Here is a 56,395-nt window from a genome sequence, read left to right as displayed (position 1 = left end):
GCAGATCCTCGCCAAAGAATTTTTTAAACTCCTCCGGCACTTTTTGGCTCTGGGCGGCGGTTCCCTCGACTTTTACGCTGACGACAGCAGGCAGCACTTTCTCCAGCATAGGGGCAAGGCTTGGCAGCGTCGCCTGGCCTGGCACCTGGCCTGGTATCGATGCAAGGGCTGGAAACGGCGCCGAAAGAGTTAACCCGACACTTAACGCTAATGCACTTAACAGCTGGGTGTGTTTTTTCATGGATGCTGCTCTCGTACCTTGGATGAACGGATAGACAATTCAAAACAGATTGATGTTATTGAATTTTCAGCCTGGTAACAATGATAATAGCTGGGACAGGAAAGATAGAGAGAGGGCGCAAGCGATGCGCCCGATAAATTTCTTAACGGCGTGCGATTAATCGCGCTTTGCGCCGCTACGTAACAGGCCAGACGCGCCTTCAGAATAATCACGTGGCATTTGTACTGGCGCCTGATCGTTGCTCGCCTCAGACTCCGCCAGACGGTTACGGAACGGATTCGACTCCGCAGACATTTCCGGCAGCAGGCTGCTGGAGCTTTTCGCCATATGCTGATACAGCTGGCGGTAATCATGCGCCATGGTATCCAGCAGTTCCGCGCTGCGGGCAAAGTGGCTAACCAGCTCTTCACGGTACTCTTCCAGCTCAGCTTTGTTTTTTTCCAGTTCGTACTGCAATGCCTGCTGTTGACGTAACTTACGATTACCAAAACGCATGGCCACGGCACCAATGATGATACCGACGACTAATCCAATTAGCGCATATTCCCAGGTCATGAACATCTCCCGTTGTCTTATGTTTCCGTAGGGTGTTGGCTCCAGGCTCCATGCCCGCGCCTGATTATGCCACTATAACCGCTAATTCCGTAGAAGTGGAATCCCGACAGCATATCGCGTAGTGTAGAACGGCCTTTTTTTCGTCAGCCGTGAACGACGGCACATCGATTTTCAAGGAATAACAATAACATTATGCAAAGCCTTTCCCCTACATCGCGTTATCTCCAGACACTCAACGAAGGCACCCATCAGCCTGACGACGTACAGAAAGAGGCGGTCGACCGTCTGGAAACCCTTTATCAGGCGCTCACCGCGAAAAAATCGTCGGCTACGCCACCCGGCGGTCTGATAGCGCGACTGGGGAAATTATTAGGCAAAAACGAACCGGACGCGCAAATACCGGTTCGCGGGCTGTATATGTGGGGGGGCGTGGGGCGCGGCAAAACATGGCTCATGGATCTCTTCTACCACAGCCTGCCGGGCGAGCGAAAACTACGCCTGCATTTTCATCGGTTTATGCTGCGCGTGCATGAAGAACTTACTGCGCTACAGGGACAGATCGATCCGTTAGACATTATTGCCGATCGGTTTAAAACCGAGACGGACGTACTGTGTTTCGATGAGTTTTTCGTCACCGATATTACCGACGCCATGCTGCTGGGCGGTTTAATGAAAGCGCTGTTTGCACGCGGCATTACGCTGGTCGCGACCTCCAATATTCCGCCGGATGAACTCTACCGCAACGGTTTGCAACGCGCCCGCTTCCTGCCGGCTATCGATGCCATTAAACAGCACTGCGACATTATGAATGTGGACGCCGGCGTCGATTACCGACTGCGGACGCTGACGCAGGCCCATTTATGGCTAACGCCGCTTAATGATGAAACCCAGCGGCAAATGGATAAACTGTGGCTGGCGTTAGCGGGGGGGGCGCGCGAGCACGCTCCGACGCTGGAAATCAATCATCGCCCTTTATCCACCCTGGGCGTTGAAAACCAAACGCTAGCGGTCTCTTTCGCTACGCTGTGCGTCGAAGCCCGCAGCCAGCATGATTACATTGCGCTCTCAAGGTTATTTCACACGGTTCTGCTGTTTGACGTGCCGGTCATGACGCCGCTGATGGAGAACGAAGCGCGCCGCTTTATTGCGCTGGTGGATGAGTTTTACGAGCGCCACGTTAAGCTGGTGGTCAGCGCCGCCGCGCCGTTATATGAAATTTATCAGGGGGAGCGGCTCAAGTTTGAATTTCAGCGCTGTCTGTCACGCCTGCAAGAGATGCAGAGTGCGGAGTACCTCAAGCGGGAGCATATGCCGTAAGCCGGACAAGCGCAGCGCCCCGGCATTATGCGGTATTATATCTGTGCAACCTCCCCGACCGAGGGTGAACCAGGCCTGAACAAAACCCGCGGCAAATCGCAAAAAGGGGTCGATCTTTGACCTGGACTTCTCTATAATCCTGCGACCCCACGTTACAAGAGAGTTTTTTCCCAAACTTTCTCTGTGCCGGCCAAACATATCCGAGGGGGTAGGTTTACCGGACTTTGTCGTGTGAACCTCAACTATTTAAAACGTTTGGGTGTTCACCAACGTGTAACTTATTTATTTGGGTAAGCTTTTAATGAAAACTTTTACAGCTAAACCAGAAACCGTAAAACGCGACTGGTATGTTGTTGACGCGACCGGTAAAACTCTGGGCCGTCTGGCTACTGAACTGGCTCGTCGCCTGCGCGGTAAGCACAAAGCGGAATACACTCCGCACGTAGATACCGGTGATTACATCATCGTTCTGAACGCTGACAAAGTTGCTGTAACCGGCAACAAGCGTACTGACAAAGTGTACTATCACCACACCGGCCACATCGGTGGTATCAAACAAGCGACCTTTGAAGAGATGATTGCCCGCCGTCCTGAGCGTGTGATTGAAATCGCGGTTAAAGGCATGCTGCCAAAAGGCCCGCTGGGTCGTGCTATGTTCCGTAAACTGAAAGTTTACGCGGGCAACGAGCACAACCACGCGGCACAGCAACCGCAAGTTCTTGACATCTAATCGGGATTATAGGCAATGGCTGAAAATCAATACTACGGCACTGGTCGCCGCAAAAGTTCCGCAGCTCGCGTTTTCATCAAACCGGGCAACGGTAAAATCGTTATCAACCAACGTTCTCTGGAACAGTACTTCGGTCGTGAAACTGCCCGCATGGTAGTTCGTCAGCCGCTGGAACTGGTCGACATGGTTGAGAAACTGGATCTGTACATCACTGTTAAAGGTGGTGGTATCTCTGGTCAGGCTGGTGCGATCCGTCACGGTATCACCCGCGCTCTGATGGAGTACGACGAGTCCCTGCGTGGCGAACTGCGTAAAGCTGGCTTCGTTACTCGTGACGCTCGTCAGGTTGAACGTAAGAAAGTCGGCCTGCGTAAAGCACGTCGTCGTCCGCAGTTCTCCAAACGTTAATGGGTTTCTGCTTCGGCAGACAACTATTAGCGAAAAACCCGCTTCGGCGGGTTTTTTTATGGGCAATGCATTTATCTGTCACGATGAAATGCGGATTGTTGTCTCTTTTTCCCCAATTCCAGAATCGACTCACCACAAAGGTCACAAAATCTGGTAAACTATCATCCAATTTTCTGCCCAAATAGCGGGGAATGTTCATTTTTTGTCTCGTTTCTGAGCAATGATGGCTTTTTTCGCCCTGGGTGACATAACATCTGGCTGGTCACATTGTGGCTGGTAGCAGTAAAAATTCTGAATATACCTGGAGGTTTTCATGGCTGTCGCTGCCAACAAACGTTCGGTAATGACGCTGTTTTCTGGTCCTACTGACATCTATAGCCATCAGGTCCGCATTGTGTTGGCTGAAAAGGGTGTTAGTTTTGAGATCGAACATGTGGAAAAGGACAATCCACCTCAGGATCTGATTGACCTCAACCCGAATCAAAGCGTTCCGACACTGGTGGATCGTGAGCTGACCCTGTGGGAATCTCGCATCATTATGGAATATCTGGATGAGCGTTTCCCTCATCCGCCGCTGATGCCGGTTTATCCGGTCGCGCGCGGTGAAAGCCGTCTGTACATGCACCGTATTGAAAAAGACTGGTATACGCTGATGAACGTCATCGTAAACGGGTCTGCTTCCGAGGCCGACTCTGCGCGTAAACAACTGCGTGAAGAGCTGCTGGCGATTGCGCCGGTATTTGGTCAGAAACCGTATTTCCTGAGCGACGAATTCAGCCTGGTTGATTGCTACCTGGCGCCTCTCCTGTGGCGTTTACCGCAGTTGGGTATCGAATTCAGCGGCGCAGGGGCGAAAGAGCTGAAAGGCTATATGACCCGCGTCTTTGAACGTGATTCTTTCCTGGCTTCTTTAACCGAAGCTGAACGTGAAATGCGCCTCGGTCGGGGTTAACCTGTATGGATTTGTCACAGTTGACGCCGCGTCGTCCTTATCTGTTGCGTGCTTTCTACGAGTGGTTGCTGGATAACCAGTTGACTCCGCATCTGGTGGTGGATGTGATGCTGCCTGGCGTGCATGTCCCTATGGAATATGCGCGCGATGGGCAAATCGTCCTCAATATTGCGCCGCGAGCGGTAGGTAATCTGGAGCTGTCTAATGATGAAGTGCGTTTTAATGCGCGCTTCGGCGGCGTTCCCCGTCAGGTTTCTGTGCCTTTGGCTGCGGTGCTAGCGATTTACGCCCGTGAAAACGGCGCAGGCACCATGTTTGAGCCTGAAGCCGCCTATGATGAAGACGTTGTCAGCTTAAATGATGATGACAATACCGCAGGCGCGGAAAGCGAGACCGTGATGTCCGTCATTGATGGCGATAAGCCCGACCACGATGACGACAGTAGCCCTGATGACGAGCCGCCTCCGCCGCGTGGCGGACGTCCGGCGCTGCGCGTAGTAAAATAATCAACAGGCCCGGAAGGGCCTGTTTTGTTTGGTCTCCTCGCGGGTTCACCCTGCTTTTGAAGCTGTGTTACGATAAGCTTGCTATTATTTGCCACCGACCACTCATGAATGGACGTTATGAACGCATTTGATTCGCAAGCAGAAGATTCACCGACATCCCTCGGGCGTAGTTTGCGCCGCCGCCCGCTGGCGCGTAAAAAACTGTCTGAAATGGTTGAGGAAGAGCTGGAGCAGATGATCCGCCGTCATGAGTTTGGCGAGGGAGAACAGCTACCGTCTGAACGTGAATTAATGGCCTTCTTCAATGTGGGGCGTCCCTCCGTGCGTGAAGCGTTAGCTGCGCTGAAGCGTAAAGGTCTGGTGCAAATCAATAACGGCGAACGCGCCCGCGTCTCGCGCCCCTCTGCTGATACTATCATCAGCGAACTGTCGGGAATGGCGAAAGATTTTCTTACTCATCCTGGCGGCATCGCTCACTTTGAACAGCTACGGCTTTTCTTTGAATCCAGCCTGGTACGCTATGCGGCGGAACATGCCACCGACGAGCAGATCGCGTTGTTAACGAAAGCACTGGAAATTAATAGCCAGTCGCTGGATGACAACGCGCTGTTTATTCGTTCGGATGTCGAGTTTCACCGGGTGCTGGCTGAAATTCCCGGCAATCCAATCTTTATGGCTATTCATGTTGCTCTGCTGGACTGGCTAATCGCCGCTCGCCCAAGCGTTCCCGATCGTGAGCTGCATGAACATAATAACTTGAGTTATCAACAGCATATTGTGATTGTTGATGCCATTCGCCAGCGAGATCCCGATAAAGCGGATCGCGCTCTGCAAACCCACCTCAATAGCGTTTCCGCTACCTGGCACGCGCTCGGTAAAAAAAGTCAAAAAATGCGGTAGCGATCGCGCCTCCGATCCCAGTTTAGTGAAGCAGATCGCACTATAAGCGTTCTGTATTATTTGCTGCTTATTTGATCTGGTATAACAGGTATAAAGGTAGGTAGTTAATATATTCATCATCCGTAGAGGTAGGTATGGCAAAAGCATTGCAAGGCGTAATGGCGGCGTTGTTGACCCCATTTGATCATCAGCAGCAACTGGATAGCGAAAGTCTGCGCCGTCTGGTGCGTTTTAACATCGGCCAGGGTATCGACGGGCTGTACGTTGGCGGTTCCACCGGGGAAGCATTCGTACAGAGCCTTGCTGAAAGAGAGCAGGTACTGGAGATTGTCGCCGAAGAGGCGAAGGGAAAAATCACGTTGATCGCCCATGTCGGGACGGTAAGCACCGCAGAAAGCCAGCAGCTTGCCAGCGCCGCAAAGCGTTACGGTTTTGATGCGGTCTCTGCGGTGACGCCTTTTTATTACCCTTTCAGTTTTGAAGAGCACTGTGACCATTATCGGGCAATCATTGATTCCGCAGATGGATTGCCGATGGTGGTATACAACATTCCGGCGTTAAGCGGTGTAAAACTTACCCTCGATCAGATCAATACGCTGGTGACATTACCGGGCGTGAGCGCGCTGAAGCAAACCTCCGGCGATCTCTTCCAGATGGAGCAGATCCGCCGCGCGCATCCGGATCTGGTGCTGTACAACGGTTATGACGAAATCTTCGCTTCCGGCCTGCTGGCGGGCGCGGACGGCGGTATCGGCAGCACATACAACATTATGGGCTGGCGTTACCAGGGGATTGTGCAGGCATTACGTGAAGGCGATGTGGCGAAAGCGCAGCGTCTGCAAACCGAGTGCAATAAGGTTATTGATTTACTGATTAAAACCGGCGTATTCCGCGGCCTGAAAACGGTCCTGCATTATATGGACGTGCTATCGGTGCCGCTGTGTCGTAAACCGTTTGCGCCTGTTGATGAAAAATACCTGCCGGCGCTCAAGGCGCTGGCGCAACAACTGATGGAAGAAAAGGCGTAACAGCATAATGCCGGGGGCGCTACGCTTGCCCGGCCTACAACAGTGTGAGCGGTAGGCCGGATAAGGCGGAGCCGCCATTCGGCATAACGACAACAAAAATCGTCGGGAGAGTAAAATGAGTACTTCTACCCAGAACATCCCGTGGTATCGCCATCTCAACCGGGCGCAGTGGCGGGCATTTTCCGCTGCCTGGCTGGGATATCTGCTTGATGGTTTTGATTTTGTGTTGATTGCTCTTGTACTGACTGAGGTACAAAGCGAATTTGGGCTGACGACGGTACAGGCGGCAAGCCTGATTTCTGCGGCTTTTATCTCTCGCTGGTTCGGCGGGTTATTACTGGGCGCGATGGGCGATCGCTATGGGCGTCGTCTGGCGATGGTCAGCAGCATCATTCTGTTTTCGGTGGGAACCCTGGCATGCGGGTTTGCGCCCGGTTACACCACCATGTTCATCGCCCGACTGGTGATTGGTATGGGCATGGCGGGCGAATATGGTTCCAGCGCGACCTATGTGATTGAAAGCTGGCCAAAACATTTACGCAATAAAGCCAGCGGTTTTCTGATTTCCGGCTTCTCCGTCGGCGCGGTCGTTGCCGCGCAGGTGTACAGCCTGGTGGTGCCTGTCTGGGGCTGGCGCGCGCTGTTTTTCATTGGCATTTTGCCAATTATCTTCGCTCTCTGGCTGCGGAAAAACATTCCGGAAGCGGAAGACTGGAAAGAGAAACACGCGGGTAAAGCGCCGGTACGCACGATGGTCGACATTCTTTATCGGGGCGAGCATCGCATCATCAACATTTTAATGACTTTCGCCGCCGCCGCTGCGCTGTGGTTCTGTTTTGCCGGTAACCTACAAAATGCTGCGATTGTGGCGGGGCTGGGACTACTGTGCGCGGTTATCTTTATCAGCTTTATGGTGCAGAGCAGCGGTAAACGCTGGCCCACTGGCGTCATGCTGATGCTGGTGGTACTGTTTGCTTTCCTCTATTCCTGGCCGATTCAGGCGCTATTACCTACTTATCTGAAAACCGAGCTGGCCTACGATCCGCATACGGTGGCGAATGTCCTGTTCTTTAGCGGATTTGGCGCGGCGGTTGGTTGCTGCGTAGGCGGTTTTCTTGGCGACTGGCTGGGAACGCGTAAAGCCTATGTCTGTAGCCTGCTGGCCTCGCAAATCCTCATTATTCCGGTCTTTGCGATTGGCGGCACAAACGTCTGGGTTCTGGGTCTGCTACTGTTTTTCCAACAGATGTTGGGGCAGGGGATTGCCGGGATTCTGCCGAAACTGATCGGCGGTTACTTCGATACCGATCAGCGCGCGGCGGGGCTGGGCTTTACTTATAACGTCGGCGCGCTCGGCGGCGCGCTGGCGCCGATCCTGGGAGCACTGATCGCTCAACGTCTGGATCTGGGCACTGCGCTGGCATCGCTCTCTTTCAGCCTGACGTTTGTCGTGATCCTGCTTATTGGGCTTGATATGCCGTCTCGCGTACAGCGTTGGCTACGTCCGGAAGCGTTACGCACCCACGATGCTATCGACGACAAACCGTTCAGCGGAGCCGTACCGCTTGGCAGTGGTAAAGGTGCCTTTGTAAAAACGAAAAGTTAATCCGCTTGCCCGGTTTTAAACCGGGCAATATTTGTAAGGGAGTAGTATGTCGTTACTTGAACAACTGGATAAAAATATTGCCGCTTCTGGCGGCCTGATTGTCTCCTGCCAGCCCGTTCCGGGCAGTCCGCTGGATAAGCCGGAGATTGTAGCGGCAATGGCGTTGGCGGCGGAACAGGCGGGCGCGGTTGCGGTGCGTATTGAAGGCATAGACAACCTGCGTATGACCCGCTCGCTCGTTTCGGTACCCATTATCGGCATTATCAAACGCGATCTGGACGACTCTCCAGTGCGCATTACCCCTTTTCTCGACGATGTAGATGCGCTGGCACAGGCCGGAGCAGCTATTATCGCCGTTGATGGAACCGCTCGGCAACGGCCGGTAGCCGTTGAGGCGTTGTTGGCGCGCATTCATCACCACCATCTACTGGCGATGGCCGACTGCTCATCCGTGGACGATGGTCTCGCCTGTCAACGGTTGGGCGCGGACATTATCGGCACGACAATGTCCGGCTACACCACCCCCGATACGCCGGAGGAACCCGATCTGCCCTTAGTCAAAGCGTTGCATGACGCCGGATGCCGGGTAATAGCCGAAGGGCGCTATAACTCGCCAGCACTGGCGGCGGAGGCGATCCGTTATGGCGCATGGGCGGTGACGGTGGGGTCCGCCATTACCCGTCTGGAACATATCTGTGGATGGTATAACGACGCATTAAAAAAGGCGGCGTCATGACTACGTTAGCAATCGATATTGGCGGTACTAAACTTGCCGCCGCGCTCATCGACAACAACTTGCGCATTAGCCAGCGTCGCGAGCTGCCGACCCCCGCAAGCAAAACGCCGGATGCGTTACGTGAAGCATTAAAGGCGCTGGTTGAACCGCTACGGGCGGAGGCGCGTCAGGTAGCGATAGCTTCTACCGGGATCATTCAGGAAGGGATGCTGCTGGCGCTAAACCCCCATAATCTGGGCGGCTTGCTACACTTTCCGTTAGTACAAACACTGGAAACGATCGCAGGCCTGCCGACACTGGCGGTGAACGACGCGCAGGCGGCGGCCTGGGCGGAGTATCACGCGCTCCCTGATGATATCCGCGATATGGTATTTATCACCGTTTCAACCGGCGTTGGCGGCGGCGTTGTCTGCGACGGCAAGCTCCTTACCGGAAAAGGCGGTCTGGCCGGGCACCTGGGACACACCCTGGCGGACCCACACGGGCCCGTATGCGGCTGTGGACGCGTTGGCTGCGTAGAGGCCATCGCCTCCGGACGAGGGATGGCCGCGGCGGCGCGGGACGATCTGGCGGGATGCGACGCCAAAACCCTATTTATTCGCGCTGGCGAAGGTCATCAGCAGGCGCGACATCTGGTAAGCCAATCCGCGCAGGTAATAGCGCGAATGATCGCCGATGTGAAAGCGATTACCGACTGCCAGTGTGTGGTCATTGGCGGCAGCGTAGGGTTAGCTGAGGGTTACCTGGAGCAGGTTCGCGCGTTTTTGATGCAAGAGCCTGCGCCTTATCACGTGGCGCTGAGCGCCGCTCGCTATCGGCATGACGCAGGATTATTAGGCGCTGCTTTGTTAGCTCAAGGAGACACATTATGATGATGGGGGAAGTACAGTCGTTGCCTTCTTGCGGGTTGCATCCGCGACTGCTGGATGCCTTGACTCTCGCGCTGGCGGCAAGGCCGCAGGAGAAAGCGCCGGGGCGCTATGAATTGCAGGGCGACAATATCTTTATGAATGTAATGCAGTTAACGACGCAAATGCCGGCCGAGAAGAAAGCGGAATTGCATGAACAATACATTGATATTCAGCTACTACTAACCGGCGTCGAGCGTATTGCGTTTGGGATGTCCGGTGCCGCTCGCCAGTGCGAGGAGATGCACGTTGAAGAGGATTACCAGCTTTGTAGTCAAATTGTCGACGAGCAGACTATTACGCTGCAAGCGGGGATGTTTGCTGTGTTTATGCCGGGAGAACCGCATAAACCGGGATGTGCAGTGGGTGAGCCGGATGACATCAAGAAAGTGGTAGTGAAAGTACGCGCCAGTCTGCTGGCGGCCTGAATCTCTTGCCGGAGCAGTCTTCCGAACGCAGCCCCTTACGGGCTGCGTGGTGAATGTGCCGGAGAGCGCGGGTATGACGGGTTAACGCTTAAACGTCACGGCTTCCGGCTGGGGCAGGTGCAGCGTCGTCTGGCTCGGCACCGTCTCGGCAATTACCCGCCCGTGGCGAATCGAGTAACGGGCAGGCGTCTGGCGACGTACCGCATCGAATCCATTCTCAGCGGGTAAGATAACCAGATTCGCGGCATTGCCGACGCTCAGACCGTAGTCCTGTAAATGCAGGGTTTTTGCGCTGTGGGTAGTGATCAGATTTAACCCATCGTTGATTTGCCCATACCCCATCAACTGGCAAACGTGTAACCCCATATGCAGCACCTGCAGCATATTTGCCGTGCCTAATGGATACCACGGATCGAAGACGTCATCATGGCCAAAGCAGACGTTGATCCCCGCTTCCAGCATCTCTTTCACTCGCGTGACGCCACGACGTTTCGGGTAAGTGTCAAACCGCCCTTGCAGATGAATATTCACCAGCGGGTTGGCGACGAAGTTAATCCCCGACATTTTCAACAGGCGGAACAGGCGTGACGCATACGCGCCGTTGTACGAGTGCATAGCCGTGGTGTGGCTGGCGGTCACGCGCGACCCCATGCCATCACGATGCGCCAGCGCCGCGACCGTTTCGACAAAGCGAGACTGCTCGTCATCAATTTCGTCGCAGTGCACATCGATCAAGCGATCGTATTTCTGCGCCAGGGCGAAGGTTTTGTGCAGCGATTCAACGCCATATTCCCGAGTGAACTCAAAGTGCGGAATGGCGCCAATAACGTCAGCGCCCAAACGCACGGCTTCCTCTAACAGCGCTTCACCGTTGGGATAAGACAGAATACCTTCTTGCGGAAAGGCGACAATTTGCAGGTCTACCCACGGCGCAACCTCTTGCTTCACTTCCAGCATGGCTTTCAGCGCGGTGAGCGTAGGATCTGAAACGTCAACGTGAGTACGAACGTACTGGATGCCGTTAGCCATCTGCCATTTCAGGGTCTGCATCGCGCGCGCTTTCACATCTTCATGCGTGAGCATTGCTTTACGTTCTGCCCAGCGCTCAATCCCTTCAAACAGTGTGCCGGACTGGTTCCAGCTCGGTTCACCCGCCGTTTGCGTGGTATCCAGGTGGATATGTGGCTCAACAAACGGTGGAATAGCCAGACCGCCTTCGGCATCAAGCACTTCGCCCTGCGGTAACGATGCGGCTTCCTGAGGCTCAATCCGGCTAAAGCGCCCGTTTTCAATCGTAATCTGCCATAATCCTTCGTGTCCCTGCAGACGCGCCTGAAGAATGGTGATGTTATTGTTCTGCATGGCTGACCTCTGGTGATTTAGCAAGGCTGCGGTTGAAAAGTGGATTCAGCAGGATATAGCTGAAGACGCCGCCGAGTACGGCGTTGACGGGCACAATACCAGGAACATAATGTCCGGCGGCGATGCCCAGCGCGACGGAAAGAATAGCAATCCAGTTAACGGGAATAAAGCGCACGGTGTTGAAGTCGGCATAGCGGCGGCGGTTCAACAGATAGTCGGCAATAATCACTCCGCCAATCGGTGGGATGGCAGATGACAGGAACGTCAGCCAGCCGACAAAATTATTGTAAAGCCACAGCGCGCACACGGTACCGATAATCCCGTTCACCACCGACAGCGTGCGGCTGGAAAGACCGGTAATATTGGCGAAGCCCAGACCCGATGCGTACAGCGCGTTATCGTTGGTGGTCCAGATATTCAGGCCAAGCACCACAATCGCGGGCAGCAGCAGCCCCTGCGCTATCATCACGTCAGAGATATCCGCCTGACCGACGGCGGCAGCGCCTGCCGCGCCAAAGATAAACATCAGCGAGTTGCCGAGGAAAAAAGCGACCATCGCAATCAGTACGGCGCTTTTGGCATGACGCCCGAAGCGGACGAAGTCGGCGGTTAATGTACCGGCGCTGACAAACGAGCCCACCACCAGCGCCAGCGCGCTGGAAAAATCCAGCGGCGTCTGCGGCACTATCGTTTTTAAATGCTCCAGCCCACCCACGCCGCTGACCGCCAGCCAGACGGAGTAGCTGCCCAGAATCACGATCGCGGGTACGGCAATGATAGACAAAATGGTCAACGCCGAGATGCCGAAAAAAATGGTCAGGGTCATCAGCAGACCCGAAACGGCAATCAGAATATTGGCATCAATGCCCGTCGCTTTACTGACCGGAATAGCGAACATCGCTACGCCAACGCCAAACCAGCCTACCTGTGTGCCGCCAAGCAGCAAGGAGGGAAGCCATGAGCCTTTAACGCCAAAGGAGTAACGTGCAAGGAGGTGGGTGGAGAGTCCGGTTTTTGCGCCGATGTAACCAAGAAATGCAGTGTAGATACCGAGGAGGAGATTACCGAAGAGAACTGCGAGGAAGAAATCGTGATAGGTAAGACCGGTGCCGAGTGTCCCTCCGGTCCACATACTGGCGGAAAAAAACGTTAAACCCAACATGACAAACGTCAGTGGAATCACGCCCTTCCGCGCCGCCAGAGGGACGGGGCCCTGGCTATAATTGTTGTCCTGCGACACAACGCCTCCATGAATTTTGCCCAAAAAATCCGCCGCATAATATACAGTTCTCAGAATAAAGCAAACGTTTTCGTGTGATATTTTTTTGATAATCATTCATGTCATTAATGATTCGCTAGTTTTTCTCCGTTGTCAGTGAACCACCGCGTGTGAGTTGAGTTTCCAGCATGGTTTGCGAACGAATAAGTTCGTCTGTGAGTAATTTTTCGTCGGGCAACTGCACTTTGTACTCGCTCGCCATGATGGTGTTTGGCAGGCCAGTCAGCGCGTAATGCGCTTCCCCCGCGCCTTTCCCTGCGCACAAAACCAGGCCGACTGGCGGGTTTTCTCCGGGCATTGTCCAGTGCTCTTTGGCATAGTTCAGGTACATATTCATCTGCCCGGCATCCGCATAACCGAATTTGCCTACCTTCAGGTCAACGAGCAACAGGCAGCGCAAGCGACGATGGAAGAACAGCAGGTCGACGCGGAACCAGCTATCGTCTATGCGTAGTCGGCGTTGGCGGCCAACAAAAGCAAAATCGTCACCAAGCTCCAGCATAAAGTCCATCAGGTGGCTGAGCAGCGCGTCTTCGAGATCTGATTCGGAATACTCGTCCTTCAGGTTAAGAAATTCCAGAATGAACGGGTCGCGTATGGCTTGCTCCGGCAAAACGTTTGGCTCGGCGGGTGCAGGCTGCTGCAACATGGCGGATTTGTCGTGGGACAGTAGCGTTCGTTCGTAAAATTGAGTGGCGATTTGCCTGTCGAGCTGCCTAACTGACCAGCCGTTACGTAGCGTCTCTTTCTCGTAAAAAGTGCGGGCATCGTTATCTTTCACCGACAGCAGACGCACATAAGCTGACCAGGGAAGAGGGAATGTTTTGGCGAGCGGTATGAGATTTGAAGATTCCGCAGACAGTGTCTGCAGAATTTCAATGTGTTGAAAACAAAGATAAAATGTACGAATTTGCCATAGGTTTCTGGTGGAAAAACCGCGCTTATAGCGCTGACTTAAATCTACCGATAATCGTTCGATGAGCTGAGTGCCATAGGCCGCTCGCGCTTCTCCTCCCTGTTCAAATTCGACAATGCGTCGGCCAATTTCCCAGTAGGTTGCTGTCATAATGGCATTGATGCTGCGCACGGTCTCGGTACGTGCCGTATCGACCAGACGAATAATGCCGTCATGGATTTGCTGATATTCATCAGACTGTGGCGCTAAAGTTGGATTCGTCATGTCATCCCTTACGTGATAGTTTCATTATGAAATTAGAACGCTATCAATACGCTTCAGGCGTAAACGGATCAATCCATGAACGGATTTTACATGGCATTACATCTCGATTTACGAGCGGGTTTCCAGAATCGGCAGGAGAGATATTGAGGAGAGGAATATCGGCTCCCCAGCCATCAGCACAAGGCATCAACCGGGGAGCCGGAAGGGTTACACTTCGAGGTAGTTCATAATCCCGTCAGCCGCCTTACGGCCTTCGGCAATCGCCGTTACCACCAGATCGGAACCGCGCACGATGTCGCCACCGGCGAAGATTTTCGGGTTGCTGGTCTGGAAAGCATTATCGCTGCGTTCCGGCGCGATAATTCGTCCCTGCGAGTCCAGTTCCACGCTGTGTTTCGCCAGCCATTCCATGCTGTGTGGACGAAAACCAAACGCCATCACCACCGCATCAGCCGGAACCACATGCTCGGAACCGGCGACGATCTCCGCCCGCCGACGGCCTTTGGCATCCGGTTCGCCCATTTCAGTGCGCACCATTTTTACGCCGCTCACTTTGCCGTTGGCATTGACTTCAATGCCCAGCGGTTGAACGTTAAACTGAAATTCGACACCTTCCTCGCGCGCGTTCTTCACTTCGCGTCTGGAGCCCGGCATGTTCTCTTCATCACGACGATAAGCACAGGTTACGTGCGTTGCGCCCTGACGAATGGAGGTACGTACGCAGTCCATTGCGGTATCGCCGCCGCCCAGCACCACCACGCGTTTGCCTTCCATGCTGACATATGGTTCGTCGCTGGTTTCGCCAAACCCCATGATCTGCTTCGTATTGGCGATCAGGAACGGCAGAGCGTCGAATACGCCGTCCGCATTTTCATTTTCCAGCCCGCCGCGCATCGACTGATAGGTGCCGACGCCAAGGAATACCGCGTCGTACTCTTTCAACAGCTCGTCAAGTTCGACGTCGCGGCCCACTTCGGTATTAAGTTTGAACTCAATACCCATGCCGGTGAAGATCTCGCGACGGCGGGTCATCACCTCTTTTTCCAGTTTGAAAGCTGGAATACCGAAGGTCAGCAGGCCGCCGATTTCCGGATGGCGATCAAAGACCACCGCCTTCACGCCGTTGCGGGTCAGCACGTCGGCGCACGCCAGCCCTGCCGGACCTGCGCCGATAATCGCTACCCGTTTGTCCGTCTGGCGCACGCCGGTCATATCCGGGCGCCAGCCCATTTCGAACGCTTTATCGTTGATATAACGTTCGATGTTGCCGATGGTTACTGCGCCGAACTCGTCGTGCAGCGTACAGGAGCCTTCGCACAGGCGGTCCTGCGGGCAGACGCGGCCACACACTTCCGGCAGGGTGTTGGTCTGGTGCGATAGCTCAGCCGCCTCAAAAATACGCCCTTCGTTAGCCAGTTTCAGCCAGTTCGGGATGTAGTTATGTACCGGACATTTCCACTCGCAGTAGGGGTTCCCGCAGGACAAACAGCGATCCGCCTGGGCTTTCGCCTGACCTTCAGAAAACGGTTCGTAGATTTCAACAAACTCGATCTTACGGATCTTCAGCGGTTTCTTCGGCGGATCAACGCGCTGCAGGTCGATAAATTGATAAACATTCTGGCTCATTTCAATTCCTTACTGCGCCTGCACGCGCAATTCTGCCGCACTACGACTACGGTGGCCCAACAGGGCTTTGACATCGCTGGACTTGGGCTTCACTAACGCGAATTGGGTTGAGAAGCTTGACCACCTGGACAGGATCTCTTCGCCGCGTTGCGAACCAGTATGCTGCACGTGCTCGGTGATCAGGCCGCGCAGATGCTCTTCGTGGATAGCCAGCGAATCAACGTCCAGTACCTCTACCAGTTCCGGGTTCACGCGTTTACGGAATTCGCCATCTTCGTCCAGCACATAGGCGAAGCCGCCGGTCATCCCCGCGCCGAAGTTAACGCCGGTTTTACCCAGCACGCAGACGATGCCGCCGGTCATGTATTCACAGCCGTTGTCGCCGATGCCCTCTACTACGGTAATCGCCCCGGAGTTACGCACGCCGAAACGTTCGCCCGCGCGGCCCGCCGCGTACAGACGGCCACCGGTCGCTCCATACAGGCAGGTGTTGCCGATAATGCTGGCCTTATGACTGAGGAAGGCGGAACCTACCGGCGGTCTGATGGCGATCAAACCGCCTGCCATACCTTTACCGACATAGTCGTTGGCATCGCCAGTCAGATATAACTCCACGCCGCCCGCGTTCCACACGCCAAAGCTCTGGCCTGCGGTACCGCTGAAGTGCGCTTTAATCGGATCGGAAGCCAGCCCCTGATCGCCGTGGGTCTGTGCGATGTAGCCGGAAAGCGACGCGCCGACGGAACGATCGGTGTTGCGGATGTCGAACCAGAAGGTTTTGCTCTGGCGCGCATCGACAAACGGCTTCGCCTGCTGCAACAGTTGCGCATTCAGCACACCGTTATCAAACGGCGGGTTATTCTCGGTGCAGTACAGCGCTTTACCCGGATGAGGTTCAGCGGTTTCCAGTAGACGAGACAGCGCCAGCTTCTGCTGTTTCGCCGTAAAGCCCTCCAGCTCTTTCAGCAGGTCGGTGCGGCCAATCAAATCCACCAGGCGGGTCACGCCAAGCGAAGCCATCAGCTCGCGCACTTCGCGGGCGATAAATTCAAAGTAGTTGGTCACTTTGAACGGCAGGCCGTGATAGTGGTTCTTACGCAGTTTTTCATCCTGCGTCGCTACGCCGGTTGCGCAGTTATTCAGGTGGCAGATACGCAGATATTTACAGCCCAGCGCCACCATCGGGCCGGTGCCGAAGCCGAAACTTTCCGCACCGAGAATCGCCGCTTTAATGATGTCGACGCCGGTTTTCAGACCGCCGTCCACCTGCAGACGAATCTTGTGACGCAGACCGTTGGCGACCAGCGCCTGCTGGGTTTCAACAAGTCCGAGTTCCCACGGGCAGCCAGCGTATTTCACCGAAGAGAGCGGGCTGGCGCCAGTACCGCCGTCGTAACCGGCGATAGTAATCAGATCCGCATAGGCTTTCGCCACGCCGGTTGCGATGGTGCCAACGCCCGGTTCGGACACCAGCTTCACGGAGATCATCGCCTTCGGGTTGACCTGCTTGAGGTCGAAAATGAGCTGCGCTAAGTCCTCGATAGAGTAGATATCGTGGTGCGGCGGCGGGGAGATCAGCGTCACGCCCGGCACTGAATAACGCAGTTTAGCGATATACGGAGTGACTTTATCCCCCGGCAACTGACCGCCTTCGCCCGGTTTCGCGCCCTGCGCGACTTTAATCTGGATCACATCGGCATTGACCAGGTAGGCCGGCGTCACGCCAAAGCGACCAGAGGCCACCTGTTTGATACGCGACACTTTATTGGTGCCGTAGCGCGCAGGGTCTTCACCGCCTTCGCCGGAGTTGGAGTTGCCGCCGAGGCTGTTCATCGCTTCCGCCAGCGCTTCGTGCGCTTCCGGACTTAATGCGCCGATAGACATGGCTGCGGTATCAAAGCGTTTAAACAGCTCACTGGCGGGCTCAACCTCGTCGATAGTCACCGCCTCGCCGTCTGGATGTATCGCCAGCAGATCGCGCAGCGTTGCCGCCGGACGCTCATTGACCAGTTTGGCGTATTCCTGATAATCACTGTACTCGCCGCTCTGTACCGCCTGTTGCAGGGTACGCACGACATCCGGGTTATAGGCGTGATATTCGCCGCCGTGGACGTACTTCAACAGGCCGCCAGGGCTAATGGGTTTGCGCGCCAGCCAGGCGCGTTTGGAGAGATTCAGCAGATCCTGCTGGAAGTCATCAAAGCTCGCGCCGCCGATACGGCTGACCACGCCCTGGAAGCACAGGTTTACCACATCATCGTGCAGTCCGACCGCTTCAAACAGTTTGGAGCAGCGGTAAGAGGCAATGGTCGAAATGCCCATTTTGGACATAATCTTGTACAGCCCCTTGTTGATGCCGTTGCGGTAGTTCTGCATCACGGTACGGTAGTTTTTAGCGATGGCCTGGGTATCAATCAGACGCCCCAGCGTTTCGTAGGCCAGGTACGGATAGATGGCCGTTGCGCCAAAGCCGAGCAGTACCGCAAAGTGATGCGGATCGCGGGCGCTTCCGGTTTCTACGATGATGTTGGCGTCGCAGCGCAGGCTTTGTTCCACCAGACGCGTTTGCACCGCGCCCACCGCCATCGGCGCGGGGACCGGCAGGCGATTCTTACCGATATTGCGATCCGAGAGGACCAGCAGCACGGTGCCGTTGCGCACCATCTGTTCCGCTTTATCGCACAGCGCTTTAACCGTCGCGTCCAGTGTGGTTTCGGTGATATCAAAGGTAATATCAAGCCAGTCGGCGCGGTAGTGATGCTCGCTCATGGTGGTGAGCTGTTTGAAATCGGAGTACAGCAGAATTGGCGATTTAAAACTCAGGCGATGGGCCTGACCTTCCGCTTCGCAGAAGACGTTCATTTCGCGACCGATGCTGGTGGCGAGCGACATGACGTGCGCTTCACGCAGCGGGTCGATAGGCGGGTTAGTGACCTGCGCGAACTGCTGGCGGAAGTAGTCGTAAATAATACGCGGCTGGCTGGAGAGCACGGCAAAGGGGGTGTCGTCGCCCATTGAGCCGACGGCTTCCTGGCCGTTTTCGCCCAACACACGGATAACCGAGTCCAGCTCTTCGGCGCTGTAGTTAAACTGTTTCTGATAGCTGGCGAGCAGGTCATCGTCCAGTTCGCGGCTACCGACTTCTTCATCAGGCAGCTCTTCAAACGGCACCAGACGGCGAACATTCTTTTCCATCCACGCTTTATACGGATGGCGGCTTTTCAGATCGTCATCGGTTTCCGCGGAATGCAGAATACGTCCGCCGCGGGTGTCGATCACCATCAGCTCGCCTGGACCGACGCGGCCTTTCTCGACCACTTCATCCGGCTGATAGTCCCAGATACCGACTTCGGAGGCGCAGGTGATCAGCTTGTCTTTGGTAATGACATAGCGTGCCGGGCGCAGGCCGTTACGGTCAAGGTTACAGGCGGCGAAGCGCCCGTCGGACATCACGATGCCTGCCGGACCGTCCCACGGCTCCATATGCATGGAGTTAAAGTCAAAGAAGGCGCGCAGATCCTGGTCCATATCGGGGTTGTTCTGCCAGGCGGGCGGCACCAACAGGCGCATGGCGCGGATAATGTCCATCCCGCCTGCCAGCAGCAGTTCCAGCATGTTGTCCAGCGAGCTGGAATCCGAACCGGTTTCGTTAACAAACGGCGCAGCGGACTGTAAATCCGGGATCAGCGGCGTCTGGAATTTATAGGTACGGGCGCGCGCCCACTGGCGGTTGCCAGTGATAGTGTTAATCTCGCCGTTATGCGCCAGGTAGCGGAACGGCTGCGCCAGCGGCCAACGCGGCACGGTGTTAGTGGAAAAGCGCTGGTGGAACAGACAGATGGCCGATTCCAGACGCAGATCCGCAAGATCCAGGTAGAAGCGCGGCAGATCCGCCGGCATACACAGACCTTTATAAATGTTGACCAGGTTCGACAGGCTGCATACGTAGAAATCTTTGTCGTCCTGCAGGCGTTTTTCAATGCGTCGGCGGGCGATAAACAGACGGCGCTCCATATCACGCGGACGCCAGCCTGCCGGAGCGTTGACAAAAATCTGCTCAATACGCGGCAGAGAGGAGAGGGCGATTTCACCGAGCACGCCTTCATTGGTTGGCACATCGCGCCAGCCGACAATCGACAGGGTTTCCTGCTGTAATTCTTCTTCGACAATATGGCGTGACGCGGCGGCCAGTTCAGGATCTTTATTCAAAAAGATCATCCCGACGGCGTAGTTTTTGGCTAAGCGCCAGCCGCGCTCTTCGGCCACGATGCGAAAGAAACGGTCAGGTTTTTGTAACAGCAAGCCGCAACCGTCGCCGGTTTTACCGTCGGCAAGGATCGCGCCACGGTGCTGCATCCGGGCCAGCGCGTGTATGGCGGTACGCACTACCTTGTGGCTAGGTTCGCCTTCTATGTGGGCGATCAGGCCGAAACCACAGTTATCCTTCTCAAGGGATTTATCGTACAACATATCAGTGAACCTCCCCAGGCTCTACGGGACGCTCTCTCAACCGACGGCGCGCGGGCACAGCAAGAGCATGGCGACGGGGCTGGCGCATCATACGCTTACCTCGCATTCGCCCTCTTTGTGTCCTTTGCGCATTGGTAAATACGGTTAAGAGGGAATCTCAATTACTGCATAAATATGATGAGCAGACGGCTCATCCAGAAAGCTTCCAGCGGATCCCCAACTTATCGGGAATCCACACCCAGGTCAAATGGCAAACTGATTTATGCAAAAGTGTGCTGTAGCACAGATAACTTTTTGAATCTGTTGAAATTAAAAGGTTTTTTATAGAGTGGCTGCTAATACGGAGCGGCAGAAAGCCTGTGATCTGTCTCACTATAAGAGCCGCTCGCCAGACGTTATCTGACCTTGCTTTTTCAAAAATCTTGGCATTTTATGCTGTTTTAAGCGTGAGCAGTATTGAATGCTACTGTTTTTATCGATGACCCAGCAAACGCTGAAAAAAGAGGGGAATATCAGGAAAAATCATCAGCGGGATTATGAATGAAATATCGTTTATTTTGCTTGATTATGCAATGGATAAAAGCCTTCCGGGACGATTGATCCAGGTCATCGCCAAAGGAGACTAAAAATGGCAGGCTTTGGCCTCTTTTTAAGAGGCGGTCTATCAGATTATGCAGTTACAGAAATTAGTCAATATGTTTGGTGGGGATCTTTTACGTCGGTATGGGCAAAAGGTTCATAAGCTGACGCTTCATGGCGGTTTTAGCTGCCCTAATCGCGACGGTACCATCGGGCGTGGCGGTTGCACCTTCTGTAATGTCGCCTCTTTTGCCGATGAGGCGCAGCAGCATCATTCCATTGCCGAGCAGCTTGCGCATCAGGCGCATCTGGTGAACCGCGCTAAACGCTATCTGGCCTATTTCCAGGCCTACACCAGCACCTTTGCGGAAGTGCAGGTGCTGCGTTCCATGTATCAACAGGCGGTCAGCCAGGCCAGTATCGTCGGGTTATGTGTCGGTACGCGTCCGGATTGCGTCCCGCAGGCAGTAGTAGATTTACTGTGTGAATATAAAGATCAAGGCTACGAGGTGTGGCTGGAACTGGGATTGCAAACCGCGCACGATAAAACCCTGCACCGAATTAACCGCGGGCATGACTTCGCCTGCTATCAGCGTACCACCCGGATTGCCCGGGAGCGCGGGCTGAAAGTGTGCGCGCATCTGATTGTGGGGCTGCCGGGAGAAGGGCAGGCAGAATGCCTGCAAACCATGGAGCGTGTGGTGGAGACGGGCGTAGACGGTATTAAACTGCATCCGCTACATATTGTGAAAGGCAGTACGATGGCCAAAGCCTGGGAAGCGGGGCGGCTGAACGGCATCGAACTGGACGACTACACGCTAACGGCAGGTGAGATGATTCGTCATACGCCGCCGGAGATAATTTATCACCGGATTTCAGCCAGCGCTCGCCGTCCGACGCTGCTTGCCCCGCTGTGGTGTGAGAATCGCTGGACGGGGATGGTTGAGCTGGACAAATACCTGAATGAGCATGGCGTACAGGGCTCTGCGCTGGCCCGTCCCTGGATACCACCTGTAGCGTAGCGTGATGAGGGGCGCTACGCATATTTCGCACAATATTCAACGCGGTTCCCATAATTGGGTATTATGTGCGAAGTTGTGGTGAAGGAATCCTCTATGAAGCAAATTCGTATGCTGGCGCAATACTATGTCGACCTGATGATGAAATTGGGTCTGGTGCGCTTTTCCATGCTCCTGGCGTTGGCATTGGTGGTGCTGGCGATTGTCGTGCAGATGGCGGTGACCATGGTGCTGCATGGTCAGGTTGAAAGTATCGACGTCATTCGCTCCATCTTTTTTGGCCTGTTAATTACGCCCTGGGCGGTCTATTTCTTATCCGTTGTTGTTGAACAACTGGAAGAGTCAAGGCAGCGACTGTCGCGTCTGGTGCAAAAGCTGGAGGAGATGCGCGAGCGCGATCTCAAGCTTAACGTACAGTTGAAGGACAATATTGCCCAGCTTAATCAGGAAATTGCCGATCGCGAAAAAGCGGAAGCGGAGCTGCATGAGACATTTGAACAGCTAAAAGTAGAAATTAAAGAGCGTGAAGAAGCGCAAATCCAGCTAGAACAGCAATCCTCTTTTCTGCGCTCCTTTCTGGACGCCTCGCCGGATTTGGTTTTTTATCGTAATGAGGATAAAGAATTTTCCGGCTGTAACCGCGCAATGGAATTGCTAACCGGCAAGAGCGAAAAACAGCTGGTGCATTTGAAGCCGGAAGATGTGTACTCTCCCGAAGCGGCGGAGAAAGTCATTGAAACCGATGAAAAAGTATTCCGCCATAACGTCTCCCTGACCTACGAACAGTGGCTGGATTACCCGGACGGACGAAAAGCCTGCTTTGAAATTCGTAAAGTGCCTTATTACGACCGTGTCGGTAAACGTCATGGCCTGATGGGATTTGGCCGTGATATTACCGAACGTAAGCGTTATCAGGACGCGCTGGAGCGCGCCAGCCGCGACAAGACCACGTTTATCTCTACCATCAGTCATGAGCTGCGCACCCCGCTTAACGGCATCGTCGGTTTAAGCCGCATCCTGCTGGATACCGATCTCACCGCCGAACAGGAAAAATACCTTAAGACAATCCATGTCTCCGCCGTGACGTTAGGCAATATTTTCAATGATATCATTGATATGGATAAGATGGAGCGGCGTAAGGTTCAGCTTGATAACCAACCGGTTGATTTCACCAGCTTTATGGCCGATCTGGAAAACCTTTCCGGTTTGCAGGCGCAGCAAAAAGGGCTACGTTTTGTGCTTGAGCCGACGCTGCCGCTGCCGCACAAAGTTATTACCGACGGAACGCGTCTGCGCCAGATTTTATGGAATTTGATCAGCAATGCGGTGAAGTTTACTCAGCAGGGCCAGGTGACGGTGCGGGCGCGCTATGATGAAGGCGACATGCTGCACTTTGAAGTGGAAGATTCCGGGATCGGCATTCCGCAGGATGAGCAGGATAAAATTTTCGCCATGTATTATCAGGTGAAAGACAGTCATGGCGGTAAGCCGGCGACGGGTACCGGTATCGGGCTGGCGGTCTCCCGTCGGCTGGCGAAAAATATGGGCGGCGATATTACCGTCTCCAGTCTGCCGGGCAAAGGATCGACCTTTACGCTAACGGTTCATGCGCCAGCGGTGGCGGAAGAGGTGGAGGACGCCTTTGATGAAGACGACATGCCGCTGCCCGCGCTGCATGTTCTGCTGGTCGAAGATATTGAACTGAACGTGATCGTAGCGCGTTCGGTACTGGAAAAACTGGGGAACAGCGTGGATGTCGCGATGACCGGCAAGGCGGCGCTGGAGATGTTCGCGCCGGGCGAATATGACCTGGTCTTACTAGATATTCAGCTACCGGATATGACGGGTCTGGATATCGCCAGAGAACTGACCCGTCGCCACACGCGAGAAGATTTACCGCCGCTGGTAGCGCTTACGGCTAACGTTCTGAAAGATAAAAAAGAGTATCTGGACGCTGGTATGGACGATGTGCTGAGTAAGCCGCTGTCGGTGCCGGCCTTAACCGCGATGATTAAAAAATTCTGGGATGCCACCGATAAAGAGGAGAGTACCGTGACGCCTGAAGAGAGCGATAAAGCGCAAGCGCTGCTGGATATCCCGATGCTGGAACAATACATCGAGTTGGTCGGGCCTAAATTGATTACCGACGGTCTCGCGGTGTTTGAAAAAATGATGCCTGGCTATTTAAGCGTGCTGGAGTCCAATCTGACGGCGCGTGACAAAAAAGGCGTCGTTGAGGAAGGGCATAAGATTAAAGGCGCCGCCGGTTCGGTAGGGCTGCGTCATCTGCAACAGCTTGGCCAGCAAATCCAGTCGCCGGATCTTCCCGCCTGGGAAGATAATGTCGCGGAATGGATTGAAGAGATGAAGCAGGAGTGGCAGCACGATGTCGCGGTGCTGAAAGCCTGGGTGGCAAACGCGGAAAAAAAATGACCCCGGTTTGACCGGGGTGCGCGAATACTGCGCCAACACCAGGGAAATCGTGGCTGCGCCGTGCTTATTATGATGATGTCAAAGGCGCAGTCCTGTTTTCAGGCCGCACGCAGTTAAGATAGCAAATCCTAAATGATTTGTTACATGAATCATTTAAATGTGTGAAGCGTAGCATTTTAATCAAAATTATTAATGGGCTTGAGTCGGTTGCAGGAGGATGTTCACCATGAAAAAAATTGGCGTAGTGCTCAGCGGATGCGGCGTCTATGACGGCGCCGAAATTCATGAGGCCGTTCTGACGCTGTTGGCCATTGCCCGCAGCGGCGCGCAGGCTGTCTGCTTCGCGCCGGATAAACCACAAGCGGATGTTATTAATCACCTGACCGGCGAAGCGATGGCGGAAACGCGTAACGTTCTGATTGAGGCGGCGCGTATTACGCGGGGCGATATTCGTCCCCTGTCCCAGGCTCAGCCAGAGGAACTGGATGCGCTCATTGTGCCTGGCGGTTTCGGCGCGGCGAAGAACCTGAGTAATTTCGCCAGCCAGGGGAGCGAATGCCGGGTGGATAGCGATGTCGTCGCGCTGGCGAAGGCCATGCACCAGTCCGGCAAGCCGCTGGGATTTATCTGTATCGCGCCCGCAATGTTGCCGAAAATCTTTGACTTCCCGCTACGTCTGACAATAGGGACGGATATTGATACCGCTGAAGTACTTGAAGAGATGGGCGCCGAACACGTACCTTGCCCGGTTGATGATATCGTTGTGGACGAGGATAACAAGGTTGTGACCACCCCTGCCTATATGTTGGCGCAGGATATCGCCCAGGCGGCAAGCGGCATTGATAAATTAGTGTCGCGCGTGCTGGTTCTGGCGGAATGAGCAAACGACGCATCGCGCCGTTAAGGTTTTTGCGCCGTCTACTTTTACGTATCCTTGCTGCGCTCGCCGTCTTTTGGGGCGGCGGCATTGCGCTGTTTAGCGTGGTTCCGGTGCCTTTTTCGGCGGTGATGGCGGAACGGCAGATTAGCGCCTGGCTGAGTGGAGAGTTCGGTTATGTGGCGCATTCTGACTGGGTCAGTATGGCGGATATCTCGCCGTGGATGGGGCTGGCGGTAATTGCGGCGGAAGACCAGAAGTTCCCTGAGCACTGGGGCTTTGATGTTCCGGCGATTGAAAAAGCGCTGGCTCATAATGAGCGGAATGAGAGCCGTATTCGCGGCGCCTCTACGCTTTCGCAGCAAACGGCGAAAAATCTCTTTTTATGGGATGGACGCAGTTGGGTGCGCAAAGGTCTGGAGGCCGGGCTAACGCTGGGCATTGAAACTGTCTGGAGCAAAAAGCGCATCCTCACGGTTTATCTGAATATCGCGGAGTTTGGCGATGGTATTTTTGGCGTGGAGGCTGCGGCACAACGGTATTTTCATAAACCTGCCAGCCGCTTAAATATGTCCGAAGCCGCGTTGCTGGCGGCCGTGCTGCCTAACCCGATTCGCTATAAGGCGAATGCGCCTTCCGGCTATGTGCGTAGCCGGCAGGCGTGGATTATGCGCCAGATGCGCCAACTGGGCGGGGAATCTTTTATGACGCGCAACCAGCTTAATTAATTTTGCTGAATGGCGGCGCGAACGCCTTATCCGGCCTGCGATCTGTGTCGTCCAGGCCTGATAAGCACAGGCCATTAAGCTTCGTGAGAAGTAAGCGCCAGCCGTTTCTTGTCTTTTGGCTGCGCGTCCCTCTCCAGGGCAACGGCCAGTGCAGGCTGGGCGATAAACCGCTGCCACACTCTCTCCAGTTTGCGTTCACAGCACCATGTTGACCAGGTCGCCAGCGGGATAAAGGTACTTTCCCCCAGATTGTCGCAAACCACCGGAACCACTTCTGACTCGCTGATACGCTGGCACAGGATGTTTTGCGGCTTCAGCGACATCGTCACAATATGGTTATCCAGCAGGTAGCGTTTCAGTTTTTTCAGTAGCCGCCGCAGGACAGCGACATCCTCTTCATAACGACATTGCGCGGCGAACTCGGTCAGGGTAATAGAGGGCGCGCCGTTGAAATCGGTAATCATGTCGTAGACATAGCCGGTGCCGCAATCGGTTTCTACCGTGCCGTAATAACGGGGGATAGCGCTCCAGTCTGTCAGGTAGCGGGACAGATGCGCATAGTAGCTCAGTTCACGCCGAATCTCTTTATCACCGCCGTGGTCACGGTTGTAAATGACTTTTATGCAACGCCGGGCATTATCCGGATGCGTATAGCATTTACGATGTCGACCGGCGCCCAGCGGAGTCTGTTTCGATAAGAGGATCATGGCAAGTCCTGGAAAAATTTATTCACATAAATTTAGTATGGACAAAGAACTTAAACAAAACCTAAACGAAATTTTTTAAGGTTTTCTTAATGTTTTTATGCATAGGTAAAGCGCACGAAATGTACAAATCTTACGAAAGGGTGGGGCTGCGGGACAAGTGGCAGGCAGGCGTAACACGCCCGGTTTTGGGGTGACTGTCATCAAATACCGGGACGGCGTTGGGGGAAAATAGGGTATAGAGGGGGAGGTTTAGTCTTCGTCAAAGCCGGAATTGAACAGCGCGATAACCGCCGCCAGCGCTTCAACTTCTTGCGGGCCGGTGGCTTCAATTTCGATCTGACGCCCTTTGGCGGAGTCGAGCATTAACAGAGCGATGACGCTATTTGCTTCCGCTTCGGTGCCTTCATCATTGCGTAATAGCACCTCGGCGTCAAAACCCTGCATCAGTTCGAAAAGCTTCATGGCAGGCCGGGCATGCATGCCCAGCTTATTGGTGACTTCAACAGTTTGCTTTACGGTCATGTTTTGCGTTTTTCCAGCGTGCGATGGCGAGACTGGACATTTTTACCGCGCGAGCGGAAGTAGTCTGCCAGCTGTTCTGCAATATACACCGAACGGTGTTTCCCGCCGGTACAACCGATAGCGACGGTAAGGTAGCTGCGGTTGTTGGTCTCCAGCATCGGTAACCATAGCTCAAGATAGCTGCGAGTCTGATAGATAAAATTGTGAACTTCTGTGTGTCGGTCAAGAAACGCGGCTACCGGCTTATCAAGCCCGGTCATGGGGCGCAGTTTTGGGTCCCAGTGCGGGTTGGGCAGAAAGCGGACATCAAACACATAGTCCGCATCAATCGGGATGCCATGTTTAAAGCCGAAGGACTCAAATACCATCGTCAGTTCGCGCTCGCGTTTGCCCAACAGCCGGGTACGCAGCATCTCCGCCAGCTCATGGACGGACATTTCTGAAGTGTCGACGATCAGATCCGCACGTGAGCGTAACGGCTCCAGCAAGTCACTCTCTTTATCGATCGCACTCTCTAAAGAAAGGTTTTTGCTGGAAAGCGGATGCAAACGGCGCGTGTCGCTGTAGCGGCGAATCAAGGTATTGCGGTCGGCATCAAGAAACAGCAATTGTGGCGAGAAAGCGCCAGGCAGATTATTCATCGCCTGTTCAAAAATCTCAGGTGATTCAGGCATATTGCGCACATCAATGCTGACGGCGGCGGAAATCTGGCGATCGGCCAGCGTTCGCGCCAGATCGGGCAACAGCACGACGGGGAGGTTATCCACGCAGTAAAATCCCATATCTTCCAGCGCGCGCAGAGCGACAGATTTACCTGATCCGGAACGCCCGCTGACGATCATCAGTACCATGTACCGTTTCTCCTCACAACGACAGAAATAAATGCCATTGAATTGTTATGCCTCATTCTGCTCACCTTCGGTGTCAGTAATGATTTGATACAGCTCTTCATCATTCAGCGCCGCGCGCAGGCGGCGGCAGATCGTTTTATCCGCCAGACGTTTCGCCACCAGCGACAGCGTGTGCAGATGCGTTTTAGTTTGATCGGCGGGCACCAGCAGGGCGAAGAGGAGATCGACCGGCTGGTTATCGATGGCGTCGAACGCGATCGGCGTTTCGAGCTGAACGAACACGCCGACGGCGCGTAAGGTATCTTCTTCCAGTTTCCCGTGCGGGATGGCGATACCATTACCAATACCGGTACTGCCCATTTTTTCGCGTGTCAGAATGGCTTCAAACACGACCTGAGGAGGTAAACTGAGCTGTTTTGCCGCCAGTTCGCTGATGATTTCCAGCGCGCGTTTCTTACTCTGACAATGAACGCCGCTACGCGTACACTCCTGGTTAAGTACACTGCTCAGTTGTAGAGTCGTATCGTTATTTATCATAATTTCACCTAAGAACCTGTCCTGTCAGGTTGATGGCCAGGTTCGGAGCGCTAACTGTACAAATGGCCCGTTGTGTCACACAACAGGCCGTCCTGCACTGGCTAACTGCCCGGACAATTAGTGTTGTTTCAGTTTATCTTTATGCCTGGTTAACTGCCTTGCCAGTTTATCAATCAAGCCGTCAATGGCGGCATACATATCCTGGCCTTCCGCGCTGGCGTGAATTTCGCCGCCGTTAACGTGTAGCGTCGCATCCGAGATATGCGTGACCTTCTCCACTTTCAACACCACGTATACCTGATTAATCCGCTCAAAATACTGTTCAAGTTTGGCGAATTTCGTCGTCACAAATTCACGCAGGGCTTCAGTAATTTCGACATTATGTCCGGTGATATTGAGCTGCATAGTGTCTTCCTTATCGGTTGGGTCAAACCAGCTGTTTGCGTTGGTTTGACGGCGGAATGGATAAAGACTCTCGGTACTTCGCAACAGTGCGGCGCGCCACCATGATACCTTGTTCTGACAGCAGGGAGGTTAACTTGCTGTCGCTCAGTGGTTTCGCGGGGTTTTCCGCCGCAATTAACTTCTTCACCAGCGCACGAATCGCGGTGGAAGAGGCTTCGCCTCCGCCTTCGGTATTGACGTGGCTGGAAAAGAAATATTTGAGTTCAAAAATACCGCGCGGGCTGTGCAAATACTTCTGCGTGGTCACGCGGGATATAGTGGATTCGTGCATCTCGACGGCCTGGGCGATATCCGCCAGTACCATCGGTTTCATATATTCTTCGCCCTGTTCAAAAAAGGCTTGCTGTTGCTCAACGATGCAGCGACTGACACGCAGCAGCGTGTCGTTGCGGCTTTCAAGGCTTTTTATCAGCCACTTCGCATCCTGTAAATTACTGCGGATGAACTGGCTGTCGGCATCGTTGCGCGCGCTGTTGCACATGGCGGCATAGTGCTGGTTAATCTGTAAACGGGGAATACTGTCGCTATTAAGCTCCACCGTCCAGCGACCGTTATGCTTGCGTACCAGCACATCCGGGATAACGTACTCCGGCTCACCGGTCTGGATCGATTGACCGGGTCTGGGATCGAGCGACTGAATCAGGTTTACCGCCTCTTTCAGCACCTCTTCTTTTAGTCGGGTAACGCGCATCAACGTGCGGAAATCGTGGTTGGCCAGCAGATCAAGGTGATCGCAGATAATAAGCCGCGCCTCTTCCAGCCACGGCGTGGATTTGTCGAATTGTGAAAGCTGGATCAGCAGACAGTCGCGAAGATCTTTTGCCGCGACGCCTACCGGATCAAAACGCTGAATGCGCTTCAGAACGGCTTCAACCTCATCGAGATCCACCTCTACATCGCCCATGCTTTCGCGAATTTCGTCCAGGGATACGGTGAGATAGCCGGTATCATCTACCGCGTCGACAATGGATGTCGCAATAGCGCGATCGGTGTCCGAGAAGGGCGTTAGCTCAACCTGCCACATCAGATAATCCTGCAACGACTGCGTCGTTTCGCCCTGATAGACGGGCAGCTCATCGTCGATATAATCGCCGCTGGGGCCGGATGGCGTCCCGGCGGTGTAAATTTCATCCCAACTGGCGTCAAGCGGCAGCTCTTCCGGCATCTCTTTTTGTTCGAGCGCGTCGGCGGTATCGAGAGGATCGTTATCCTGAGGTTGCTGAGTGTCGATTTCGTCATGAAGATCGGTTTGCTCAAGCAGCGGGTTATTTTCCAGCGCTTGCTGGAGTTCCTGCTGAAGTTCCAGCGTAGACAACTGCAACAGACGGATGGCCTGTTGTAGCTGAGGCGTCATCGCCAGTTGTTGGCTAAGCCTGAGTTGCAAACCTTGCTTCATATTCAGAGTCGTTTTCTCCCGCTAGAGCAGCATAGCCCTCTACCCTATCAGAGTCTGAAGTCTTCCCCAAGATATACACGCTTAACGTGTTCGTCTTGCAGGATTTCTGTCGGCGTACCGTGGGCAATAAGGTGGCCCTGGCTCACGATATAGGCGCGTTCACAGACTGCCAGCGTCTCACGGACGTTATGGTCGGTGATCAGCACGCCGAGCCCGCTATCGCGCAGATGCTCGATAATGCGTTTGATGTCGATAACGGAAATCGGGTCAACGCCGGCAAACGGTTCATCCAGCAGGATAAATTTGGGATTAGCGGCCAACGCGCGGGCTATTTCTACACGACGGCGTTCACCACCGGACAGCGCCTGTCCCATACTGTCGCGCAGATGCTCAATATGAAACTCTTCCATCAGCTCGTTGGCGCGGTCTTCTCGCTGTTCTGCGGTCAAATCGTCACGAATTTGCAGTACCGCCATCAGGTTATCAAATACGCTGAGACGGCGGAAAATAGAGGCTTCCTGCGGCAAATAGCCGATACCGCGGCGCGCGCGCGCGTGCAGCGGCAGCAGACTGATATCTTCATCATCGATGATGATATTGCCCGCGTCACGCGGCACGATACCGACGACCATATAAAAGGTGGTGGTTTTACCCGCGCCGTTTGGACCGAGCAGCCCGACAATCTCCCCGGAGTTAACGGTCAGACTGACATCTTCCACTACGCGACGGCCTTTATAGGCCTTCGCCAGATTCTTTGCAGTTAATGTTGCCATAACGAATTAGTTACTCTTCTTTTGCGCCGGAGTCTGGCCTTTGTTTTTGTCTTGCAACTGCGACGGCACCAGAACGGTGGTGACGCGTTTGCCTTTCTCGCTGAAGGCCTGCATTTTCTGCTCTTTCACCAGGTAGGTGATTTTGTCGCCGGTAATGTTGCTGTCAAGCTGCTCCAGATAAGCGTTGCCGGTTAGCACCACAAAATCTTTCGCCAGCTCGTAGTGCATATGGGAAGCGTGGCCTTTCACCGGCTTACCGTTGTCCTGCATCTGGTAGAAGGTGGCCGGATTGCCGTAACCGTCGATCACCTCTTTCCCCTGTTCGCCGCCAGGGCGGGTAACCACGACTTTATCGGCGTTGATCTTAATCGTGCCCTGGGTCATCACCACGTTGCCCGTAAAGGTCACGACGTTGCCTTGCATATCCAGCGACTGTTGATCCGAGTCAATATGAATAGGCTGTTCGGTATCGCCCGTGACGGCGAAAGCCGGAATGCTGGCGGCCAGCAGCGAGCCGGCAAGCATAAGATTAAGGCTGAGTTTGTTTGTTTTGAATTTCATAAGAGGTTCTAACCTTTTCAATCAGCTCGGCGTTCTTGCTGCGTAAGTTACCGCGCATTTTCAGTCCGCTGGAGTTAAATGTTGTGCCGTATAACGTCACCAGATCGTTCGAGGTAACATCCTGCGTCACCAGATTAATCTGCGCGTTATCGGTGGTAATTCTGCGTAATTGAGCGTCAGGCACCAGGGCGTTGACTTCAACATGACCATACAGATAGAGCATCCGATCGTTAGTCAATTTGGCTTTATCGGCCTTGATCGACCATGTCGGCACTTTATCCTTATCAAAGGTGGTTAATACCGGTTGCGTAAACCATGAGACCGCCTGATCGGAAAAATATTCAACGTGCTGCGCGATCAGACGATAGCTCAACGCGCCTTCCGGACTGTACACGACGGTATCCGTATGCTCGCTTTTATACGTGGGATCGTTGCTGTTGACCATCACGGCAGCAGGATCGTCTTTATCCGCCAGATTGATACCAATCAGTACCAGAATGGCCAGCGACAGTAGAATGATAACCCAACGTCTGGTTTTACTCATATCGATTGCCCTTTGGCCTCATCCAGCTTGCCCTGCGCCAGCAGCAGCAAATCGCACACCTCACGTACCGCGCCGCGCCCGCCGGCAATGTGCGTCACATAGTCAGCGCGGGGGATCAGCAGCGGATGCGCATCCGCAACGGCAACGCTTAACCCCACTTTTTCCATCACTGGCCAGTCAATCAGATCATCGCCGACATAGGCAACATTTTCCGGCGCAATGGCCAGTTTTTCCAGCAGATCGCTAAAGGCGATCAGCTTATTCGACTGTCCCTGATAAAGATGGACAATCCCCAGCGTGGCGCAGCGATCTTCTACAAGTTTAGCCTTTCGTCCGGTAATAATGGCAACCTCGATATTGGAGGTCAAAGCACAGCGAATACCATAGCCGTCACGAACGTTGAAAGCCTTCAGCTCTTCGCCGTTATTGCCCATATAAATCAGGCCGTCAGACAATACGCCATCCACGTCCAGGATGAGCAGGCGGATATTCTCCGCTTTGGTCATGACATGGGTGCTGACGGGGCCATAACAGGTCGCAAGCGACGCACCTGCTTTACTCATCGTTAATTATCCTTGAGTTTCTACACGACGCCTGCACGCAGGAGATCATGCATATGTAACACACCGAGTAACTGGTCGCCATCAGCAACCAGTACGGAGGTGATATGGCGGGACTGCATTAAATTCAGCGCATCGACAGCGAGAATACCGGGACGCACGCGAATGCCCCCTGGCGTCATCACCTCGGCGATCCCCAACTGGCGCATATCGCCGCCCATATCGAACACGCGACGTAAATCGCCGTCGGTGAAGATACCGTCGATCTTCATGGATTCATCGCAAATGACGGTCATACCGAGATTTTTACGCGTAATTTCTAACAGCGCATCACGCAGGGTGGCATGTTTATTAACATGCGGGATCTCATCGCCAGTATGCATAATATCGCTTACGCGCAGCAGTAGCTTACGTCCCAGCGCGCCGCCAGGATGCGACAGAGCGAAATCCTCGGCGGTAAAGCCGCGCGCTTTTAACAACGCCACGGCGAGCGCGTCGCCCATCACCAGCGTTGCGGTGGTACTAGTGGTAGGCGCCAGGCCTAACGGACACGCTTCTTTGGGCACTTTAACACACAGATGCACATCTGCCGCACGCGCCATGCTGCTTTCCGGTCGCCCGGTAATGCAAATTAACGGTACGTGCAGCCGTTTAAGCACCGGTATTAGCGCCGCGATCTCGCTGGATTCGCCGGAGTTGGAGATAGCGATAACCACATCCTGCGGCGTAACCATCCCCAAATCGCCGTGCGCGGCTTCGCCCGGATGTACAAAAAAGGAAGAGGTGCCGGTACTGGCGAACGTGGCGGCCATTTTCCGTCCGATATGGCCGGATTTTCCCATCCCCATGACCACCACTTTTCCGGTGCAGTTGAACATTTTTTCACAGGCCAGCGTGAAATCCTGGTTGATATATTGATCAAGCTCCGCCAGGCCTTCACGTTCAATTTCCAGGACCTCTTTGCCTGCCTGCTGAAAGTCAAACCCCGGTTGCAACGCTAAATGCGACATAATCCGTTTCCAGTTATCCAACAAGAAGTGGCGATAGCCAATAGAGCATCGCCAGCCATACGATAAACCCGCCGGTCAGCAGTATACCTGCGCCCCGGCCAATCTGACGCGGATGCCGCCAGCAAAGTAAAGCGAAAACCACGCTAACCAGCAACATCACGCTATAATCACGCCCAAACGCCAGCGGGTTGATCTCTCCCGGCGCGATCAGCGCAGGCAGTCCCAGCACGATGGCGAGATTAAAAATATTGGCGCCAATGAGATTACCAACGGCAATATCATTTTCGCCTTTTCGCACGCCGGCAATCGCCGTCGCCAGCTCTGGCAGACTGGTGCCGACGGCGATGACTGTCAGACCGAGCGTTAATTCACTCATGGCGAAATAGTTCGCCAGCACCGTAGCGTTATCGATTACCATGCGCGTCGCCATCGGCATGATGACCAGCGCAATGCCCAGCCATAAGAACGCGACGGGGAGCCCGCCTTCGCGCGGCAGCTCCGCCAGTTGTTCGCGGGTGAGGCTGTCATTCCCCTGGCGTTCGGCCAGACGCGCGATTTTAACAATGAATAACAGCCATAGCACAGCCAGAAGCAGGAGAAAGATACCATCACTGCGGCTTAACTGTCCGTCATGCAGTACGGAACCGGCTACCACGCTAACAAATAACATTAACGGCAATTCGCGACGTAAAACATCGGAATGCACGGTAAATGGACGAACCAGCGCCGCCAGCCCTAAGATCAGCAAAATATTGGTGATGTTAGAACCGAGCGCCGCGCCGACGGCCAAATCGAGCTGACCGTGTAGCGATGCGGCGACCGACACAATAATTTCCGGCAGCGAGGTGCCGATACTCACGACCGTCATCCCGATGATCAGCGGGGGAATACCGAATGTACGGCATAAAATAGAGGCCGCAAACACCAGACGATCGGCGCCGTAGGCCACCAGAAGCAAACCAATTATGAGTAGCGCCATCGCTAAAAGCATCTAAAGTCCTTTCTTCAGGTATACTCGCCGGTCCCCTGGAAGGGATATCTGGAAGCCGTAACGAAGTCCTAATTTTGACTTTATGCGGCTAAAAAGTAAAACGAATGCCAGCTTTCGCTAACCCTGTCAGTTAATATTCTGTAATTATGTCGAACCCATGGTTAAATTCAGCGCCATGGTTACCTCAACAAGGCAATACGAAGGATGAATCAATGGGTCAGTCTGCGGCCAATTTAGTCGATATGCGCGACGTCAGCTTTTCCCGTGGCGAACGCTGCATTTTCGATAATATTTCCCTGACGGTGCCGCGCGGGAAGATCACGGCGATCATGGGGCCGTCGGGCATCGGTAAAACCACGCTGTTGCGCCTGATTGGCGGACAGATCCCGCCGGATAAGGGCGAGATCTTATTTGATGGCGAGAATGTGCCGGCCATGTCCCGTTCGCGGCTCTACACCGTCCGCAAACGTATGAGTATGCTGTTTCAGTCGGGAGCGCTGTTTACCGACATGAACGTGTTTGACAATGTGGCCTATCCGCTACGGGAGCACACCAATTTACCCGCGCCGCTGCTAAAAAGCGTTGTGATGATGAAACTGGAAGCTGTCGGGCTGCGCGGTGCGGCAAAACTGATGCCTTCCGAGCTCTCCGGTGGGATGGCGCGTCGCGCCGCGTTGGCGCGCGCCATCGCTCTGGAACCGGATCTCATCATGTTCGATGAGCCGTTTGTCGGCCAGGACCCGATTACCATGGGCGTTCTGGTGAAGCTGATTTCAGAATTGAACAGCGCGCTGGGCGTGACCTGCGTGGTGGTCTCGCATGATGTGCCAGAGGTGCTCAGTATTGCGGATCACGCCTGGATCATGGCGGACAAAAAAATCGTCGCTCACGGTAGCGCTCAGGCGTTGCAGGAGAATACGGACCCGCGCGTGCGTCAGTTCCTTGACGGCATTGCCGACGGGCCGGTTCCGTTCCGCTATCCGGCGGGCGACTATCACCTTGATTTACTCGAAACAGGGAGTTAAGCCACTCATGCTGTTAAATGCGCTGGCAGCACTCGGACACAGCGGGATCAAAACCGTCAGGACGTTCGGGCGCGCCGGGTTAATGTTATTCAATGCGATTATCGGTAAGCCGGAGTTTCGCAAACATGCGCCGCTGCTGGTGCGCCAGCTTTATAATGTGGGCGTCTTGTCGATGCTTATCATTATTGTCTCCGGCGTATTCATCGGTATGGTGCTGGGGCTGCAAGGCTATCTGGTTCTGACCACTTACAGCGCGGAGACCAGTCTTGGCATGTTAGTGGCGCTTTCGCTGCTGCGCGAGCTGGGGCCGGTGGTCGCGGCGTTGCTGTTTGCCGGGCGGGCCGGGTCGGCGTTGACGGCGGAAATCGGCCTGATGCGGGCGACGGAGCAGCTCTCCAGTATGGAGATGATGGCAGTCGATCCATTGCGCCGGGTGATTTCGCCGCGCTTTTGGGCGGGCGTGATTTCGTTGCCGCTACTGACCATTATCTTTGTGGCGGTCGGTATCTGGGGCGGCTCGCTGGTCGGCGTAAGCTGGAAGGGAATCGACGCCGGGTTCTTCTGGTCCGCGATGCAGAATGCCGTCGACTGGCGTATGGACCTGGTGAACTGTCTGATAAAGAGCGTGGTGTTCGCCATTACGGTAACATGGATTGCGTTATTCAACGGTTATGACGCAATACCGACTTCTGCCGGGATTAGCCGGGCAACGACGCGTACCGTGGTTCACGCATCGTTGGCCGTTCTGGGGCTGGATTTTGTGCTGACCGCACTGATGTTTGGGAATTGAGTTCATGCAAACGAAAAAAAATGAAATTTGGGTAGGCGTTTTTTTGCTGGTAGCGTTGCTGGCGGCGCTGTTTGTTTGCCTGAAGGCGGCAAATGTGACCTCTATGCGCACGGAGCCGACCTATAAGGTTTATGCGACCTTCGATAACATCGGCGGTCTGAAAGTGCGTTCCCCGGTACGCATCGGTGGGGTGGTTGTCGGGCGGGTTGAAGATATCTCGCTTGATCCGAAAACATACCTGCCGCGCGTAACGCTCGACATCGAAGAGCGTTATAACCATATTCCCGATACCAGCTCGTTGAGTATTCGTACTTCCGGGCTGCTGGGGGAGCAATATCTGGCATTAAACGTCGGTTTTGAAGATCCTGAGCTGGGAACGTCTATCCTCAAAGATGGGAGTACGATTCAGGACACCAAGTCTGCAATGGTGCTGGAAGATATGATTGGTCAGTTCCTTTATAACAGCAAAGGCGACGACAATAAGAATTCTGGCGATGCGCCAGCCGCAACGGAAGGCCATACTGAAGCCACAACGCCCGCGGGCGAAACGAAATAATCTCAGGAGAATTGAGGCATGTTTAAACGACTGATGATGGTGGCCCTGCTGGTCATTGCGCCATTAAGCGCAGCAACGGCAGCGGATCAGAGCAATCCTTATAAACTGATGAACGAGGCGGCGCAGAAAACTTTTGATCGCCTGAAAAACGAACAGCCGAAAATTCGTGCCAATCCGGATTACCTGCGCGACGTTGTTGATCAGGAACTTCTGCCGTACGTGCAGGTAAAATATGCCGGCGCGCTGGTGCTGGGCCGCTACTACAAAGAGGCGACCCCGGCGCAGCGTGAAGCCTATTTTGCAGCGTTTCGCGAATACCTGAAACAGGCCTACGGTCAGGCGCTGGCGATGTACCACGGTCAGACTTACCAGATAGCGCCTGAGCAACCGCTGGGCGATGCGACCATTGTGCCTATCCGTGTAACGATTATCGATCCCAACGGTCGTCCGCCGGTACGCCTGGATTTCCAGTGGCGCAAAAACACCCAGACCGGCAACTGGCAGGCGTATGACATGATTGCGGAAGGCGTCAGCATGATCACCACCAAGCAAAATGAGTGGAGCGATCTGCTGCGTACTAAAGGCATCGACGGCCTGACCGCACAACTGAAATCTATCTCTCAACAGAAAATTACTTTGGACGAGAAACAGTAATGACGCCGCAACTCACCTGGACGCGTGAGGCGGACACTCTGGTGCTGGCGGGAGAGCTGGATCAGGACGTGTTGGCGCCGCTATGGGACGCGCGCGTAGAAGCGATGAATGGCGTTACCCGTATCGACCTGAGCCAGATCTCCAGGGTGGATACAGGGGGACTGGCGCTGCTGGCGCACCTTGTGAACCAGGCAAAAAAGCAGGGCAATGCCGTGTCGCTGTCTGGCGTTAACGACAAGGTTTACGCGCTGGCGCAATTATATAACTTGCCCGAAGACGTACTTCCCCGTATGTAATGAATGCCGGATGGTTTATCCGGCCTACACTTCGCATGATCCCTGTAGGCCGGATAAGTTGCGTTAGCAGCACCATCCGGCACTTTTACCGCGCTGATTTATCAGCGTAATCTTTTGCTTATTTAAGACGGCGCGACTTTGCTCTAAGATGTTGGGCTGTTTTCACTATTTGACGAATAAAGAACCCATGGAAAATCATGAAATTCAGAGTGTGCTGATGAATGCCCTCTCCCTCCAGGAAGTCCACGTCTCCGGCGATGGCAGTCACTTTCAGGTTATTGCCGTGGGCGAGATGTTTGACGGCATGAGCCGGGTCAAGAAACAGCAAACGGTCTATGGGCCGCTAATGGAGTACATTGCGGACAACCGTATCCATGCCGTATCGATCAAAGCATATACCCCGGCGGAATGGGCGCGCGATCGTAAACTTAACGGATTTTAAGCTACGGGTAACCTGCCGGTAGCGGAGATGAATGCTTAACTGAGAATACAATAATGGATAAATTTCGTGTACAGGGGCCAACGACGCTCCAGGGCGAAGTCACAATTTCCGGCGCCAAAAACGCCGCGCTGCCGATCCTGTTCGCCGCTCTGCTGGCAGAAGAACCGGTAGAGATCCAAAACGTTCCAAAACTGAAAGACGTGGATACGTCGATGAAGCTCCTGAGCCAATTAGGTGCGAAAGTGGAACGCAATGGATCGGTACACATTGACGCCAGCCAGGTGAACGTGTTCTGCGCGCCTTATGATCTGGTTAAGACCATGCGCGCCTCGATATGGGCGCTGGGGCCGCTGGTTGCCCGTTTTGGTCAGGGACAAGTCTCTCTGCCGGGGGGCTGTACTATCGGCGCGCGTCCGGTTGATCTGCATATTACCGGTCTGGAACAACTGGGTGCGACCATCAAGCTGGAAGAGGGCTACGTAAAGGCCTCCGTCGAAGGACGTCTTAAAGGGGCGCATATCGTGATGGATAAGGTCAGCGTCGGCGCGACCGTCACCATTATGTGCGCCGCTACGCTGGCGGAAGGGACGACCATCATTGAAAACGCCGCGCGCGAGCCGGAAATTGTCGACACCGCTAACTTCCTGGTTACGCTGGGGGCGAAGATCGCCGGGCAGGGCACCGATCGTATTACGATCGAGGGCGTAGAGCGTCTGGGCGGCGGCGTTTATCGTGTGCTGCCGGATCGTATCGAAACGGGGACTTTCCTGGTGGCGGCAGCGATCTCTCGCGGCAAAATCCTCTGCCGTAACGCGCAACCGGACACTCTGGACGCGGTACTGGCGAAACTGCGCGATGCTGGCGCGGATATCGAAGTGGGCGAGGACTGGATTAGTCTGGACATGCACGGCAAACGACCGAAGGCGGTCAATGTCCGTACCGCGCCGCACCCAGCATTCCCGACCGATATGCAGGCGCAGTTCACGTTGCTGAACCTGGTGGCGGAAGGGACGGGCTTTATCACTGAAACCGTCTTTGAAAACCGTTTTATGCACGTGCCTGAACTCAGCCGCATGGGCGCGCGTGCGGAAATTGAAAGCAATACCGTCATATGCCATGGCGTAGAAACGCTCTCTGGCGCCCAGGTCATGGCGACAGATCTGCGAGCATCTGCGAGCCTGGTGCTGGCGGGCTGTATTGCGGAAGGCACGACGATTGTGGATCGCATTTATCACATCGATCGCGGTTATGAGCGCATCGAAGACAAACTGCGCGCGCTAGGCGCGAATATTGAACGCGTGAAAGGCGAATAACCTTCTGTACGCTGAATAACCCCCGCGAACGCGATGCGGGGGTTGTTTTACAGGCACTTACTCTACATTCTGTTTGTTTTTATTACGCGCTCTCATAAGCCGCGTTCTGTCGATAAACTCATGCGTGCGCGGATCGTGATAACGCGATGGCCAAATAACCCAGGGTTCCGTTCCCAATGCTTTCGCGATAATCAACTCTCCTTTCGGCCACGGGCGCGTTAATGCATTGGCCAGCGTGGATGAACTCAATCCATTCCGACGTGACTCAGCGGCCATTGACGTCCCTTTTTTACGTAGTCCGGCAATGATATCGGCCGGATGCCAGTCAATAAGCTTGCTTTCCATACATCCATCACTCCTTAGGTTAATCACTTACGGTTTTAACAACCCGACGACGTTCGATACTATAACGCTTCGTGAAAGAATGTTCTAAAAAGTTCATGTAAGTGGCGGCAATATTCAGAATATGCCAGGGGAAGCCCTATATGGCTATATGAAAAGACAGGGAGCAAAGTATCTGGAGTTTATTGGAACTTAATGGGATATCCCGCGTAGTACGCGGGATAAGAGAACGGCATTAATGATCGCGCTGCACCGCGATGTGTGCGAGACCGATTAGCGCCTCACGCCATGGAGTATCCGGCAATATCTGCAACGCGGATATCGCTTTGTCGGCTTCTTCTTCCGCTCGCTGACGCGTCCATTCCAGCGAGCCGCAGGTGGTCATCGCTTCCAGAACCGGTTCCAGAAGATGACGACCATTACCTTGTTCAATAGCGGTACGGATCATCGCTGACTGTTCTGGCGTACCGTGGCGCATGGCGTGAAGCAACGGTAAGGTGGGTTTGCCCTCATTGAGGTCATCACCCACATTTTTACCGAGATGCTCGCCGTCGGCGCTGTAATCCAGCAGATCGTCAATGAGCTGGAAAGCCGTACCAAGGTAGCGGCCATAGTCCTGCAACCCTTTCTCTTGCTCAGGCGTACAACCGGCAAGAATACCGGAGCACTGGGCGGCGGCTTCGAACAGACGGGCCGTTTTACTGTAAATCACCCGCATGTAATTTTCTTCGGTAATGTCCGGGTCATTCACGTTCATCAATTGCAGCACTTCGCCTTCTGCAATCACGTTGACCGCTTCCGACATCACTTCCAGCACTTTTAACGAGCCGAGGCTGGTCATCATCTGGAAGGCGCGGGTATAGATAAAGTCGCCGACCAGCACGCTGGCGGCATTACCGAAGGCGGCATTTGCCGTTGCCTTGCCGCGACGCATATCGGATTCATCCACCACATCATCATGTAGCAGCGTCGCCGTGTGGATAAACTCGATCAGAGCGGCGATAGTCACGTGCGCGTTACCCTGATAACCCACCGCACGCGCGGCAAGAACGGCAATCATCGGACGAATGCGTTTCCCGCCGCCGCTAATAATGTAATATCCTAGCTGATTAATCAGTTGAACGTCGGAATTAAGCTGTTCAAGGATTGTCGCATTGACACCCGCCATATCTTGCGCGGTTAACTCGTTGATTTTTTCTAAATTCATCGCAAAAGCCGGGCTTATCGCCCCGATTATCCCATGTCTGAATGAGGTAACGTAGGGTTTATGGTTAGAAATATACCCTGATTGTACTGAAAAAACGCCGCAGATAAACGTTACCGTATGCGTTGTGTTTTTTTTCTTCATGTATTGATGGTAGCACTTGTCAAAGCCGTGCAATTTGCGTAATATTCGCGCCCTATTGTGAATATTTATAGCGCGCTCTGAATCATTGAAAGGTGTGCGCGGAAGCGGAGTTTTTTATGTACGCGGTTTTCCAAAGTGGTGGTAAACAACACCGAGTAAGCGAAGGTCAGACCGTTCGCCTGGAAAAGCTGGACATCGCAACTGGCGAAACTATCGAGTTCGCTGAAGTTCTGATGGTCGCAAACGGTGAAGAAGTCAAAATCGGCGTTCCTTTCGTTGATGGCGGCGTAATCAAAGCTGAAGTTGTTGCCCACGGTCGTGGCGAGAAAGTTAAAATCGTTAAGTTTCGTCGCCGTAAACACTACCGTAAGCAGCAGGGCCATCGTCAGTGGTTCACTGATGTGAAAATTACCGGCATCAGCGCTTAAGATTAGGGGAGCAGATTAAATGGCACATAAAAAGGCTGGCGGCTCGACTCGTAACGGTCGCGATTCTGAAGCTAAACGTCTGGGCGTAAAACGCTTTGGCGGTGAAGCAGTTCTGGCAGGCAGCATCATCGTTCGTCAACGTGGTACTAAATTCCACGCTGGCACCAACGTTGGTTGCGGTCGTGACCACACTCTGTTTGCTAAAGCAGACGGTAAAGTGAAATTCGAAGTTAAAGGCCCGAAAAACCGTAAATACATCAGCATCGTTGCTGAGTAAGTTTTTTGTGGTCCGGTAACGGATGAAAGCCCCGCACCTGTTGCGGGGCTTTTTACATTCGATGGCCGACTAAAATATACCCGTGTGGCTGTGCGAATGCCGTTAACGGGTCTTTGCAGGGAACACGGCATGAAGCAGCAGGCAGGCATTGGCATTCTTTTAGCGCTCACTACCGCGATGTGCTGGGGAGCGTTGCCAATAGCAATGAAGCAAGTGCTGGAGGTGATGGAGCCTTCAACCATTGTCTTCTACCGCTTCTTAATGGCCAGTATTGGCCTCGGGGCGATACTGGCAGTAAAAAGAAAGCTGCCGCCGCTGCGTATTTTTCGTAAGCCGCGCTGGTTGGTGTTATTAGCGATAGCGACCTGCGGACTGTTCGGTAATTTCATTTTGTTCAGTTCTTCCCTGCAATATTTAAGCCCAACCGCGTCGCAGGTTATCGGCCAGCTCTCGCCGGTTGGCATGATGGTCGCCAGCGTCTTTATTCTGAAAGAAAAGATGCGCGGTACGCAGGTGATTGGCGCGCTGATGTTATTGAGCGGGCTGGTGATGTTTTTTAACACCAGTCTGATCGAGATTTTTACCCGACTGACCGACTACACCTGGGGCGTTATTTTTGGCGTAGGCGCGGCGATGGTGTGGGTGAGCTATGGCGTGGCGCAAAAAGTATTATTGCGACGTCTGGCCTCGCAGCAGATCCTGTTTTTACTGTACACTTTATGTACGATAGCGCTCTTGCCGCTGGCAAAACCGATGGTGATAGCGCAACTGAGCGACTGGCAGCTCGCCTGTTTGATTTTCTGCGGGCTAAATACGCTGGTAGGATATGGCGCCCTGGCGGAAGCGATGGCGCGTTGGCAGGCGGCGCAGGTGAGTGCGATAATCACGCTTACACCGCTATTTACCCTGCTGTTTTCAGATCTTTTATCTATGGCCTGGCCCGATTTCTTCGCCAGACCGATGTTAAACCTTTTAGGTTATCTCGGTGCGTTTGTCGTGGTTGCGGGCGCGATGTATTCCGCCATTGGTCATCGTATTTGGGGCGGTTTACGCAAGCATGAAACGGTGGTTTCGCAACCCCGCTCAGGCGAATGATTTACGGAGAATAAAATGAAGTTTGTTGATGAAGCATCGATTCTGGTCGTTGCAGGCGATGGCGGTAATGGCTGTGTGAGCTTCCGCCGCGAAAAATATATCCCGAAAGGCGGCCCGGACGGCGGTGATGGCGGCGACGGCGGCGACGTCTGGATGGAAGCCGATGAAAACCTGAATACGCTGATCGATTACCGCTTTGAAAAATCGTTCCGCGCTGAACGTGGTCAGAATGGCGCGAGCCGCGACTGTACCGGTAAACGCGGTAAAGACGTGACCATCAAAGTGCCGGTCGGTACGCGCGTTATCGACCAGGGAACCGGTGAAACGATGGGCGACATGACCAAACACGGTCAGCGTCTGTTGGTCGCGAAGGGCGGCTGGCATGGGTTAGGCAATACCCGTTTTAAATCCTCGGTTAACCGTACGCCGCGCCAGAAAACCAATGGTACGCCGGGCGATAAGCGCGACCTGCTGCTGGAACTGATGCTGCTGGCGGATGTCGGGATGCTGGGGATGCCAAACGCCGGTAAATCAACGTTCATTCGTGCGGTATCGGCAGCAAAACCGAAAGTCGCGGACTATCCGTTTACCACGCTGGTGCCGAGCCTGGGCGTGGTACGTATGGACAGCGAAAAGAGTTTTGTGGTGGCCGACATTCCGGGGTTGATCGAAGGCGCGGCGGAAGGCGCGGGCCTGGGGATTCGCTTCCTGAAGCACCTCGAACGTTGCCGCGTACTGCTGCACCTCATTGATATCGATCCGATCGACGGTTCCGATCCGGTGGAAAACGCCCGTATCATTATTGGCGAACTGGAAAAATACAGCCAGGATCTGGCGGCTAAACCGCGCTGGTTAGTGTTCAACAAGATCGATCTGATGGATAAAACCGAAGCGGAAGAGAAAGCGAAAGCGATCGCCGAAGCGTTGGGCTGGGAAGGGAAATACTATCTGATTTCCGCCGCCAGTCAGCTAGGGGTGAAAGATCTCTGCTGGGATGTGATGACCTTTATCATCGAGAATCCGATCGCGCAGGCTGAAGAAGCAAAACAGCCGGAAAAAGTCGAGTTCATGTGGGACGATTATCATCGCCAGCAGTTGGCTGAAGTGGAAGAAGACGCAGACGATGACTGGGATGACGACTGGGATGAAGACGACGAAGAAGGCGTCGAGTTCATCTACAAACGTTAATCTCGTAGCCGGATGGCGCTAACGCTTATCCGGCCTACAAAAGCCAACGGGCCGCATTTGCGGCCCGTTTTATTATGTTCTTTGTTGGCCGGATAAGACGCGTTAGCGCCGCCATCCGGCAATAATGCACTCAGTTATTCTGATAAATATCCTTGTACAATCGACTCTCGAAGCGTACCAGCGGAATACGTCGATTACGCTGATCGGCAGGTGGAACCGCGTAGCCGGACAAATACTGTACAAATGCCATCCGTTGCCCGCTTGCGGTGGTAATAAAGCCCGCCAGATTATACACGCCCTGCAGTGACCCGGTTTTCGCTGAAACCTTACCGTCTACGCCCGCCTGATGCAGGCCGGCGCGGTATTGCAATGAACCATCATAGCCCGCCAGCGGCAGCATAGAGATAAAGTTCAGCTCGTTATCGTGTTGGGCGATATATTGCAGCACCTGCATCATCGTGGCGGGAGCGATCAGGTTATGGCGAGAAAGACCGGAACCGTCGGCAATAATGGTATTGCCGATATCAATTCCCGCCTGTTGGCGCAGGATCTGGCGAACGGCATCCGATCCCGCCCGCCAGGTGCCAGGCACGTTAAACCTGACATGACCAATCATCCGAAAAACAGTATCGGCGATCATGTTGTCTGACTTTTTCAGCATAATCTTAAGCAGATCGTGCAGTGGCGCCGACTGTTTACTGGCGACGATCGTTCCGGGCTCGTTAACCTGCGTCTGGCGCAGCAGCGTGCCGCGGTAAGTTATCCCGGCCTCTTTCAGTTCCTGCTTGAGGATCGCGCCCGCGTAGCTGGCGCCGTCCTGAATAGCAAAGGCCAGCGGCAGCGGGTCGGCGCGCTGTGGTAAACAGCCGGTAAGCGTATAACGGTTCAAATCGCCAGGCACAACATCCAGCTCGCAATACTGCGCGTCTGCCGAACCGCGCGGCAGAGTCCGTACCTGGCTGAACATCGTTACCGGATAATAAGAGGCCACGCGAATAAAGGCTAAATCGTTTGGTTTTTGCGCGCTATAAAGCGACACAGAAAAACAGTTGCGGTCAACAATGGCGGCGGCGGGAGGCGCGCTGAAACACTGCGTCAGGTCGTTCCACGGCCAGCCTGGCGCTTTATCGTGGCTGGCGAAAATCGACGTGTCGATAAGCACATTGCCGTCGATTTGCGTGACGCCTGACTTTTTCAGCGTCGCGACCATATTGCGAATATCCTGACGTCTTAGCGTTGGATCGCCACCGAATCGCGCAATTACGTCACCTTTCAGGATGCCGTTATCGACGTTGCCTTTAGTCTCCAGCGTGGTCGTAAAACGGAAATCCGGGCCGAGTTGAATCAGCGCCGCCAGCGCGGTAATCACCTTTTGGGTACTGGCGGGAAGCGCCATCTGCTGACTATGATAATCAATAGCTGGCGCGGGCGCGCCAATCTTTTGCACCATCAGCGCGAGGTTGGCGCCGGCCGGAAGCTGTTTGATGTATTCGTCAATATTCGCGGCCTGAACGCTGAACGCTATACTGGTGGTCAATCCGATGATAAATCTGGAAAATCGCATAATCTCGCGCTAACACCCTGGAAACAAGCCGTCATACTACGGCGCAACGCCCTAAAAAGTAAACGATGACCCATAGGGAACTCCAGGGTAAAATGGTTATCAAAGAGGAAATTGTAGCTGACCTGGGACTGCGCGCCCGGGTTGGTGTTTTTTTGCTTCTGACCCTGGTATGGCATATGCCGGGGCTGGCTTAGCAGCCGGGGTAGAGTTCATTGCCCCCTACAGGAATGTTCAAGAGGTATAACAAATGCAAGCTATTCCGATGACCTTACGCGGAGCCGAAAAACTGCGCGAAGAGCTGGATTTTCTGAAATCTGTGCGCCGTCCTGAAATCATCGCCGCTATCGCCGAAGCGCGCGAACATGGCGATTTAAAAGAAAACGCGGAGTATCATGCTGCACGCGAACAGCAGGGTTTCTGCGAAGGGCGCATTAAAGATATCGAAGCAAAACTGTCGAATGCGCAGGTGATTGATGTCACTAAAATGCCGAACAATGGTCGCGTGATTTTCGGCGCTACCGTCACGGTGCTGAACCTGGACACCGACGAAGAGCAGACCTATCGTATTGTTGGCGATGATGAGGCGGATTTTAAGCAAAATCTCATTTCGGTAAACTCGCCAATCGCTCGCGGCCTGATCGGCAAAGAGCAGGATGACGTCGTGGTGATCAAAACGCCTGGCGGCGATGTGGAATACGAAGTGCTTAAAGTGGAATACCTTTAAGCAGTACTCAATACGCAAATTGTTGGTGTATTGTAAAGAAAGGAAAAAGGCCGCATAGCGGCCTTTTATCAACGGAGAGAGCGTGGCATTTTGCTCTCCTGCTCGTGGAAAACCCCTCGTTTTACACAGATTTTGTGTTCGACTTTAGGATATCCTTAACGCGGCAGCGAGATTTTACGCTCTTTAGTTGGGCGATACAGCACCAGCGTTTTACCGATGACCTGTACGTTACAGGCGCCGGTTTCGCGCACGATAGCGTCCACGATCAAGGTTTTTGTTTCGCGATCTTCCGAGGCGATTTTCACCTTGATAAGTTCATGGTGCTCTAACGCTTGTTCAATCTCGGCCAGTACCCCTTCGGTCAAACCATTATTGCCAAGCATAACAACAGGCTTGAGCGGATGTGCCAGACCTTTTAGGTGCTGTTTTTGTTTAGTACTCAGATTCATCGTATATTTTTGCTTACGTTGGGATTGAAAACGGGTCATTCTACCGCCATCTCCCTTATATCGCCAAATAGGCGTGTAGAAATTTACGCCATTGGCTACGATGAACTGCCCCGACGGGAAAGTTAAATGACAGGTAAAAAGCGTTCTGCCAGCTCAAGCCGCTGGCTTCAGGAACACTTTAGCGATAAATATGTTCAACAGGCGCAGAAAAAGGGGCTACGCTCCCGTGCCTGGTTTAAACTTGATGAAATACAGCAAAGTGACAAACTTTTTAAGCCGGGAATGACGGTAGTCGATCTCGGCGCTGCGCCAGGAGGCTGGTCACAGTATGTGGTCACGCAGATTGGCGGCAAAGGCCGCATCATCGCTTGTGATCTTTTACCTATGGATCCTATCGTTGGTGTGGACTTTCTTCAGGGCGATTTTCGTGATGAACTTGTCATGAAAGCGTTACTGGAACGCGTGGGTGACAGTAAAGTACAAGTTGTCATGTCGGATATGGCACCAAACATGAGCGGAACACCGGCGGTGGATATCCCCCGCGCCATGTATCTGGTGGAGCTGGCGTTAGAGATGTGCCGCGATGTGCTGGCGCCAGGCGGAAGTTTTGTAGTGAAGGTGTTCCAGGGCGAAGGTTTCGATGAGTATCTAAGGGAAATTCGCTCCCTGTTTACGAAGGTTAAAGTTCGTAAGCCGGACTCTTCGCGTGCGCGTTCGCGTGAAGTGTACATTGTAGCGACCGGGCGAAAGTGATAACCGGCAGATTTCAGACGTAAGGTTTGAAAGAAACTGGATATAGAGTATCCTGACGCTGTTTTTAACACAGTTGTAATAAGAGGTTAATCCCTTGAGTGACATGGCGAAAAACCTAATACTCTGGCTGGTCATTGCCGTTGTGCTGATGTCAGTATTCCAGAGCTTTGGGCCCAGCGAGTCTAATGGCCGTAAGGTGGATTACTCTACCTTCCTGCAAGAGGTCAATCAGGACCAGGTTCGCGAAGCGCGTATCAACGGACGTGAGATCAACGTTACCAAGAAAGATAGTAACCGTTACACGACTTACATTCCGATTAATGATCCGAAGCTGCTTGATAACCTGCTGACTAAAAACGTCAAGGTTGTTGGCGAACCACCTGAAGAGCCAAGCCTGCTGGCTTCTATCTTCATTTCCTGGTTCCCGATGCTGTTGCTGATCGGCGTCTGGATCTTCTTCATGCGTCAGATGCAGGGCGGCGGTGGCAAAGGCGCCATGTCGTTCGGTAAGAGCAAGGCGCGTATGCTGACGGAAGATCAGATCAAAACCACGTTTGCTGACGTCGCGGGCTGTGACGAAGCGAAAGAAGAAGTGGCGGAACTGGTTGAATACCTGCGTGAACCGAGCCGTTTCCAGAAGCTGGGCGGTAAAATTCCGAAAGGCGTCCTGATGGTCGGCCCGCCGGGTACCGGTAAAACCCTGCTGGCAAAAGCCATTGCGGGTGAAGCGAAGGTGCCATTCTTTACGATTTCCGGTTCTGACTTTGTGGAAATGTTCGTCGGTGTCGGCGCGTCTCGTGTGCGTGACATGTTCGAACAGGCCAAGAAAGCGGCGCCGTGCATTATCTTCATCGATGAAATCGACGCCGTCGGTCGCCAGCGTGGCGCAGGTCTTGGCGGCGGTCACGATGAACGTGAGCAGACGTTGAACCAGATGCTGGTTGAGATGGACGGCTTCGAAGGTAACGAAGGTATCATCGTTATCGCCGCAACTAACCGTCCGGACGTCCTTGACCCGGCGCTGCTGCGTCCTGGTCGTTTCGACCGTCAGGTGGTGGTAGGCCTGCCGGATGTTCGCGGTCGTGAGCAGATTCTGAAGGTGCATATGCGTCGCGTACCGTTAGCGACGGATATTGATGCGGCGATCATTGCGCGCGGTACGCCAGGCTTCTCCGGTGCGGACCTGGCGAACCTGGTCAACGAAGCGGCGCTGTTTGCCGCACGCGGCAACAAACGCGTAGTGTCGATGGTTGAGTTCGAGAAAGCGAAAGACAAAATCATGATGGGCGCCGAACGTCGCTCCATGGTGATGACGGAAGCGCAGAAAGAGTCGACCGCGTACCACGAAGCGGGCCACGCGATTATCGGTCGCCTGGTGCCGGAACACGATCCGGTGCACAAAGTGACGATTATCCCGCGCGGTCGTGCGCTGGGCGTGACCTTCTTCCTGCCTGAAGGCGACGCGATCAGCGCCAGCCGTCAGAAGCTGGAAAGCCAAATCAGCACGCTGTACGGCGGTCGTCTGGCGGAAGAGATCATCTACGGCGTTGAGCATGTTTCTACCGGGGCGTCGAACGACATTAAAGTCGCGACTAACCTGGCGCGTAACATGGTCACCCAGTGGGGCTTCTCGGAGAAACTCGGTCCGTTGCTGTATGCGGAAGAAGAGGGCGAAGTGTTCCTTGGCCGTAGCGTCGCAAAAGCGAAACATATGTCTGATGAAACTGCGCGTATCATCGACCAGGAAGTGAAAGCGCTGATTGAACGTAACTACAATCGCGCTCGTCAGATCCTGACTGACAATATGGATATTCTGCACGCGATGAAAGATGCGCTGATGAAATATGAAACCATCGATGCGCCGCAGATTGATGACCTGATGGCGCGTCGTGAAGTGCGTCCGCCTGCGGGCTGGGAAGATCCAAACGGCACCAATAACTCTGACAGCAATGGTACGCCTCAGGCGCCGCGTCCGGTTGATGAACCACGCACGCCGAACCCGGGCAACACGATGTCAGAGCAGCTGGGCGACAAATAAGCGTTTGTTGTACAACATTATGTTTAGCGCTCACCGAAACCCTGGGGCTTGCCCCGGGGTTTTTCTTTTTTTTACTCACCACAAATAAAACAGGGATTTTGACCATGAAACTCTTCGCTCAGGGCGCCACGCTCGATCTCACTCATCCGCATGTTATGGGGATCCTGAACGTAACGCCGGATTCGTTCTCCGACGGCGGCGCGCATAACACGCTGATTGAGGCGGTGAAACATGCGAATTTAATGGTGAATGCCGGGGCGACAATTATTGATGTGGGGGGGGAATCAACGCGACCAGGCGCGGCGGAAGTGAGCGTGGAAGAAGAGCTGGATCGCGTTATTCCGGTACTGGAAGCAATCGCGCAACGCTTTGAAGTGTGGATTTCTGTGGATACCTCTAAACCCGAGGTGATCCGTGAAGCGGCAAGGGCGGGCGCGCATATTATCAATGATGTCCGTTCGCTCTCCGAACCCGGCGCGTTGGAAGCGGCAGCGGAAACCGGCTTGCCGGTCAGTCTTATGCACATGCAGGGCAACCCCAAAACCATGCAGGAGGCGCCGAAATATGACGATGTCTTTGCCGAGGTGAATCGCTACTTTATTGAGCAAATAGCACGTTGTGAGAAGGCCGGCATCGCAAAAGAGAAATTGTTGCTCGACCCCGGATTCGGTTTCGGTAAAAATCTCTCTCACAATTATACCTTACTGGCGCGACTGGGTGAGTTTCATCATTTTAACCTGCCGCTGCTGGTGGGCATGTCACGTAAAACGATGGTTGGTCAGTTACTTAACGTGGGACCATCAGACCGTCTGAACGGCAGCCTTGCGTGCGCGGTAATTGCCGCGATGCAGGGCGCGCAGATCATTCGCGTCCATGACGTCAAAGAAACCGTAGAGGCGATGCGGGTGGTAGAAGCCACTCTGTCTGCAAAGGGAAACAAACGCTATGAGTAATCGTAAATATTTCGGTACCGATGGGATTCGCGGACGTGTAGGCAATGCCCCCATTACACCTGATTTCGTGCTTAAACTGGGTTGGGCTGCCGGAAAAGTGCTGGCGCGTCATGGCTCGCGTAAAATCATTATCGGTAAAGATACGCGTATTTCCGGCTATATGCTGGAGTCCGCGCTGGAGGCGGGCCTTGCCGCTGCGGGGCTGTCGGCCTCGTTTACCGGACCTATGCCAACGCCAGCCGTCGCCTATTTGACGCGGACTTTCCGCGCGGAGGCGGGTATCGTTATCTCGGCTTCGCATAACCCGTTCTATGATAACGGCATTAAATTCTTCTCTATCGACGGTACGAAACTGCCTGACGATGTGGAAGAAGCCATCGAAGCCGAAATGGAAAAAGAGATCACCTGCGTAGACTCCGCCGAGCTGGGGAAAGCGAGCCGCATCGTCGACGCCGCCGGACGCTATATTGAGTTCTGTAAAGGCACCTTCCCGAACGAACTGAGCCTCAACGGTCTGAAAGTGGTTGTGGATTGCGCCAACGGCGCTACCTACCATATCGCACCGAATGTGCTGCGCGAGCTGGGCGCGACCGTTATCGCCATCGGCTGTGAGCCAAACGGCGTCAACATTAACGAAGAAGTGGGCGCGACCGACGTGCGCGCGTTGCAGGCGCGCGTGTTGGCGGAGAAGGCGGACCTCGGCATTGCGCTTGACGGCGACGGCGACCGGGTCATCATGGTTGACCATGAAGGCAATAAAGTCGATGGCGATCAGATCATGTATATCATCGCACGCGAAGGGCTGCGCCAGGGGCAACTGCGCGGCGGCGCGGTGGGGACGCTGATGAGCAATATGGGGCTGGAGCTGGCGCTCAAGCAGCTTGGCATTCCGTTTGCCCGGGCGAAAGTGGGCGACCGCTACGTGCTGGAAAAATTGCAGGAAAAAGGTTGGCGCATCGGCGCGGAAAACTCTGGTCACGTTATTCTGCTGGATAAAACGACCACTGGCGACGGTATTGTGGCGGGGCTACAAGTTCTGGCGGCGATGGTGCGTAATCATATGAGTCTGCACGATCTGTGCAGCGGTATGAAAATGTTCCCGCAGATTCTGGTTAACGTGCGTTACACCGCCGGTAGCGGCGATCCGTTGGAAAATGAAGCGGTGAAAGCGGTAACGGCGGACGTAGAAGCCACGCTCGGCAATCGTGGGCGGGTATTGCTACGTAAATCCGGTACCGAACCGCTGATTCGCGTGATGGTGGAAGGCGAGGATGAAGCGCAGGTTACGGCATTCGCCCATCGTATTGCGGATGCGGTAAAAGCCGTTTAAGCGTTTAAGTGACTAAAAAGGCGGCGGTTGCCGCCTTACGGCCCGCAAAAAACAACGCTTTTGCTGTTTTTTTCCGCAGTTGATACAATGCGCTTAAATTGCCCTTGCGAAGGTCATTCGCTTTGGTTAGTATTCACACCCGCTTCAGTGGGAAACAGTAAAAATCCCGCTTTATTGGTAGAAGCATTGGTACGCGGCAACTCCGCAAGGAACAGGTTGATTATGTACGAAGCTCTTTTAGTTGTTTTCCTTATTGTGGCAATTGGCCTTGTAGGTCTGATCATGCTGCAGCAAGGTAAAGGCGCTGATATGGGAGCCTCCTTCGGAGCAGGCGCTTCCGCTACGCTATTTGGTTCAAGTGGTTCTGGTAACTTCATGACCCGAATGACAGCGGTATTGGCGACGCTGTTCTTCATCATCAGTCTGGTGTTGGGTAATATCAATAGCAATAAAACCAATAAAGGAAGCGAGTGGGAAAATCTGAGCGCGCCGGCGAAGACCGAGCAGACTCAACCTGCTGCACCGGCCCAGCCGACCAGCGATATCCCGCGCTAATAGCAGTATCCGTGCCGAGGTGGTGGAATTGGTAGACACGCTACCTTGAGGTGGTAGTGCCCAATAGGGCTTACGGGTTCAAGTCCCGTCCTCGGTACCAATATTCCAGGAAAAAGACGCTGAAAAGCGTCTTTTTTTTCGTCCGTTGAAAACGGAGGCCCTTTACTAACTTAGGGCCGCCTCAGTTATCTTCCTATGTGTAAGGCGCTTTCATCCAACTCGAAATCTGTAATTTCAAGTTTTTCCATAATTACAGGGAGAACTTGGTGAATGATTCGCATACCAGTCAGTATCTCATTCATGTAGATATCTGGGTGGATTCGTGATTTATTTAAATCTAAGCTTTCAGCCTCAGCTGCAACACTCAGATCATCTGCACTATCGTAAACCATCTGGAGGAGCTCTGCTCGTAATGGAATTCCTGCACGGAATGCCAGAAGTTTGAGTTGGCTTAACCAGTTTTCATAATCCTTCTCAACTTCATAACGGAATTGTCGAAAATTCGGTGCTGTTGCTGAATCAATCTCAATTTTGCAAGCTGCAAGCGACATCAAAGAATACATAATATTGATGGCATCAGTTGAATAGATATCCAACCCTTCATCTTGTATTAATTCATCAACATAAGCAGCATAAAAGCCATAGACATCATTCAGCGAGTTATAGATTTTTTCAATAATTGAACTGTGAGGGTTATTGCTGATGGAGTCCCATAGATCTTCAGTTTCTTCATCATCTGTATTCTCATAGTTGATATCTAATTCAACAGGGAACGATTTTGGAGCGGATAACCCCATTTTTTCCAATGTATCAATCGTTTCTTCACATAAGAACCCTTCTTCGTCGAGTAGAGGTGTTGTGACGTAGCCGGTTTCTGCTCTGTCATGTACTCTATCAGCAATAAAATGCATCAGACGATCCCATTTTTCTGCATTACTGACGGAGCCTGCCCACTCAACAAGCAGTGGAGAATACTCGCCTATGTTGGTGATTTTTCTGAATTTCTTTTCCATATCATCAGACATATGTTCACCTTTTTTCCACTTGCTAATTTGAGTGGAGGAAACCCCTAGCTTTCCAGCAAGTTCTTTTTGGCTGCATTTAAGGATATCTAAGGCTAGGCGTACAAAGTGTTCACTGTTCATTTTTCTACCTTTTTAGTAAATAAAACCGTTAATTAAGTGAATTTATTATTGATTTTATTTTAGTAAATTTCAATTTAGTTTTACTTGAAAGTTATGTGAGCCTAAGCTGGCAATAAAAAAGGCCGCTTTCGCGGCCTGTTGCATCAACGACGCGGGCTTATTTGCCTTTGTTTTCCAGATTCTCAACCTGCGGCAGACCGGTCGCGGAAGAGGCGGTTAACAGACCCGCTTTCGCGTAGCCGAACAGTTTCTCGCGGGTATCGGTAATGTCCAGATTACGCATGGTCAACTGACCGATACGATCGTCCGGTGAGAACACGGACTCGCCTTTCTCCATGGTCAGACGCTCAGCCTTATAGGTCAGGTTGTCGGACACGGTGTTCAGGATGGAGTAGTCGTTGCCGCGACGCAGCTCCAACGTCACTTCACCGGTAATTTGGCTGGCGACCCAACGTTGCAGGCCGTCACGCAGCATCAGCGCCTGAGAGTCGAACCAGCGGCCCTGATACAGCAGTTTACCCAGCTGACGACCATGAGAATGATACTGTTCAATGGTGTCTTCGTTGTGAATACCGGTCAACAGACGCTCGTAAGCGATGTGCAGCAGCGCCATCCCCGGGGCTTCATAGATGCCGCGGCTTTTTGCTTCAATGATGCGGTTTTCAATTTGGTCGCTCATACCCAGGCCGTGACGGCCGCCGATGCGGTTTGCTTCCAGCATCATCTCAACATCATCGCTGAAGGTTTTGCCATTCAGGGCAACAGGGTGACCCTGCTCGAAGCGGACGGTCACAACTTCTGCCGGGATCTTCACGCTTTCGTCCCAGAACTTCACGCCCATAATCGGGTTGACGATCTTGACGCTGGAGTTAAGAAACTCCAGATCTTTCGCTTCGTGCGTCGCGCCGAGCATGTTGGAGTCGGTGGAGTAGGCTTTTTCAACGGACATCTTATAGTCGAAACCGCAGGCAATCATAAATTCAGACATCTCATGGCGACCACCCAGCTCATCGATAAAGTCGGTATCCAGCCACGGTTTGTAAATCTGCAGCTCGGCGTTGGTCAGCAAGCCGTAACGATAGAAACGTTCAATATCGTTGCCTTTATAGGTGCTGCCGTCGCCCCAGATATTCACGCCGTCTTCTTTCATCGCGGCGACCAGCATCGTGCCGGTCACGGCACGGCCCAGCGGCGTGGTATTGAAATAGGTCAGTCCGCCGGTTGTGTTGTGGAAAGCGCCGCACTGAATCGCTGCGATCCCTTCTGCAACCAACTGCTTGCGGCAATCAATCAGGCGAGCATTCTCTGCGCCATACTCCATTGCGCGACGAGGAATGGCGTCATAGTCATCCTCATCCGGTTGTCCCAGATTCGCAGTATAGGCATATGGGACAGCTCCTTTTTGTCGCATCCACAGCAGCGCGGCGCTGGTGTCCAGACCGCCGGAAAAAGCGATACCAATACGTTGACCTGCTGGAAGATGCTTAAGAATCGTCGTCATAGAATAGAACCCTGCTTGATTGACTGATAATGAGATCGGTTTCTGCTTTAGTGCATTTTTATGCAAAATAAATGAGTTTTCATTTAATCATCTTTTAGCAGAGACAGGAAGCATTTAGTGAAGGTTTACTGAAATAACGTTGTGAAATGCGTGTATAAGCCGGAGAGGTGGGATGAGTATAACGAAGAGTGATATTCATTCATCTGCATATTGGGAATAGGGTTGACATAACTCATGCCTGGTCACTATACTGTGCGCAGATTTTACGTCCCGTCCTCGGTACCAAATCCCAGCAGTATTTGCATTTTTTACCCAAAACGAGTAGAATTTGCCACGTTTCAGGCGCGGGGTGGAGCAGCCTGGTAGCTCGTCGGGCTCATAACCCGAAGGTCGTCGGTTCAAATCCGGCCCCCGCAACCACTTTCCCTTAGAGTTCTTTTTCAAATATACTGTGAAGATTATGTCCTTCGTAGCTGGATTTGAAAAAAATTCTTTCGGAAGGTACACCAGACCGCCGTTGCGGTTATAGGGTTCAGTTATCTAAAGCCCCGATTTATCGGGGTTTTTTGTTATCTGACTACAGAATAACTGGGCTTTAGGCCCTTTTTTTATGTCTTGGGGGTGGGCTTGTCCACATTAGAGCAAAAATTAACAGAGATGATTACAGCGCCAGTTGAAGCCTTAGGCTACGAGCTGGTCGGCATCGAATTTATTCGCGGTCGCACATCCACACTGCGCATCTATATTGATAGTGAAGATGGCATCAATGTTGATGATTGTGCTGATGTGAGCCACCAGGTAAGCGCGGTGCTGGACGTTGAAGATCCTATCTCCGTGGCTTACA

Annotated in this window: 58 protein-coding genes and 2 tRNA genes (2 of these 60 only partly in view); 35 read left to right on the top strand and 25 right to left on the bottom strand. The window is 53.6% G+C overall.

Features of this window, described 5'->3' with window-relative positions; all coding sequences use genetic code 11:
- Both degQ and zapG read right to left on the bottom strand, forming a co-directional pair.
- Positions 1-241 carry the beginning of a serine endoprotease DegQ gene (gene degQ / locus J4645_RS13095; RefSeq protein ID WP_023208355.1) on the bottom strand. 1,127 nt of this gene lie to the left of the window's left edge, so the window shows 241 of its 1,368 coding nt (coding positions 1-241); it begins with the start codon at positions 239-241; the stop codon falls past the left edge of the window.
- Between the two features lie 156 nt (positions 242-397).
- Positions 398-796 carry a Z-ring associated protein ZapG gene (gene zapG / locus J4645_RS13090; RefSeq protein WP_001519074.1) on the bottom strand — a complete coding sequence of 133 codons (399 nt, stop codon included), beginning with the start codon at positions 794-796 and terminating at the stop codon, positions 398-400.
- Positions 797-988: 192 nt separating this feature from the next.
- On the opposite strand from zapG, the gene zapE reads away from it, so the two are divergent.
- The 11 genes from zapE (at position 989) to nanQ (ending at position 10,315) form a co-directional block, all read left to right on the top strand.
- On the top strand, positions 989-2,113 hold the full coding sequence (gene zapE, locus J4645_RS13085) for a cell division protein ZapE (protein ID WP_023214443.1): 1,125 nt from the start codon (positions 989-991) through the stop codon (positions 2,111-2,113).
- A gap of 301 nt (positions 2,114-2,414) precedes the next feature.
- Positions 2,415-2,843, top strand: a complete 429-nt coding sequence (rplM, locus tag J4645_RS13080; RefSeq protein WP_000847559.1) for a 50S ribosomal protein L13 — start codon at positions 2,415-2,417, stop codon at positions 2,841-2,843.
- 15 nt (positions 2,844-2,858) lie between these two features.
- The gene (rpsI, locus tag J4645_RS13075) at positions 2,859-3,251 is read left to right on the top strand and encodes a 30S ribosomal protein S9 (RefSeq protein WP_000829815.1); all 393 of its coding nucleotides are present in this window, start codon (positions 2,859-2,861) and stop codon (positions 3,249-3,251) included.
- Positions 3,252-3,564: 313 nt separating this feature from the next.
- A complete protein-coding gene (sspA, locus tag J4645_RS13070; protein WP_000257298.1) occupies positions 3,565-4,203 on the top strand; it encodes a stringent starvation protein SspA in 639 nt (212 codons plus the stop codon).
- A gap of 5 nt (positions 4,204-4,208) precedes the next feature.
- Positions 4,209-4,709, top strand: a complete 501-nt coding sequence (gene sspB / locus J4645_RS13065; RefSeq protein WP_000366112.1) for a ClpXP protease specificity-enhancing factor — start codon at positions 4,209-4,211, stop codon at positions 4,707-4,709.
- Between the two features lie 108 nt (positions 4,710-4,817).
- Entirely contained in the window at positions 4,818-5,609 is a 792-nt protein-coding gene (nanR, locus tag J4645_RS13060) for a transcriptional regulator NanR (RefSeq protein WP_000382923.1), read from the top strand.
- A gap of 134 nt (positions 5,610-5,743) precedes the next feature.
- Positions 5,744-6,637, top strand: a complete 894-nt coding sequence (gene nanA / locus J4645_RS13055) for an N-acetylneuraminate lyase (RefSeq protein ID WP_001029665.1) — start codon at positions 5,744-5,746, stop codon at positions 6,635-6,637.
- Positions 6,638-6,752: 115 nt separating this feature from the next.
- A complete protein-coding gene (nanT, locus tag J4645_RS13050) occupies positions 6,753-8,243 on the top strand; it encodes a sialic acid transporter NanT (RefSeq protein WP_000108071.1) in 1,491 nt (496 codons plus the stop codon).
- 46 nt (positions 8,244-8,289) lie between these two features.
- Positions 8,290-8,979, top strand: a complete 690-nt coding sequence (locus J4645_RS13045) for an N-acetylmannosamine-6-phosphate 2-epimerase (RefSeq protein ID WP_000054439.1) — start codon at positions 8,290-8,292, stop codon at positions 8,977-8,979.
- Positions 8,976-9,851 (top strand): N-acetylmannosamine kinase, encoded by an 876-nt coding sequence (nanK, locus tag J4645_RS13040; protein WP_000208981.1) that lies wholly within the window; start codon positions 8,976-8,978, stop codon positions 9,849-9,851. The genes J4645_RS13045 and nanK overlap by 4 nt, the downstream gene beginning before the upstream one ends.
- A complete protein-coding gene (gene nanQ / locus J4645_RS13035) occupies positions 9,848-10,315 on the top strand; it encodes an N-acetylneuraminate anomerase (RefSeq protein WP_000979901.1) in 468 nt (155 codons plus the stop codon). Before nanK ends, nanQ begins: the two co-directional genes overlap by 4 nt.
- Before the next feature lie 81 nt (positions 10,316-10,396).
- Here nanQ and J4645_RS13030 read toward each other — a convergent pair whose 3' ends face one another.
- From J4645_RS13030 to gltB, 5 genes are all read right to left on the bottom strand, one after another.
- A complete protein-coding gene (locus J4645_RS13030) occupies positions 10,397-11,677 on the bottom strand; it encodes a cytosine deaminase (RefSeq protein WP_023137156.1) in 1,281 nt (426 codons plus the stop codon).
- A complete protein-coding gene (gene codB, locus J4645_RS13025; protein WP_001542969.1) occupies positions 11,664-12,917 on the bottom strand; it encodes a cytosine permease in 1,254 nt (417 codons plus the stop codon). Before codB ends, J4645_RS13030 begins: the two co-directional genes overlap by 14 nt.
- Before the next feature lie 115 nt (positions 12,918-13,032).
- Positions 13,033-14,136 carry a PDDEXK nuclease domain-containing protein gene (locus tag J4645_RS13020; RefSeq protein ID WP_000184301.1) on the bottom strand — a complete coding sequence of 368 codons (1,104 nt, stop codon included), beginning with the start codon at positions 14,134-14,136 and terminating at the stop codon, positions 13,033-13,035.
- A 207-nt stretch (positions 14,137-14,343) separates the two neighbouring features.
- Positions 14,344-15,762: a glutamate synthase subunit GltD gene (gene gltD, locus J4645_RS13015; protein ID WP_000081633.1), complete on the bottom strand. Its 1,419-nt coding sequence runs from the start codon at positions 15,760-15,762 to the stop codon at positions 14,344-14,346.
- A gap of 9 nt (positions 15,763-15,771) precedes the next feature.
- A complete protein-coding gene (gene gltB, locus J4645_RS13010; RefSeq protein WP_000965011.1) occupies positions 15,772-20,232 on the bottom strand; it encodes a glutamate synthase large subunit in 4,461 nt (1,486 codons plus the stop codon).
- Between the two features lie 671 nt (positions 20,233-20,903).
- Here gltB and J4645_RS13005 point away from each other — a divergent pair.
- From J4645_RS13005 to mtgA, 4 genes are all read left to right on the top strand, one after another.
- Positions 20,904-21,833 (top strand): TIGR01212 family radical SAM protein, encoded by a 930-nt coding sequence (locus tag J4645_RS13005; RefSeq protein ID WP_001176878.1) that lies wholly within the window; start codon positions 20,904-20,906, stop codon positions 21,831-21,833.
- Positions 21,834-21,926: 93 nt separating this feature from the next.
- The gene (gene arcB / locus J4645_RS13000) at positions 21,927-24,263 is read left to right on the top strand and encodes an aerobic respiration two-component sensor histidine kinase ArcB (protein WP_000809807.1); all 2,337 of its coding nucleotides are present in this window, start codon (positions 21,927-21,929) and stop codon (positions 24,261-24,263) included.
- A gap of 226 nt (positions 24,264-24,489) precedes the next feature.
- Positions 24,490-25,143 carry an isoprenoid biosynthesis glyoxalase ElbB gene (gene elbB, locus J4645_RS12995; protein WP_000719811.1) on the top strand — a complete coding sequence of 218 codons (654 nt, stop codon included), beginning with the start codon at positions 24,490-24,492 and terminating at the stop codon, positions 25,141-25,143.
- A complete protein-coding gene (gene mtgA, locus J4645_RS12990) occupies positions 25,140-25,868 on the top strand; it encodes a monofunctional biosynthetic peptidoglycan transglycosylase (protein WP_023214442.1) in 729 nt (242 codons plus the stop codon). The genes elbB and mtgA overlap by 4 nt, the downstream gene beginning before the upstream one ends.
- 74 nt (positions 25,869-25,942) lie before the next feature.
- Here the strand turns inward: mtgA and yrbL are convergent, their stop codons facing one another.
- The 12 genes from yrbL to J4645_RS12930 form a co-directional block, all read right to left on the bottom strand.
- Positions 25,943-26,575 carry a PhoP regulatory network protein YrbL gene (gene yrbL / locus J4645_RS12985; RefSeq protein ID WP_000602196.1) on the bottom strand — a complete coding sequence of 211 codons (633 nt, stop codon included), beginning with the start codon at positions 26,573-26,575 and terminating at the stop codon, positions 25,943-25,945.
- Positions 26,576-26,824: 249 nt separating this feature from the next.
- Positions 26,825-27,097, bottom strand: a complete 273-nt coding sequence (gene npr, locus J4645_RS12980; RefSeq protein ID WP_000216797.1) for a PTS phosphocarrier protein NPr — start codon at positions 27,095-27,097, stop codon at positions 26,825-26,827.
- Positions 27,094-27,948 carry an RNase adapter RapZ gene (gene rapZ / locus J4645_RS12975; protein ID WP_000243749.1) on the bottom strand — a complete coding sequence of 285 codons (855 nt, stop codon included), beginning with the start codon at positions 27,946-27,948 and terminating at the stop codon, positions 27,094-27,096. The genes npr and rapZ overlap by 4 nt, the downstream gene beginning before the upstream one ends.
- A gap of 45 nt (positions 27,949-27,993) precedes the next feature.
- The gene (ptsN, locus tag J4645_RS12970) at positions 27,994-28,485 is read right to left on the bottom strand and encodes a PTS IIA-like nitrogen regulatory protein PtsN (RefSeq protein ID WP_000609332.1); all 492 of its coding nucleotides are present in this window, start codon (positions 28,483-28,485) and stop codon (positions 27,994-27,996) included.
- Between the two features lie 117 nt (positions 28,486-28,602).
- Complete coding sequence (gene hpf / locus J4645_RS12965) at positions 28,603-28,890, bottom strand: ribosome hibernation promoting factor (RefSeq protein ID WP_001176589.1); 288 nt, start codon at positions 28,888-28,890, stop codon at positions 28,603-28,605.
- Between the two features lie 22 nt (positions 28,891-28,912).
- Entirely contained in the window at positions 28,913-30,346 is a 1,434-nt protein-coding gene (rpoN, locus tag J4645_RS12960) for an RNA polymerase factor sigma-54 (RefSeq protein WP_000809020.1), read from the bottom strand.
- A gap of 47 nt (positions 30,347-30,393) precedes the next feature.
- A complete protein-coding gene (gene lptB / locus J4645_RS12955; RefSeq protein WP_000224104.1) occupies positions 30,394-31,119 on the bottom strand; it encodes an LPS export ABC transporter ATP-binding protein in 726 nt (241 codons plus the stop codon).
- A 6-nt stretch (positions 31,120-31,125) separates the two neighbouring features.
- Entirely contained in the window at positions 31,126-31,680 is a 555-nt protein-coding gene (gene lptA / locus J4645_RS12950) for a lipopolysaccharide ABC transporter substrate-binding protein LptA (RefSeq protein ID WP_000669770.1), read from the bottom strand.
- On the bottom strand, positions 31,649-32,224 hold the full coding sequence (lptC, locus tag J4645_RS12945) for an LPS export ABC transporter periplasmic protein LptC (RefSeq protein ID WP_000047845.1): 576 nt from the start codon (positions 32,222-32,224) through the stop codon (positions 31,649-31,651). Before lptC ends, lptA begins: the two co-directional genes overlap by 32 nt.
- Positions 32,221-32,787: a 3-deoxy-manno-octulosonate-8-phosphatase KdsC gene (gene kdsC / locus J4645_RS12940; protein ID WP_000030029.1), complete on the bottom strand. Its 567-nt coding sequence runs from the start codon at positions 32,785-32,787 to the stop codon at positions 32,221-32,223. Before kdsC ends, lptC begins: the two co-directional genes overlap by 4 nt.
- A gap of 20 nt (positions 32,788-32,807) precedes the next feature.
- On the bottom strand, positions 32,808-33,794 hold the full coding sequence (gene kdsD / locus J4645_RS12935; protein WP_023214441.1) for an arabinose-5-phosphate isomerase KdsD: 987 nt from the start codon (positions 33,792-33,794) through the stop codon (positions 32,808-32,810).
- Between the two features lie 13 nt (positions 33,795-33,807).
- Positions 33,808-34,785, bottom strand: a complete 978-nt coding sequence (locus J4645_RS12930; RefSeq protein WP_000922742.1) for a calcium/sodium antiporter — start codon at positions 34,783-34,785, stop codon at positions 33,808-33,810.
- A 212-nt stretch (positions 34,786-34,997) separates the two neighbouring features.
- Between J4645_RS12930 and mlaF the strand changes: the two genes are divergently transcribed.
- From mlaF to murA, 7 genes are all read left to right on the top strand, one after another.
- Positions 34,998-35,810, top strand: coding sequence for a phospholipid ABC transporter ATP-binding protein MlaF (mlaF, locus tag J4645_RS12925; RefSeq protein WP_000531566.1), 813 nt, complete (start codon positions 34,998-35,000; stop codon positions 35,808-35,810).
- A 7-nt stretch (positions 35,811-35,817) separates the two neighbouring features.
- Positions 35,818-36,600, top strand: a complete 783-nt coding sequence (gene mlaE / locus J4645_RS12920) for a lipid asymmetry maintenance ABC transporter permease subunit MlaE (protein ID WP_000925786.1) — start codon at positions 35,818-35,820, stop codon at positions 36,598-36,600.
- Positions 36,601-36,604: 4 nt separating this feature from the next.
- Positions 36,605-37,156 (top strand): outer membrane lipid asymmetry maintenance protein MlaD, encoded by a 552-nt coding sequence (gene mlaD, locus J4645_RS12915; protein ID WP_001193591.1) that lies wholly within the window; start codon positions 36,605-36,607, stop codon positions 37,154-37,156.
- An 18-nt stretch (positions 37,157-37,174) separates the two neighbouring features.
- Positions 37,175-37,810 (top strand): phospholipid-binding protein MlaC, encoded by a 636-nt coding sequence (gene mlaC / locus J4645_RS12910; protein WP_000476475.1) that lies wholly within the window; start codon positions 37,175-37,177, stop codon positions 37,808-37,810.
- On the top strand, positions 37,810-38,106 hold the full coding sequence (mlaB, locus tag J4645_RS12905; protein WP_000188843.1) for a lipid asymmetry maintenance protein MlaB: 297 nt from the start codon (positions 37,810-37,812) through the stop codon (positions 38,104-38,106). The genes mlaC and mlaB overlap by 1 nt, the downstream gene beginning before the upstream one ends.
- Positions 38,107-38,293: 187 nt before the next feature.
- The gene (ibaG, locus tag J4645_RS12900) at positions 38,294-38,548 is read left to right on the top strand and encodes a BolA family iron metabolism protein IbaG (RefSeq protein ID WP_001518349.1); all 255 of its coding nucleotides are present in this window, start codon (positions 38,294-38,296) and stop codon (positions 38,546-38,548) included.
- Between the two features lie 53 nt (positions 38,549-38,601).
- Positions 38,602-39,861, top strand: a complete 1,260-nt coding sequence (murA, locus tag J4645_RS12895; protein ID WP_000357288.1) for a UDP-N-acetylglucosamine 1-carboxyvinyltransferase — start codon at positions 38,602-38,604, stop codon at positions 39,859-39,861.
- Positions 39,862-39,918: 57 nt separating this feature from the next.
- Here murA and sfsB read toward each other — a convergent pair whose 3' ends face one another.
- Positions 39,919-40,206, bottom strand: coding sequence for a DNA-binding transcriptional regulator SfsB (gene sfsB, locus J4645_RS12890; protein WP_000444168.1), 288 nt, complete (start codon positions 40,204-40,206; stop codon positions 39,919-39,921).
- 232 nt (positions 40,207-40,438) lie between these two features.
- On the bottom strand, positions 40,439-41,410 hold the full coding sequence (ispB, locus tag J4645_RS12885) for an octaprenyl diphosphate synthase (RefSeq protein ID WP_001047353.1): 972 nt from the start codon (positions 41,408-41,410) through the stop codon (positions 40,439-40,441).
- 257 nt (positions 41,411-41,667) lie between these two features.
- Here ispB and rplU point away from each other — a divergent pair, with 257 nt between their 5' ends.
- The 4 genes from rplU (at position 41,668) to cgtA (ending at position 44,539) form a co-directional block, all read left to right on the top strand.
- Positions 41,668-41,979 (top strand): 50S ribosomal protein L21, encoded by a 312-nt coding sequence (gene rplU / locus J4645_RS12880; protein WP_000271398.1) that lies wholly within the window; start codon positions 41,668-41,670, stop codon positions 41,977-41,979.
- Between the two features lie 19 nt (positions 41,980-41,998).
- Positions 41,999-42,256 carry a 50S ribosomal protein L27 gene (rpmA, locus tag J4645_RS12875; protein ID WP_000940593.1) on the top strand — a complete coding sequence of 86 codons (258 nt, stop codon included), beginning with the start codon at positions 41,999-42,001 and terminating at the stop codon, positions 42,254-42,256.
- 129 nt (positions 42,257-42,385) lie between these two features.
- A complete protein-coding gene (locus J4645_RS12870) occupies positions 42,386-43,351 on the top strand; it encodes a DMT family transporter (RefSeq protein WP_000813052.1) in 966 nt (321 codons plus the stop codon).
- A gap of 15 nt (positions 43,352-43,366) precedes the next feature.
- The gene (gene cgtA / locus J4645_RS12865; protein WP_000673556.1) at positions 43,367-44,539 is read left to right on the top strand and encodes an Obg family GTPase CgtA; all 1,173 of its coding nucleotides are present in this window, start codon (positions 43,367-43,369) and stop codon (positions 44,537-44,539) included.
- Positions 44,540-44,669: 130 nt separating this feature from the next.
- Here cgtA and dacB read toward each other — a convergent pair whose 3' ends face one another.
- Positions 44,670-46,103 (bottom strand): serine-type D-Ala-D-Ala carboxypeptidase, encoded by a 1,434-nt coding sequence (dacB, locus tag J4645_RS12860; RefSeq protein WP_001212686.1) that lies wholly within the window; start codon positions 46,101-46,103, stop codon positions 44,670-44,672.
- Between the two features lie 247 nt (positions 46,104-46,350).
- On the opposite strand from dacB, the gene greA reads away from it, so the two are divergent.
- On the top strand, positions 46,351-46,827 hold the full coding sequence (gene greA / locus J4645_RS12855; RefSeq protein ID WP_001148008.1) for a transcription elongation factor GreA: 477 nt from the start codon (positions 46,351-46,353) through the stop codon (positions 46,825-46,827).
- A gap of 155 nt (positions 46,828-46,982) precedes the next feature.
- On the opposite strand, the gene yhbY is transcribed toward greA, so the two are convergent.
- Positions 46,983-47,276 (bottom strand): ribosome assembly RNA-binding protein YhbY, encoded by a 294-nt coding sequence (yhbY, locus tag J4645_RS12850; protein ID WP_001592995.1) that lies wholly within the window; start codon positions 47,274-47,276, stop codon positions 46,983-46,985.
- Between the two features lie 126 nt (positions 47,277-47,402).
- Here yhbY and rlmE point away from each other — a divergent pair, with 126 nt between their 5' ends.
- The 6 genes from rlmE to J4645_RS12820 all read left to right on the top strand — a co-directional run bounded on the left by rlmE (position 47,403) and on the right by J4645_RS12820 (position 53,005).
- Entirely contained in the window at positions 47,403-48,029 is a 627-nt protein-coding gene (gene rlmE, locus J4645_RS12845) for a 23S rRNA (uridine(2552)-2'-O)-methyltransferase RlmE (RefSeq protein ID WP_000145974.1), read from the top strand.
- A 103-nt stretch (positions 48,030-48,132) separates the two neighbouring features.
- Positions 48,133-50,067: an ATP-dependent zinc metalloprotease FtsH gene (gene ftsH, locus J4645_RS12840; RefSeq protein WP_001107481.1), complete on the top strand. Its 1,935-nt coding sequence runs from the start codon at positions 48,133-48,135 to the stop codon at positions 50,065-50,067.
- A 104-nt stretch (positions 50,068-50,171) separates the two neighbouring features.
- Positions 50,172-51,020, top strand: a complete 849-nt coding sequence (folP, locus tag J4645_RS12835; RefSeq protein ID WP_000764711.1) for a dihydropteroate synthase — start codon at positions 50,172-50,174, stop codon at positions 51,018-51,020.
- Positions 51,013-52,350 (top strand): phosphoglucosamine mutase, encoded by a 1,338-nt coding sequence (glmM, locus tag J4645_RS12830; protein WP_000071169.1) that lies wholly within the window; start codon positions 51,013-51,015, stop codon positions 52,348-52,350. Before folP ends, glmM begins: the two co-directional genes overlap by 8 nt.
- A 222-nt stretch (positions 52,351-52,572) precedes the next feature.
- Positions 52,573-52,905, top strand: a complete 333-nt coding sequence (gene secG, locus J4645_RS12825) for a preprotein translocase subunit SecG (protein WP_000272680.1) — start codon at positions 52,573-52,575, stop codon at positions 52,903-52,905.
- A gap of 13 nt (positions 52,906-52,918) precedes the next feature.
- Positions 52,919-53,005, top strand: a tRNA-Leu gene (locus J4645_RS12820).
- A gap of 85 nt (positions 53,006-53,090) precedes the next feature.
- Here J4645_RS12820 and J4645_RS12815 read toward each other — a convergent pair.
- Together J4645_RS12815 and argG are read right to left on the bottom strand one after the other, a co-directional pair.
- Entirely contained in the window at positions 53,091-54,050 is a 960-nt protein-coding gene (locus J4645_RS12815) for a helix-turn-helix transcriptional regulator (RefSeq protein WP_001083598.1), read from the bottom strand.
- Positions 54,051-54,207: 157 nt separating this feature from the next.
- Positions 54,208-55,551, bottom strand: coding sequence for an argininosuccinate synthase (gene argG / locus J4645_RS12810; RefSeq protein ID WP_000207654.1), 1,344 nt, complete (start codon positions 55,549-55,551; stop codon positions 54,208-54,210).
- Between the two features lie 343 nt (positions 55,552-55,894).
- Between argG and J4645_RS12805 the strand changes: the two genes are divergently transcribed.
- Positions 55,895-55,971: transfer RNA gene (locus tag J4645_RS12805), tRNA-Met, on the top strand.
- A 207-nt stretch (positions 55,972-56,178) separates the two neighbouring features.
- A protein-coding gene (gene rimP, locus J4645_RS12800; RefSeq protein WP_000105461.1) for a ribosome maturation factor RimP crosses the window boundary here: on the top strand, positions 56,179-56,395 show its start. The gene runs 236 nt beyond the window's last position; the window shows 217 of its 453 coding nt (coding positions 1-217); its start codon is at positions 56,179-56,181; the stop codon falls past the right edge of the window.

Source organism: Salmonella sp. 32082101201600294FB01SM01 (assembly GCF_017572865.1).
Classification (GTDB): Bacteria; Pseudomonadota; Gammaproteobacteria; order Enterobacterales; family Enterobacteriaceae; genus Salmonella; species Salmonella enterica.
Note: the sequence above shows the minus strand (reverse complement) of the source record. Positions and strands in the feature narration are given on the sequence as shown.

Bases quoted from the DNA above. Each gene is read 5' to 3' on its own strand.
- zapG (WP_001519074.1), bottom strand. From the start codon at position 796: ATGACCTGGGAATATGCGCTAATTGGATTAGTCGTCGGTATCATCATT.
- zapE (WP_023214443.1), top strand. From the start codon at position 989: ATGCAAAGCCTTTCCCCTACATCGCGTTATCTCCAGACACTCAACGAA.
- rplM (WP_000847559.1), top strand. From the start codon at position 2,415: ATGAAAACTTTTACAGCTAAACCAGAAACCGTAAAACGCGACTGGTAT.
- rpsI (WP_000829815.1), top strand. From the start codon at position 2,859: ATGGCTGAAAATCAATACTACGGCACTGGTCGCCGCAAAAGTTCCGCA.
- sspA (WP_000257298.1), top strand. From the start codon at position 3,565: ATGGCTGTCGCTGCCAACAAACGTTCGGTAATGACGCTGTTTTCTGGT.
- sspB (WP_000366112.1), top strand. From the start codon at position 4,209: ATGGATTTGTCACAGTTGACGCCGCGTCGTCCTTATCTGTTGCGTGCT.
- nanR (WP_000382923.1), top strand. From the start codon at position 4,818: ATGGACGTTATGAACGCATTTGATTCGCAAGCAGAAGATTCACCGACA.
- nanA (WP_001029665.1), top strand. From the start codon at position 5,744: ATGGCAAAAGCATTGCAAGGCGTAATGGCGGCGTTGTTGACCCCATTT.
- nanT (WP_000108071.1), top strand. From the start codon at position 6,753: ATGAGTACTTCTACCCAGAACATCCCGTGGTATCGCCATCTCAACCGG.
- J4645_RS13045 (WP_000054439.1), top strand. From the start codon at position 8,290: ATGTCGTTACTTGAACAACTGGATAAAAATATTGCCGCTTCTGGCGGC.
- nanK (WP_000208981.1), top strand. From the start codon at position 8,976: ATGACTACGTTAGCAATCGATATTGGCGGTACTAAACTTGCCGCCGCG.
- nanQ (WP_000979901.1), top strand. From the start codon at position 9,848: ATGATGATGGGGGAAGTACAGTCGTTGCCTTCTTGCGGGTTGCATCCG.
- J4645_RS13030 (WP_023137156.1), bottom strand. From the start codon at position 11,677: ATGCAGAACAATAACATCACCATTCTTCAGGCGCGTCTGCAGGGACAC.
- J4645_RS13020 (WP_000184301.1), bottom strand. From the start codon at position 14,136: ATGACGAATCCAACTTTAGCGCCACAGTCTGATGAATATCAGCAAATC.
- gltD (WP_000081633.1), bottom strand. From the start codon at position 15,762: ATGAGCCAGAATGTTTATCAATTTATCGACCTGCAGCGCGTTGATCCG.
- gltB (WP_000965011.1), bottom strand. From the start codon at position 20,232: ATGTTGTACGATAAATCCCTTGAGAAGGATAACTGTGGTTTCGGCCTG.
- J4645_RS13005 (WP_001176878.1), top strand. From the start codon at position 20,904: ATGCAGTTACAGAAATTAGTCAATATGTTTGGTGGGGATCTTTTACGT.
- arcB (WP_000809807.1), top strand. From the start codon at position 21,927: ATGAAGCAAATTCGTATGCTGGCGCAATACTATGTCGACCTGATGATG.
- elbB (WP_000719811.1), top strand. From the start codon at position 24,490: ATGAAAAAAATTGGCGTAGTGCTCAGCGGATGCGGCGTCTATGACGGC.
- mtgA (WP_023214442.1), top strand. From the start codon at position 25,140: ATGAGCAAACGACGCATCGCGCCGTTAAGGTTTTTGCGCCGTCTACTT.
- yrbL (WP_000602196.1), bottom strand. From the start codon at position 26,575: ATGATCCTCTTATCGAAACAGACTCCGCTGGGCGCCGGTCGACATCGT.
- npr (WP_000216797.1), bottom strand. From the start codon at position 27,097: ATGACCGTAAAGCAAACTGTTGAAGTCACCAATAAGCTGGGCATGCAT.
- rapZ (WP_000243749.1), bottom strand. From the start codon at position 27,948: ATGGTACTGATGATCGTCAGCGGGCGTTCCGGATCAGGTAAATCTGTC.
- ptsN (WP_000609332.1), bottom strand. From the start codon at position 28,485: ATGATAAATAACGATACGACTCTACAACTGAGCAGTGTACTTAACCAG.
- hpf (WP_001176589.1), bottom strand. From the start codon at position 28,890: ATGCAGCTCAATATCACCGGACATAATGTCGAAATTACTGAAGCCCTG.
- rpoN (WP_000809020.1), bottom strand. From the start codon at position 30,346: ATGAAGCAAGGTTTGCAACTCAGGCTTAGCCAACAACTGGCGATGACG.
- lptB (WP_000224104.1), bottom strand. From the start codon at position 31,119: ATGGCAACATTAACTGCAAAGAATCTGGCGAAGGCCTATAAAGGCCGT.
- lptA (WP_000669770.1), bottom strand. From the start codon at position 31,680: ATGAAATTCAAAACAAACAAACTCAGCCTTAATCTTATGCTTGCCGGC.
- lptC (WP_000047845.1), bottom strand. From the start codon at position 32,224: ATGAGTAAAACCAGACGTTGGGTTATCATTCTACTGTCGCTGGCCATT.
- kdsC (WP_000030029.1), bottom strand. From the start codon at position 32,787: ATGAGTAAAGCAGGTGCGTCGCTTGCGACCTGTTATGGCCCCGTCAGC.
- kdsD (WP_023214441.1), bottom strand. From the start codon at position 33,794: ATGTCGCATTTAGCGTTGCAACCGGGGTTTGACTTTCAGCAGGCAGGC.
- J4645_RS12930 (WP_000922742.1), bottom strand. From the start codon at position 34,785: ATGCTTTTAGCGATGGCGCTACTCATAATTGGTTTGCTTCTGGTGGCC.
- mlaF (WP_000531566.1), top strand. From the start codon at position 34,998: ATGGGTCAGTCTGCGGCCAATTTAGTCGATATGCGCGACGTCAGCTTT.
- mlaE (WP_000925786.1), top strand. From the start codon at position 35,818: ATGCTGTTAAATGCGCTGGCAGCACTCGGACACAGCGGGATCAAAACC.
- mlaD (WP_001193591.1), top strand. From the start codon at position 36,605: ATGCAAACGAAAAAAAATGAAATTTGGGTAGGCGTTTTTTTGCTGGTA.
- mlaC (WP_000476475.1), top strand. From the start codon at position 37,175: ATGTTTAAACGACTGATGATGGTGGCCCTGCTGGTCATTGCGCCATTA.
- mlaB (WP_000188843.1), top strand. From the start codon at position 37,810: ATGACGCCGCAACTCACCTGGACGCGTGAGGCGGACACTCTGGTGCTG.
- ibaG (WP_001518349.1), top strand. From the start codon at position 38,294: ATGGAAAATCATGAAATTCAGAGTGTGCTGATGAATGCCCTCTCCCTC.
- murA (WP_000357288.1), top strand. From the start codon at position 38,602: ATGGATAAATTTCGTGTACAGGGGCCAACGACGCTCCAGGGCGAAGTC.
- sfsB (WP_000444168.1), bottom strand. From the start codon at position 40,206: ATGGAAAGCAAGCTTATTGACTGGCATCCGGCCGATATCATTGCCGGA.
- ispB (WP_001047353.1), bottom strand. From the start codon at position 41,410: ATGAATTTAGAAAAAATCAACGAGTTAACCGCGCAAGATATGGCGGGT.
- rplU (WP_000271398.1), top strand. From the start codon at position 41,668: ATGTACGCGGTTTTCCAAAGTGGTGGTAAACAACACCGAGTAAGCGAA.
- rpmA (WP_000940593.1), top strand. From the start codon at position 41,999: ATGGCACATAAAAAGGCTGGCGGCTCGACTCGTAACGGTCGCGATTCT.
- J4645_RS12870 (WP_000813052.1), top strand. From the start codon at position 42,386: ATGAAGCAGCAGGCAGGCATTGGCATTCTTTTAGCGCTCACTACCGCG.
- cgtA (WP_000673556.1), top strand. From the start codon at position 43,367: ATGAAGTTTGTTGATGAAGCATCGATTCTGGTCGTTGCAGGCGATGGC.
- dacB (WP_001212686.1), bottom strand. From the start codon at position 46,103: ATGCGATTTTCCAGATTTATCATCGGATTGACCACCAGTATAGCGTTC.
- greA (WP_001148008.1), top strand. From the start codon at position 46,351: ATGCAAGCTATTCCGATGACCTTACGCGGAGCCGAAAAACTGCGCGAA.
- yhbY (WP_001592995.1), bottom strand. From the start codon at position 47,276: ATGAATCTGAGTACTAAACAAAAACAGCACCTAAAAGGTCTGGCACAT.
- rlmE (WP_000145974.1), top strand. From the start codon at position 47,403: ATGACAGGTAAAAAGCGTTCTGCCAGCTCAAGCCGCTGGCTTCAGGAA.
- ftsH (WP_001107481.1), top strand. From the start codon at position 48,133: ATGGCGAAAAACCTAATACTCTGGCTGGTCATTGCCGTTGTGCTGATG.
- folP (WP_000764711.1), top strand. From the start codon at position 50,172: ATGAAACTCTTCGCTCAGGGCGCCACGCTCGATCTCACTCATCCGCAT.
- glmM (WP_000071169.1), top strand. From the start codon at position 51,013: ATGAGTAATCGTAAATATTTCGGTACCGATGGGATTCGCGGACGTGTA.
- secG (WP_000272680.1), top strand. From the start codon at position 52,573: ATGTACGAAGCTCTTTTAGTTGTTTTCCTTATTGTGGCAATTGGCCTT.
- J4645_RS12815 (WP_001083598.1), bottom strand. From the start codon at position 54,050: ATGAACAGTGAACACTTTGTACGCCTAGCCTTAGATATCCTTAAATGC.
- argG (WP_000207654.1), bottom strand. From the start codon at position 55,551: ATGACGACGATTCTTAAGCATCTTCCAGCAGGTCAACGTATTGGTATC.